This window comes from Amycolatopsis sp. NPDC049691 (assembly GCF_040675005.1).
In the GTDB taxonomy this organism is placed as follows: Bacteria; Actinomycetota; Actinomycetes; order Mycobacteriales; family Pseudonocardiaceae; genus Amycolatopsis.
This window is the reverse complement of the sequence record NZ_JBFANX010000016.1, coordinates 1-56,060: the sequence shown is the minus strand read 5'-3', so window position 1 is coordinate 56,060 and position 56,060 is coordinate 1. Positions and strand designations below refer to the sequence as shown.

Here is a 56,060-nt window from a genome sequence, read left to right as displayed (position 1 = left end):
CGCGCTCGCGTCGGTCTCGGAGATCCCGGGCTACCCGACCACGCACGGCATCCCGGCCCTGCGCGCGGCGGCCATCGCCGCCCTCGGCCGGCGGCACGGCGTCACCGGCATCGAGCCGGACGCGGTGCTGCCGACGATCGGGTCGAAGGAGGCCGTGGCCTGGCTGCCGCGCCTGCTCGGCTTCGGCCCGGGCGACCTCGTCGTCATCCCGGAGCTGGCGTACCCGACGTACGAGGTCGGGGCGCTCCTGGCGGGCGCGTCGATCCTGCGTGCCGACAGCACGGTCGCGCTCGGCCCGCAGCGACCGGCGATGATCTGGCTGAACTCGCCGTCCAACCCGACCGGCAAGGTGTTGCCGGTCGAGCACCTGCGCAAGGTCGTCGAATGGGCCCGCGAGCGCGACGTCGTGGTGGTGTCCGACGAGTGCTACCTGGCGCTCGGCTGGGAGACGTCCCCGCTGTCGGTCCTGCACCCGGACGTCAGCGGCGGCCGCACGGACGGCCTGATCGCGGTGCACTCGCTGTCCAAGTCGGCGAACCTGGCCAGCTACCGCGCCGGTTTCCTGACCGGTGACCCGCGGCTGATCAAGCAGCTGCTCGACGTCCGCAAGCACGCGGGCATGATCGTGCCGCGCCCGGTCCAGGAGGCGATGGTCGCCGCTCTGACCGACGACGAGGCACTGGCCGCCCAGCGCGAACGGTACGCCCGGCGCCGGCTGTCGCTGCGGAAGGCGTTGCAGGACAACGGTTTCCGCATCGACCACTCCGAAGCGGGCCTGTACCTGTGGGCGACCAGGGACGAAGACGCGCCGGCGACGGTCGAGTGGCTGGCCGACCGCGGGATCCTGGTGGCGCCGGGAACGTTCTACGGGCCGAAGGGCGGCAAGCACGTCCGGGTCGCGCTCACGGCGACCGACGAGCGCGTCGATGCCGCCGTGGAGCGGCTCACTCAGTAGTCCCGGCCCGTGAAGCCTCGGTAGACGAACCGGGTGAGCGCCTCGATCGCCTCTTCGTCTGTCGGGGGTGTCCACCCGGCCGGTACCGGGTCGAGCAGCCACATCTGCGCGAAGCTGTCCACCAGCTGGTACATCATCGCGATCGACAGCTCCGTGCTCGCCGGCAACCGCAGCCCGGCCGCCGTCACCTGGGCGAGGTGCCCGTTCAGGTCCGCCGCCTGCCTCGCGCCGAAGCTCGCCATCGTGCGGGCGAACGCCTCGTTCACCATCGCCGCCTGGCGCAGCGCCTGCATCGTCGACGCGTGCTCCTTGTAGAAGTCCCAGTACTGGGCCACGTGCCAGCGCACCGCCGCCGGGTCGCTGAAGTCGGACAGGTGGCCCTCGGACAGCGCGCTTTCGTCGCCTGACGCCGCGATGTCGCCCAGGAGCGACTCGAGCAGCTCCTCCTTGCCCGCGAAGTGGTTGTAGAACGACCCCGCGGCCCGGCCCGCCTCGGCGGTGATGTCCGTGATCTTCGTGTTCAGGTAGCCCTTGCGCGCGAACACGCGGCGGGCGGCCGCCTTCAGCGCGGCCTCGGTCTCCGCGGCCTTCTCCTTGCGGTTCACCGGCACCTCCTTGACGCGGGACGCTAGCAGTGTCATTCTGAATTCAGATTCACTGAATTTCAATTCACTGGGAGGACGACATGGACACACGGGTGCTGATCGCGGGGGCGGGCCCGACCGGGCTGACGCTGGCCATCGAGCTGGCGCGGCGCGACGTCGCCGTGCGGATCGTCGACAAGGCCGAGACCTTCTTCGTCGGCTCGCGCGGTGACGGGCTGCAGCCGCGGACCCTGGAGGTCTTCGAGGACCTCGGCGTGCTGGACGCGGTGCTGGCGCGGGGCGCCGCGCCGGTGCCGATGCAGGTCCACGTCGGCGGCGAGGTCGTCGACGAGCGGATGATGTTCGACCTGGTCGACCCGACGCCGGACAAGCCGTACCCGACCGGCTGGTTCATCGGCCAGTCGCAGACCGAGGGGATCCTGCGCGACCGGCTGGCCGAGTTCGGCGTCCACGTCGAACTGGCCACCGCGCTGGCCGGCTTCGAGCAGGACGCCGACGGCGTGACGGCCACGCTGAGCACCGGCGAGACCGTCCGCGCCGAGTACCTCGTCGGTGCCGACGGCGGCAAGAGCTTCGTCCGCAAGACGCTGGGGATCGCGTTCGAGGGCACGACGGACGAGTCGATCCGGATGCTGCTCGGCGACGTCCACGCCGAAGGCCTCGACCGCGCTTACGGGCACTGGTTCGGCGACGCGGAAAACCCGATGCGCGGCATGATGTTCAGCCCGCTGCCGGGTACGCCGTGGTTCCAGTTCGGCTCGGCCCTCGGCGACGGCGACCTCGACGCCGAGACGGCGCTGCCGGCGATCCAGGCCCGCCTCGACGCGCTGAGCGGCGGCGGGATCACGCTGTCGGACCTGGCGTGGTCGACGGTGTGGCGGCCGAACGTGCGGCTGGCCGAGCGGTTCCGCGCCGGGCGGGTGTTCCTGGCCGGCGACTCCGCGCACGTCCACCCGCCGACCGGGGGCCAGGGCCTGAACACCGGCGTCCAGGACGCCTACAACCTGGGCTGGAAGCTCGCGGACGGCGCACCCGAGCTGCTCGACAGCTACGAGGCCGAGCGCCGGACGGTGGCGGCGCGGGTGCTGGGGGTCTCGACCGGGCTGATGCAGAAGTACGTCGACGGCGACGAGGACGCCCACCGGCGCGGCGAGGAGACGCAGCAGCTGGACATCAGCTACCGCGGCGGCCCGCTGGCCCCGGCCGGCGACGGCGCGCTCCGGCCGGGCGACCGGGCGCCGGATTCGCCGCTGGCCGCGTCGGACGGCACCCGGGTCCGGCTGTTCGAGCTGTTCCGCGGCCCGCACGCGACCCGGCTGGTGTTCGGCGACGGCGAGCTGGGGGAGCACGCGTACCGGATCTTGCCTGCCGGGAGCGCGCCGACGCCGGGTGCGCTGGTCGACGAGGGTGGCCACGCGTACGCGGCCTACGACGTGAAGCCGGGGAGCGAGGTGCTGGTGCGTCCGGACGGGTACGTCTGGGCAGTCTCCCGCGGCTTGTCGTGAGTGTTCAGGGCGGTTAGAACCGCCCTCAACACTCACGACCGGTGGGCCTGCCAGGTCAGGCGTGCAGGGCTTTCGCGGCCTTGTCGACCTTGGCCCACGCGTCCCGCCAAGCCGCGCGGGCCTCGGCGCGGCGGGCCAGCTCGCGCTCGGCGATCCGGCCGGCGACGAACCCCAGCTCGCCGTCCGCGGTCGCCAGGACCGTGCGCATCCGCTCGGCCGCGAGCACCGCGTCCTGGTGGTCGCCCAGCACCGTCTGGAAGTCCCTCGTCGCCTTGATCAGCTTCTTGATCCGCTTGGCGCGCTTCTTCTTCGCCGACGGCTGGGCCAGCTCCGCCGCGTACCGCAGTTTCTTGCCGTGGATGCGCAACGCGTGCAGGTCGTCGTCCGGCGGGTCGGCCGGCAGCGCGCGGACCGCCTTGGCCAGCTTGCGGTGCGGCTTCGCCAGCCCGGTCACCAGGTCGTGCGGCTCGGCGGGCGCCTCGCCGGAGGCCCGGGTCAGCAGGCTGACCTCCCGCAGCAACGTCGAATACCGCGCGCTCGACAGCGCCCGCGTCAGCCGCCGCTTCGCCGCCGCGCGCTCGGTGACGAAGCGGGACACCAGCCGGCGGCCGGCCGGCTGGTCGCGGACCTCGAAGTCGGCGATGACCTCGCGCAGGTGCCCGATCAGGACGTCGTGGTCGCGCACCTCGCCGAGGGACTGCCCGAGCCAGCCCAGCTCCGCGCGCACCGGCTCGGCGCCGTCCCCGACCAGCCGCCCGGACAGCTTCAGCACGCTGCGCATCCGCCGCAGGGCGACGCGCATCTGGTGCAGGTCCTCGGGGTCGGCGCCGGAGCGCGTCCCGGCTTCGTGCGCGAGCAGGGCGCGGATCTCCCGGTCGAGCTTGGCGCGCACGTGGTGGACCGCCGGATCCGCCGGGCCCACCTCGACCGGGAGTTCCGGCAGCCCCAGCTCGGCCGGGGAACGAGGCAACGATTCGGTGGTCACCTCATGAATACTAAGTGAACGACCAGTCTCAGTCGTTCGCGTGCAGCATCGAGTTCAGCTCGACGCCGGCGCCGGTCCGCGGCACGACCTCGACCGCGCCGGTCGCCGAGTTGCGGCGGAAGACCGCTCCCGAAATGCCGTTGAGCTCGCGCGCCTTGACGACCTTGCCCTCGACGACGACCTTCGTCCCGGCCGTGACGTACAGCCCGGCCTCGACGACCGTGTCGTCGCCCAGCGAGATCCCGACGCCGCCGTTCGCGCCGATCAGGCACCGCTCGCCCAGCGAGATCGTCTCCTTGCCGCCGCCCGAGAGCGTGCCCATGATCGACGCGCCACCGCCGACGTCCGAGCCGTCGCCGACGACCACGCCCGCCGAGATCCGGCCCTCGACCATGGACGCGCCGAGCGTGCCGGCGTTGAAGTTAACGAAGCCCTCGTGCATGACCGTCGTGCCGGACGCCAGGTGGGCGCCGAGCCGGACGCGGTCCGCGTCGCCGATCCGAACGCCGGACGGCATCACGTAGTCGACCATCCGCGGGAACTTGTCGACGCTGTAGACGGTCACCGGACCGCGCGCCCGCAGCCGCAGCCGGGTCGTCTCGAAGCCCTCGACCGGGCACGGGCCGTGGTTGGTCCACACGACGTTGGCCAGCAGGCCGAACATGCCGTCGAGGTTCTGGCCGTGCGGCCGGACCAGCCGGTGCGAGAGCAGGTGCAGCCGCAGGTACATGTCGTGCGTGTCGGCCGGGGCGTCGGCCAGCTTGCCGATCGTGGTCCGGACGGCGACGACCTCGACCCCGCGGTCGGTGTCCGGGCCGAGCAGCGCCGCCGCGGCCTCGCCGAGCAGCTCCTTGGCCTCGTCCGCGCTCAGGCGCTCGGTCCCGGCCGTGCCGCCTTCGGTCAGCTTCGGGTGCGGGTACCAGGTGTCGAGGACGGTCCCGTCGGTGGTGACGGTGGCCAGCCCGACGCCGCTGGCGCCGGTCGTTTCGGGGTTCGGGCTCTGCTCGCTCACGCCCGACACGGTAGTCGAGTGACGCGGATCAACCACTCGTGGGCCGGGCCGCCACCTGCTTCTTCAGGTCGCTGAGCGCGCCGGCGATGTCGACGAGCGCCTGGGTGCAGGGGCCGCCCGGATCGGGCACGGTCGTGCAGCCCGCGCTCCGGAAGGCTTTCACGGCGGTGTCGAGCTTGTCCGCTTCGGCGACGAGCTGCGGGTCGCGGTCGTCGGCGCGCTTGCGGGCCGAGCCGGGGACGTTGCCGACCTCCGTGACGTACTTCTCGCAGCCCTTCGGCAGCTGGGTGCGCGGGCTCGCGTAGCACTGGTCGACGGTCAGCGCGTCCAGCTTCGTCGGGAGCGCGTCCGGGCCCGGCTCGCCGCCCTGCTTGGGCGTCGGGCCCGCTTCGCCGCCGCAGCCGGACAGGACCAGGACCAGCACCGCGCCGCCCACGGCGACTCCGAACGTACGCACACCCTCACGGTAGCGTGCCGGGCATGAGCCTCGACCTGCACGCCGACCCCGTCGACCTGACCGCCGCGCTCGTGGACACCTTCAGCGTGTCCGGCTCGGAGGCCGAAATCGCGGCGGCGGTGCAGAAAGCGCTTCAGGAGCAGGCGTCCCACCTCGAGGTGGTCCGCAACGGCGACGCCGTCCTCGCGCGCACGAACCTCGGCCGCGCGTCGCGGGTCGTGCTCGCCGGGCACCTGGACACCGTGCCGGAGAACGGCAACCTGCCTTCGCGGCGGGAGGGCACCGGCGACGACGAGGTCCTGCACGGCCTCGGCACGGTCGACATGAAGGGCGGCGACGCGGTCTTCCTGCACCTCGCGGCGACGCTGCCCTCGCCGAGGCACGACGTCACGTTCATCTTCTACGACAACGAAGAAGTGGAAGCGGTCAAGAACGGCCTGGGCCGGATCGAGCGCGAGCTGCCGGAGTGGCTGGCGGGCGACCTGGCGATCGTCGGCGAGCCGTCGAACGGCGTGATCGAGGCCGGCTGCCAGGGCACCATGCGCGTCGAGCTGCGGCTGTCCGGCAAGCGCGCGCACACGGCGCGGGCGTGGATGGGGGAGAACGCGATCCACGCGCTGGCCGAGCCCCTGCGGCGGCTGGCGGAGTACGAGCCGCGGATCGTCGACATCGACGGGCTGACCTACCGCGAGGGCCTCCAGGCGACGTCGGTCAGCAGTGGGGTGGCGGGCAACGTGGTCCCGGATTCGGCGGTGCTGACGGTCAACCACCGCTTCGCGCCCGACCGCTCGCCGGAAGCGGCCGAGCGGCACGTGCGCGAGGTGTTCGACGGGTACGAACTGTCCGTTGTGGACATGTCGCCGGGAGCGCTGCCGGGCTTGTCGGCCCCGGCGGCGGCGGAGCTGGTGACGGCGGCGGGCGGCCGGGCGGCGGCCAAGCTGGGCTGGACGGACGTGGCCCGGTTCGCGGCGTTGGGCATGCCGGCGGTGAACTTCGGCCCGGGCAACCCGACGCTGGCGCACACGAAGCAGGAGAACGTCCGGACGGCGGAGATCCGCCAGGTCGCCGACGTCCTGCGCAAGTTCCTCAGCTGACGCTGTGGCCGTCGTCACATCCGGGTGTCCTGAGCTGCGGTGACGCTCAGCCATCGGGCGTCACCGCAACTTTTCGCGGTGCCGGGCCGTATTCCCCGGTGAAAGCCGCGCACCCGGGAGGACCCATGCCCAAAACCGCCAGACGGGCCGCGGCCGCCGCCGCGCTCGCCGTGGCTGTGGCCGCGGCCCTCACCGCCTGTGAGCAGCAGCCCGTCGCCGCTCCCGCGGCCGGGCCCGTCGTCATGGCCATCGGCGAAGCCACCTCCGTCCCGCCGCCGCCCGCCGATGCCGCGCCCGTCACCCAGGCCGCGCCCGTCGAAGTCGCCATCACGTTCCCGCGCACCGGCTCGGGGCAGTGGATGTTCACCCCGGGCAGCGCCGAGGTCGCGGGCACCCGGGGCAAGCTCATGCGCTACCGGATCGCCCTCGAGACCGACATCGACGGCGTCGGCCCCGCCGCCTTCGCGAAGCAGATCCGCGGCATCCTCGGCGACCCGCGCGGCTGGACCGGCGGCGGCGAGTGGCGGCTGCAGCAGGTCGGCCCGGACGACGACGCCGACTTCACCATCTACCTGGCCACCCCCGCCAGCCGCGACAAGCTGTGCGGCGGCACCGCGGACGGCTACACCTCCTGCCGCAACGGCAGCAACGTCGTGCTGAACGTCGCCCGCTGGGCCAACGCCGTGCCGAACTACGGCGCCCCGCTCGACGTCTACCGCCAGTACATGGTCACCCACGAGACCGGGCACCGGCTCGGCCACGGCCACGAGCTGTGCCCGGGCGCGGGCCGGCCGGCGCCGGTGATGGAGCAGCAGACGCTCGGGCTGCACGGCTGCGTCCCGAACCCCTGGCCGTTCCCGGACGGCAAGTCCTACGCCGGCCCGTCGGGCGAGTACGACGACCCGATCCCGGCCGGCGACTCCTAGCGGCCCTGTAACGACTTGACGTTGTTGCCGAACGTCCAGCCCTTCGAGCCGTCCCAGTTGACGGACCAGTCCATCAGGCCCTTCAGCCCCGGAACCGACCGCCACGCCTGGGAAACCAGGCTCGGCGCCAGGTACCCGCCACCGGCGCCGGGCTGCGCGGGCAGGCCCGGGACCTGCTTGTCGTACGGCACCCGGATCGTGGTTCCCTGCACGACCAGGCCGTTGTTCAGGCACTGCGTCTGCACGGTGAAGCCCTGCACGGTCCCGGCCTGGTACGAATCGCCGGAGCAGCCGTACATCGAGCCGTTGTAGTACTGCATGTTCAGCCACCACAGCCGGCCGTTGTCCGCGTACTTCTTGATGATCGGCAGGTACGCGCCCCAGATCGAGCCGTAGGTGATGCTGCCGCCGGTCACGTACGCCGTCTCCGGCGCCATGGTGAGCCCGAAGCCCGCCGGCATCTGCGCGAGCACGCCGTCGATGATCCGGATCAGGTTCGCCTGCGACGCCGAGAGCGTCTTGATGTTGCCGCTGCCGGTCAGCCCGGTCTCGATGTCGATGTCGATCCCGTCGAAGTTGTACTGCTTGAGGATCGGCACGACCGTGGCGACGAACCTGTCGGCCACCGTCGACGACGAGAGGTCGATGCCGGCCGCCGCGCCGCCGATGGACATCAGGATCGTCGCGCCCGCGGCCTTCGCCGCACACATCTCGGCGGGCGTGGACACCTTGACCCCGGCGTCCATCCCGTTCTCCCACAACACGGTCCCGTCGGACCGGATCACCGGGAAGGCGGCGTTGATGACGTTGTAGCCGTGCTGGGCCATGCGGGTGTCGGTGATCGGGATCCATCCCAGGCCCGGGTGGACGCCGTTCGCGGCGCCGTCCCAGTTCTCCCAGTAGCCCTGGAGGACCTTGCCCGCGGGCCGCGGTTTCACCGCGCACGTGTCGGCCTGCACCGCCCCCTGCGCGGGGGCCGACACGAGCAGCGGGACGGCCAAAGCCGCTGCCAGAAGGGTTCCGAACAGGCGGTTTCTGCGACCGGACATACCGATTCCCATCGTCGTTGAGGGCGAACGCGGCGTGTCCGCTCACGATATGGGCCGCGGGGAACCGGTGACTACCTACGAACGGGTGGTCTAGACAACCTGGGGCGCCCGGCGAAGGGCGCCCCAGGCCGGGGTCACACGGTCAGCGTCCAGGAGGACAGGTAGCCGGTGTCGGCCGGGCCGACGTCCCGGATCCGCAGCTGCCAGGCCCCGTTCGCGGCCTCCGAAGAAGCGTTGACGGTGTAGGTGGTGTCGAGGTTCGGCGTCGAGTCGCTGCTCGAATTCTTCAGCCGGTACGCCGTGCCGTCCGGGGCGACCAGGTCGATGACCAGGTCACCGCGGTAGGTGTGGGTGATGTGCACCTCGACCTTCGTGGTGCCGGACGCGTTGCGCGCGCAGCCGGCCACGTTCGCGGTGCTGTTCACCGCGCTCGCCGGGTAGTCCGGGATGTCGAGGCGCGTCGAGTTGGTCACCGGCGCGCACGACGACGTCCCGACGCCGAGCGAGAACGCCGCCGTGTGGTCGACGCTGGCGCCGTCGGCCGTCACGGTGATCGGGAACGTGCCGGTCGGGGTCGACGAGGAAGTCGAGATGGTCAGCGTCGAAGAGCCGCCGGACTGGATGGTGGCCGGGCTGAACGACGCCGTCGCGCCCGCGGGCAGGCCGGACGCCGACAGCGAGATGGACTGCGCGCTTCCGGACGTCGTGGTGGTGTTCACCGCGACCTGCAGCGACTGTCCCGGTTGGACGGTACCGGCCGTGGGGTTCAGCGCGACGGAGTAGTCGTTGCCCTGCGTCGTGGCGACGGCGAGCTTCCAGAGCGCGTACCCGATGGCGTCGGAGTTCTTCTCCAGCGGCGTGTCCGGGATGTTGGCCGTCGTGTCGCAGGCGCGGTGGTAGCAGTTGTCGAACGGCGACCCCGCGGTGCCGCCCCACTTCTGCGCCTGCGCCGAGCTCTTGATGTCGCCGGCGCCGGTGGCCAGGCCGCCGACCGGGATGCCCGCGCTCTTGAACGACGCGTGGTCGGACCGGCCGTCGCCTTCGCTGTCGCCCTCGGTCTGGATGCCGATCGAGGCGAAGTACTCGTCGAAGATCGCCTTGACCGAAGCGACGTCGTCGTAGACGAAGTAGCCCCAGTTCTTCGAGCCGATCATGTCGAAGTTGAGGTAGGTCTTGATCTTCGTGCGCTCGCTGCTCGGCAGGTTGTTGACGTAGTACTTGGAGCCGACCAGGCCGGACTCCTCGTCGGCCCACCAGGCGAACCGGACGCGCTTGGCCATCGCGGGGTTCGTGCGGGCCAGCGTCAGCGCGACTTCGAGGATCGACGCGCTGCCCGAGCCGTTGTCGTTGATGCCGGGGCCGGCACTCACGCTGTCGAGGTGCGCGCCGAGCATGATGACCTGGCTCGCGTCACCCTGCGGCCACTCGGCGATCAGGTTCTGCGACTGCCCGATGCAGCTGGTGCACGTCTGGCGGGTCGTCGTGTACCCCGCGTTCTTCAGCAGGTTTTCCACATAGGACACCGAGGCCGCGTACCCGCCGCCGCGCGGCGAACGCGTGCCGCCGTTGTTGTTGGCGATGGTCTGCAGCTGGTTGAGGTGGGTCTTGATGTTGGCCAGCGAGATGTCCGGCGCGGCGAGCGCCGTGGCGGGCGCGGCGGTCGCCGCGGGCACGGACACGACGCCCAAGACGGCGGCCAGGGCGGTGACCCCGGCTCCGAATCTGGTCTTCCACTTCATGGCGGTGAATTCCTTCGGTGGGGGTTGGGGACGACGCCCGTGAAGGCCGCACCTGGCGGGTGCGGCCTTCACGGGGTGGGGCGTGCTACACGGTCAACGTCCAGGAGGACAGGTAACCGGTGTCGGCGGGGCCGACGTCTCGGATGCGGAGCTGCCACGCGCCGTTCGCGGCTTCCGAAGAAGCGTTGACGGTGTAGGTGGTGTCGAGGTTCGGGGTGGCGTCGCTGCTGGAGTTCTTCAGCCGGTAGGCGGTGCCGTCGGGCGCGACCAGGTCGATGACCAGGTCACCGCGGTAGGTGTGGGTGATGTGCACCTCGACCTTCGTGGTGCCGGACGCGTTGCGCGCGCAGCCGCTGACGGTGCTGGTGCTGGACACCGCGCTCGCCGGGTAGTCCGGGATGTTCAGCCGCGTCGAGTTGGTCACCGGGGCGCACGACGACGTCGTCCCGACGCTCAGCGTGTACTGCGCCGTGTGGTCGGTGCTGGCGCCGTCGGCGGTGATGGTGACCGGGAAGCTGCCGGTCGGGGTCGACGCGGAAGTCGCGATCGTCAGCGTCGAAGAGCCACCGGACTGGATCGTGGCCGGGGTGAACGTCGCGGTCGCGCCGGCCGGGAGACCGGACGCCGACAGCGTGATCGACTGCGCCGCGCCGGAGGTGATCGCGGTGCTGATCGTGGTGGTGGCCGACGCACCCGGCTGCACCGAACCCGAAGCCGGGTTCAGCGCGACGGAGAAGTCCGGTCCGCCGCCGCTGCACGAGGTCGGCTCACCGCTGACGGTGGTGACGGAGACGGCGTCCCACGCGGCCTTGGTGGCGTTGTACTCGGTGCAGCTGCCCGGGAAGAGCGCGATCGCGGCTTCGAGGGTCGCCTTGCGGGCGGCCTTGTGGTTCCACGACGAGGTCTTCTTCAGCAGTCCGTTGTAGAAGATCTTGCCGGCCTTCTGGATGCCGACGCCGGTGACGCTGGAGCCGTTGCAGGTCGGGCTGGACGGCTTGCCACCGCCCGGGTTCGAGCCCTCGGCCAGCAGGTAGAACCAGTGGTTCTGCGGGCCGGCGGCCGCGTGCACCTCGGTGCTCGGGATCGACGACGAGTAGCAGTTCGGATCGCCGACCTTGGACGGCTGGTACATGTAGCGGATCGGGCCCTGGCCGACGAGGTTGACGCCCTCGCCGACCTCGTAGTCCGGGGTGTCCTTGGCGTTGTTGGCGTACGCCTCGGTCAGCGCGCCGAAGATGTCGCCGGTCGACTCGTTCATGCCGCCGTTCTCGTTGCCGGAACCGGCACCGCCCGGGGTGAACTGGAAGATGCCGTGGCCGAACTCGTGGCCGACGACGTCCATCGAGGTGGCTTGGCGCTGGTTGTCCTGCGAGTGGCCGAAGTGCGTCGAGGAACCGTTCCAGTAGGCGTTGACGTCGTTGAGGCCGACGGACGCCGGGTAGCCGGTGCCGCTGCCGTTGATGCCGTTGCGGCCGAGCCAGTCGGCGAGCATCTTCCACTCGGTCTGGACGCTGTAGAGGACGTCGACGCAGCCGGTCTCGAGGTCCGTGCCGGAGCCGTTGCCCCAGTTGTTGTCCGGTCCACTGTAGACGGAGCCGCCCTCGCGGCCGCAGCTGATACCGGTGCGGCCGGGGTCGCGCAGCGTGTAGGTGCTGCCGGACTGTGTGGTGTCGATGGAGACGTTGCCGACGTAGTAGCTGTTGCCGGTGCCGGCGACGTTCACCGTGCTCGGCTGGGCCTGGGTCCGCGCGCCCGAGGAGAACGTCTTGACGTCGTCCCGCTGGTCGAGCACCGCGCCGGTCGCCGCGTCGACGAACACGTGCAGGTTGCTCGGCGCGGTCGCGGTACGCCCGGCGACGACGACCTCGTAGGCCAGCTTCGGGTTCGCCCCGGCCAGCACGACCTTTTCCGGCGTGCTCACACTGTCCACAGTGGGCAGTTGAGCGCGCGCGGTGGCCGCGGCCTTCGCGGCGTCGACCAGCGCCCGGGTCCCGACCGTGATCGGGGCGGTGGAAGCGGCTTCGGTGCCGCGGACGCGGCCGGCCCCGTCGGCGACGACGACCGCGTCGCCGCCCACGACCCGCAGGCCCTGGTAGGTGCGCTGGTAGGCGCCGTAGAAGAGCCCACCGCCGCCGGCGGTGAGACCGACGCGCTGGAACGACTCGGCGGGGCCGCGCTTGAGCGCGTCGAGCCCACTGGCGGCCGCTTGGTCGGCGGCGCGAGCGGCGGCGACGTCCGGGGCGGCGGGCTGGGCCGCCGGAGTCGCGCTCGCCGGGGCCACCGGCAGCGCGAGCGACATGGCGAGCCCGGCGGCGGCCGCCAAGCCCGTTCTGAACCCACGATGGGTCATCGAGGTCAACCTTTCCACGAAGGATGGTTGTGGCGAAGGAAAAGGGGGACGTGTCCCGGGGATCAACAGCAGGTATGCGTCCGGACGCATCCGAGTAAAGGATCAGTGGTTCCGGGCGTCAATGCGCCGAACGGACCAACACCGCGTTCCGGATTCGCCGGTCAATTCGTACAAACCCCGCTGGTGCTGGGGATTCGCCACGCATTCCGCGCCGGAACGACTTTCGTAGGGACTGTCCCGGACACCATCCGAACGCCGGACGATCTCGATCATCGGGAATCGTAAGCGCCGCTTAGGAAATCGATTCAGTCGGCTTCGGCGCCCAGCGCGATCAGCCCGTTCCGCAACACGTCCGCGGCCTCTTCCTGCTTTCCGGTCTCCCCCAGCAGCTCGCTCAACGGCCGCAACGCCCGCACCAGCACGCCACGCGCCCCGAGCCCGGTGGCGAGCTCGACCGCCGCCCGCAGGTACTCCGCCGCGCCCCGGGCGTCCCCGCGCGCCCGCGCCAGCGAACCCAGCTGCAGCCGCAGTTCCGCCGCCAGCGCCGTGCCCGCGACGACGGCCGGGCGGACCTGGTCGAGCAGCGCGGCCGCCGTCTGCAGCCGGCCCGCCGCCAGGTACTCCGCCGCCAGCTCGACGGTGATCGCCGGGACGTCGTCCGGCCACGCCGTCTCGCGCGCCGCGCCGAGGTCGGCCAGCGCGCCCTCGACGTCGCCCGCGCGGCCGCGGACCCGGGCCCTGGCCAGCAGGCAGTGCGCCATCGCCGGGTGCAGGGCCCGTTCCTGCATCAGGTCGTAGGCCGCGGCGATCGACGCGGTCGCGTCGGCGAACCGGTCGGCCGCCAGGTGGCTGCGGCACACCTCGAGGTGGCTGCGGGTCAGCTCGGCCAGCACCGCCGGACCGCCCCTGGCGAGCCGCAGCGCCGCCTCGGCGTACTCCGCGGCCCGTTCCAGATCGCCTTGACGCAGGTGCCGCTCGGCCAGGCACGCCCGCAGCGTCAGCAGCATCGACGGCTGCGGGTACCCGTCGCGCAGCAGCTCGGCGTGGCAGGTTTCCAGCAGGTGCAGGGAATACTGCGCCTCGCCCCAGCCGGACAGCACCGCCGCGCGCAGCGGCACGACCATCGCCCGCACCGGCGGCGGCTCGCCCGACAACGTCGTTTCGGCCTCCGCGACGTACTTCGTGCGGACGTCGCCGGTCGAGTACCCGGCCAGCCACAGCAGCGCGATCCCCGCCTGCCGCGGCCGGTCCAGGCGTTCGGCCTGGCGCCGGATCCGCTGCATCCGCGGGATCGCGCGGCGGGCGTCGCCGGCCAGGAAGCGTTCCGCCGTCTCGATCAGCTCCAGGTCGAGCTCGATGAGCTCGCGCGGGGAACTGCCGCCGAGCAGCTCGTCCGGCTCGATGCCCAGCTGCTGGGCGAAGAACCGCAGCGCGTCGCCCGACGGCGTCCGCGCACCGGTCTCGACCGACGACACGTACGCCGCCGAGTACTGCGGTCCGGCCAGTTCGCGCTGCGTGAGCCCGCGCTCGGTGCGCAGCTCACGCAGGCGTTCGCCGACGCTCTCGCTCACTCGGGTCGCCCTTCCACCGGTTCAGGGTAGGCCGCGCGGCGGCGGGGGAGTCGCCCGCCGCCGCACGGTGAGGGATCAGCAGGCGCCGCTGTCGCTCCACACGGCCCACGAGCCGGGCGCGCCGGGCTCGGCACCGGTCGAGTACCACGTGGACGTCCACTTGTGACCGTTGTGGCCGACGACGTCGTTGGGCACGTACGCCTTCGCGGAGTCCCACTCGGCGAGGCCGTCGCAGCCGGTCGGCGGGGTGCCGGTGCCGACGGTCAGCGAGAACTGCGCGGTGTGGTCGGCGTCGGTGCCGTCGCCGGTGACCGTCACCTGGCTGGTGCCCTGCGGCGTGGTCGCCGAGGTGGTGATGGTCAGCGTCGCGGTGCCGCCGGACTGGACCCTCGCCGGGCTGATCGTCGCCTTCGCGCCGTCGGGCAGCCCGGTGGCCAGCAGCTGGACGGTCTGGGCGTTGCCCGAGGTGACCCGCGTGGTGATGGTCGTGGTCGCGGTCTGTCCGGGTTGGACGGACGCGGACGTCGGCGAGAGCGTCAGCGAGTAGTCGTTGCCGGCCGGCGGCTGGCCGCTGCAGGTCGGCTCGCCGCTGACGGCGGTGACGCTCACGGCGTCCCACGCGGCCTTGGTGGCGTTGAACTCCGTGCAGCTGCCGGGGAAGAGCGCGATCGCGGCTTCGAGCGTGGCCTTGCGGGCCGCGCGGTGGTTCCACGACGACGTCTTCTTCAGCAGTCCGTTGTAGAAGATCTTGCCCGCCTTCTGGATGCCGATGCCGGTGACACTGGAGCCGTTGCACGTCGGGCTGGCCGGCGAGGCGTTGCTGCCCTGGGAGAGCAGGTAGAACCAGTGGTTTTGCGGGCCCGCGGCGGCGTGCACCTCGGTGCTCGGGATGGACGCCGAGTAGCAGTTCGGGTCGCCCTCCTGCGACGGGTTGTACATGTAGCGGATCGGGCCGTTGCCGACCAGGTTGACGCCTTCGCCGACGGTGAAGTCCGGAGTGTCGACCGGGTTGTTGGCGTAGGCCTCGGTCAGCGCGCCGAAGATGTCGCCGGTGGACTCGTTGAGGCCGCCGTTCTCGTTGCCGGAGCCGGCGCCGCCGGGGGTGGTCTGGAAGATGGCGTGCCCGAACTCGTGGCCGACGACGTCCATCGGCGTCGCCTGGCGGCGGTTGTCCTGCGAGTGCCCGAAGTGGGTCGAGGAGCCATCCCAGTAGGCGTTGACGTCGTTGAGGCCGACGCTGGCGCGGAAGCCACCGCCGGCGCCGTCGATGCCGTTGCGGCCCAGCCAGTCGCCGAGCATCTTCCACTCGGTCTGGACGCTGTAGAGCGCGTCGACGCAGCCGGTCTCGAGGTCGGTGCCCGAGCCGTTGCCCCAGGTGTTGCTGCTCTTGGTGAAGATCGAGCCGCCTTCGCGGCCGCAGGCGATGCCGCGGCGGCCCGGGTCGGTCATCGAGTAGGAGCTGCCCGAGCCGGACGTGTCGATCGAGACGGTGCCGGCGTAGTAGGAGTTGCCGGTGCCGGCTTCGCGGACGTCGTCGCGGGTGTCGAGGACCTTGCCGGTGGCGCTGTCGACGAAGACGTGCAGCTTGGTCGGGTGGCTTTGGTTGTGGCCGGAGACGACGACCTCGTAGGCGAGCTTCGGGGCGTCCCCGGCGAGCACGACGAGCTTCGGTGCGGTGGTGCTGTCTACTGTGGACACCTTGGTCTGGGCGATGGCGGTGGCCTGCTCGGCGGTGAGCGTGGCCCGGGTCGGCACGGAGATGGGTGCGGTGTGCGCGGCTTCGGTACCGCGGACCCGGCCGGCCCCGTCGGCGACGACGACGGCGTCTCCGCCGACGACCGGCAGGCCGTGGTAGGTGCGCTGGTAGGAGGCGTAGTAGAGGCCGCCGCCACCGGGGGTGACACCGGTGCGGACGAACGTTTCGCCGGCCCCCTTGGCGAGCCGGTCGACGCCGCCCAGCGCGGCCTGGTCGGCGGCCCGGGCGGCGAGCGCCTCGGGCGGGGCGGCGGGTGCGGGAGCGGCGGCGGCCGGGATCGCCGGCACCGCTGCGAAGGTCAGGGCCAGGCCGGCGATCGCCGCCAGCCCTCGTGGGGATCTCATGGGGCACCTTTCCGGGGAACGCGGGAAGTGTGACCGGTGGAATAACTGCTGTTATTGCGCCGGACGCGTCCGAGTAAAGGTTCCGGTCGTGGGCTGGTCAATGGGCCGAACAGCCTAGCGAGGCGCCGGGAAGATCACGGCGTCGCGGACGAAACCGCAGGAAACGGCGGGGTTGGCGACTGGTCTGAACCAATTCACCAACTTTGGTAGGGAGTTTGCTTTGGTTCGGACCACTGAGCCCGGTGGTCCGGTGGATCAGCCCTCGGTGCCCGCCGCCGAGTCGAGGCCGCGCCGGTAGGCCTCGATGGCCTCGGTCAGATGACCACGTTGTCGGAGCACGTCACCGAGCCGCAGTGCCGTCGAAACCGCCGCCCCGTGCAGCGACGCCCCCGTCTGGATCTCCGCCGCCTCGCGCAACAGCCGGGTCGCCGTCTCGAGGTCCCCTGCGGCCTGCGCGATCTGCCCGCGCAACCCCGTCGCTTCCCCCAGTGCCTCCACATCGCGCGCCAGCAGCGGCCACACCTCCGAAACCAGCGCGGCCGCCTCCGCGGGCGCGCCCTGGCGAAGCCGGACCTCGGCCAGTTCGACCGTCGCCCCCGCGACGCCCTCCTCCGAACCGATCGCCGCCAGCTGGTCGCGCGCCGCCGTCAGCTCCGCGCGCGCCTCCTCCAGGCGGCCCAGCCGGCGCAGCAGGTACCCCCGGGCCCAGCGGCAGCGGGCCGCGTCGCGGTCGAACCCCACCGACGCGAACAACCGGCACGCCTCGATCAGATCCTGCTCGGCCCGGTCCGGCTGTCCGATCGCCTGCCACACCTGCGACGCCTGCCGGTGGAACCGCGCGACGAAGTCCGGCCGCGAAGCCGCCCGGACCAACCGGACACCGTCGTGCGCCGCGCGCTCGGCCCGGTGCAGCCCGCCCATCTCCATCAAGGGGTGGATCAACGCGCTGAGCAGGCACAACTCGGCGTCGGGGTCGAGGTCCGGGGAGGCGAGCGCCGCTTCGACGCGCGCGATCGCCGTGCCCGCGTCGCCGCTCAGGTACCGGCAGCCCGACCAGCGGTGCACGATCATCGCCCGCAGCCACGGCGGCGCCGCCTCTTCCAGCTCCGAAGCGTGCTCCAGCTCCTTCTGCGCGCCCGAGACGTCGAACAGCTGCCACTTCACCTCGGCTTGGCAGAACCGCGCGTAGCACTCGACGTCGTCGAGGCGGTAGCCCGCGGCCTGCCGCGCCACCGTCGCGAACCGCTCTTCCGCGAGGGCGACCCGGCCCTGTTCGAGGTCGCGGTACCCCTCGTCGAGCGCCGCGCGCAGCTCCTCGGCGATGCCGGGCGGGCGGCCGAACCGCAGCTCGTCGACGGTCAGCCCGAGCCGGCGCGCCAGGTAGGCCAGCATCTCCTCCGACGGCGGACGGCTGCCCGTCTCGACCTTCGCGAGGAAGCCCCGGTCGTAGCCCGGCTCGGCCAGCTCGCGCTGGGTCCACCCCCGGTCGGTGCGCAGCCGCCGGATCCGCGCGCCGAGCGGTTCGGTCATCTCCCCACGGTAGGTCATCGTTCGTGAAGCCGGGGAAACGGACATATTGACTCTCCGGCCGCGAGCAGGCTAGCGTTAAATAGGAAACTTTCCTAACAAAGTGGAGGCCGATCATGCGCCTGCTTCCCCTCGCGACGGCGGCCGCGCTCGCCGTGCCCCTCGCCGCCGCTCCGGCCGAAGCCGCGACCCCGGCCGAGGTGCGCGTCGACCAAGTCGGCTACGCGCTGGGCGAGGCGAAGCACGCGTACCTGCTCGGTGGCGCGCCGGGGAAGTTCAGCGTCGTCGACGAGCGCGGCCACACCGTCCGGGAAGGCCGCACCGGCGCGAGCCTCGGCGCCTGGAACCCGCGTTACCCGGCCGTGTACGACCTCGATTTGTCCACTCTGGACCGTCCGGGCACGTACCGCGTGCGGGCCGCCGGCGCGACGTCGCCGCCGTTCCGGATCGACACCGCGAGGCGCCTGTTCCGCCCGCTCGTGCGCGCGACGACCGAGTTCTTCCAGGCCCAGCGCGACGGCCACGACGTCATCCCCGGCCGTCTCGGCCGCAAGCCGTCGCACCTCGCGGACCAGAAGGCGACCGTGTACGCCGAGCCGAAGTTCGCCGGCGAAGGGGGCGACGAAATCGTCGAACCGCTGAAACCGCAGGGCGGCCCGGTCGACGTCGAGGGTGGCTGGGTCGACGCGGGCGACTTCGTCAAGTTCACGTCCAACACCGCGTATTCGCTCGCCGAACTGGGTTTCGTGCTGCGTGACGACCCCGATCCGGTGCTGGCGAAGGAAGTCCGGTTCGGGCTCGACTGGCTCGACAAGATGTGGGACGGCCGGACGAAGACCCTCTACGCCCAGGTCGGCATCGGCACCGGCAGCGAGGAGTTCGGCTTCCTCGGCGACCACGACGTCTGGCGCAACCCGCAGGACGACGACGCGCTGGACGTCAAGCCCGGCGACCCCGCGTACTTCGTCAAGTACCGCCCGGTGTTCCCGGCCGCCCCGGCGGGCGCGCCGCTGTCGCCGAACCTCGCCGGCCGCGTCGCCGCCGCGTTCGCCCTCGGCGCGCAGGTGCAGGCCCACCGCGACCCGAAGCTGGCCCGGCACTACCTGGCCGAAGCCGCCGCGGTGTTCGCCCAGGCCAAGACGACGGACGTCGGCGAGCTCGTCAGCGCGTTCCCGCACGCCTACTACCCGGAGTCGTCCTGGGCGGACGACCTGGAACTCGGTGCGACGCAGCTCGCGCTCGCGGCACGAGCCCTCGACGACCCCCGCGCGACCGGCTGGGCCCGTGACGCGGCGAAGTGGGCGAAGGCCTACATCGCCGGCGACGACACGAGCACGTTGAACCTCTACGACACCAGCGCGCTCGCGCACGCCGACCTCGCCGGGCTGCTGCGCACCCGCGTCCCCGGCGCCGCGCTCGGCGTCCGGGAGCTGGCCGCGGACCTGCGCCGTCAGCTGGACGCGGGTGTCGACCAGGCGAAGAAGAGTCCATTCCGGACCGCCGTCGACGTCACCGACTTCGACGCCGCCAGCAAGAGCTTCGGCTTCGCCGCCACCGCGCGGCTGTACCAGCGCGTCACCGGCGACACCCGGTACGCGGCCTTCGGCGCACAGCAACGGGACTTCACGCTCGGTGCGAACGCCTGGGGCGTGTCGCTCGTGGTCGGCGTGGGCACGACGTCGCCGCAGTGCCCGCACCACCAGGCCGCGAACCTCGCCGGACCTTCCAAAGTGCTGTACGGCGCGGTCGTCAACGGCCCCAACGGCGCGGGCAACTTCGCGGATCTGCCGTTCCCGGCCGGTGCGAAGGAATGCACCCGTCCGTATGAATCCCTCGACGGCCGGGGAAGCCGCTACGCCGACGACCTGAGTTCATGGCCCAGCAACGAGCCCGCCATCGACTTCACCTCTACCGCGCTGCTCGCATTCTCGCTGGCGGCGAGGCCGTAGCATGGGGAAGTGAGCGAACAGTCTGAATGGCCGGACGGCCAGTACCCCGAACGCCCGGTGGAGCGGCACAAGGGCCCGGTCGTGCTGCGCCGCGACCGCCGCGACCAGGGCAGCACCACCGACCAGCGGCTCCTGGACTCGCGCGGCCCGAGCGACTGGGTGCACACCGACCCGTGGCGCGTCCTGCGGATCCAGGCCGAGTTCGTCGAGGGCTTCGGCGCGCTCGCCGAGGTCCCGCGCGCGGTCACCGTGTTCGGCTCGGCGCGCACCAAGCGCGACAACCCGGAGTACGAGCTCGGCCGCAAGATCGGCGGCGCGCTGGCCAACGCCGGCTTCGCCGTGATGACCGGCGGCGGCCCGGGCGCGATGGAGGCGGTCAACCGCGGCGCGGCCGAGGCGGGCGGCTTCTCCGTCGGGCTCGGCATCGAGCTGCCGTTCGAGCAGGGCCTGAACCCGTGGGTCGACCTCGGCGTCAACTTCCGGTACTTCTTCGCCCGCAAGACGATGTTCATCAAGTATTCGCAGGCCTTCATCTGCCTGCCCGGCGGCTTCGGCACGCTCGACGAGCTGTTCGAGGCGCTGACGCTGGTGCAGACCAAGAAGGTCACGAAGTTCCCGGTCGTGCTGTTCGGCAGCGCCTACTGGGGCGGGTTGTACGACTGGATCAAGAACTCGGTCATGGCCGAGGGCAAGATCAGCCCGCACGACCTCGACCTGCTGCACGTCACCGACGACATCGACGACGCCGTCCGCGTGGTCCAGGAGTCCTACCAGGCCTGGGAGGACACCCACTGATGAGCCGGATCTGCGTGTTCTGCGGTTCGTCGATGGGGTTCTCCCCGCGCTACGCCGAGCAGGCGGCGGCGCTCGGCAAGCTCCTGGCCCAGCGCGGCATCGGCCTGGTGTACGGCGGGGCGAGCGTCGGCACGATGGGCGTGGTGGCGGACGCGGCGCTGGCGGCGGGCGGCGAGGTGATCGGCGTGATCCCGGAGGCGCTCTCGACCGTCGAGATCTCCCACGCCGGGCTGTCCGAGCTGCACGTCGTGAAGGACATGCACGAGCGCAAGGCCAAGATGGCGGCGCTGTCCGACGGTTTCCTGGCGCTCCCGGGCGGCGCGGGCACCCTCGAGGAGCTGTTCGAGGTCTGGACGTGGGCCCAGCTCGGCCTGCACGGCAAGCCGATCGGCCTGGTCGACGTCGACGGGTACTACGGGCCGCTGCTCGCGTTCGCCGACCACATGGTGGCGGAGGGGTTCGTCAAGGCGGACTACCGGAAGCTGCTGATGGCCGACGCCGACCCGGCGACGCTGTTGGACGCCTTCGAGACCTACGTCCCGCCGGCTCCGCCTAAGTGGGCGAAGGAGCCGCCGGGGATCTGACATCGGTGCTCGCCCGGACGAACGCGGCCACCGCCCGCGAGCGCGTCCGGTCGGGCCAGGCCAGCAGCACCGACGTCCGGGGCGCGTCGAGCACCGGCACGCACACGATGTCCGCGCGGGCGTGGCGGCGGGCCGACTCCGGGACCACCGCGACCACCTGGCCCAGCGCCACGAGCTGGAGCAACTGCCCCGCGTCCCGCACCTCGGGCCCCGGCGCGTCGCTGCCGGGCCACCGGGGGAACGGCTCGCCGTCGAGGTCGGCGAGCACCAGCGCCGACCGGCCGGCCAGGCGGTGGCCACGGGGGAGCATCGCCACCTGGTCCTGCTCCAGCAGCAGCTCGGTGTCGAACCCGACGCAGTCGTCGTGCGGGCCGTGCAGGAACGCGAGGTCGACGCGGCCGTCGCGCAGCATGCGGGACTGCTCGCCGACCCCGCACACGACGACTTCGACCTCGATCGCGTCCGGGTCGGCCCGATAACCGGGGAGGATCCGCGCGAGCAAACCGGCGTCGCCGTCGGGCTTCATCGCCACGAGCAGCTTCGGCACCTCCTGCCCGGCGCGCTGGGCCCGGCGCACCGCGGCGTCCACCGCGTCGAGCGCTTTGCGGCTCTCCACAAGGAAAACCGCGCCCGCGGGTGTCAGGCTCACACCGCGGCTCGTGCGGTTCAGCAGCGGCACGCCCATCCGGCGTTCGAGCTGCTGGATGGCGCGCGACAGCGGCGGCTGCGCCATGCCGAGGCGCTGCGCGGCGCGGCCGAAGTGCAGTTCCTCGGCGACGGCCACGAAATACGCGAGCTCCCGCGTCTCCATACCGCCAGAGTATCGGCCGATGCGGCATCGGTGTTGGCTCGCGCGGGCGGCCCGCTGGTGTGCTGGAGCCATGGACGAAATCACTTTGGTCACCGGCGCGAACAAGGGCATCGGCCGCGAGATCGCCGCGCAGCTCGCCGCCCTCGGGCACACCGTCGTCATCGGCGCCCGCGACGCGGAACTGGGCGAGAAGGCGGCCGCGGAGCTGGGCACGGATTCGGTGGTCCTCGACGTCACCGACCCCGCCTCGGTCGCGGCGGCGGCTGCTGCACTCGATGAGCGCTACGGCCGGCTCGACGTGCTGGTCAACAACGCCGCCGTCGCCCGCCCGCCGGGCACCGACCTGGCGCACCAGCGACCCAGCACGGCGGACCTGAACACGCTGCGCACGATCTTCGAGACGAACTTCTTCGGCGTCGTCACGGTCACGAACGCGCTGCTGCCGCTGCTGCGCCGGTCGGCCGCGCCGCGGATCGTCAACGTCTCCAGCAGCGGCGCGTCACTGACCCGGAACGCCGATCCCGCCGCCCAGCTGCCGATCTCGGCGGGCTACACCCCGTCGAAGACCGCGCTGACGTCGCTGACCCTGCAGTACGCCCGCGATCTGCGGGGCGAAGGGATCCTGGTCAACGCCGTCTGCCCGGGCTATTGCGCCACCGACCTGAACGGCCACGCCGGGTTCCGGACGCCGGCGCAGGGCGCGGTCGCGGCGGTCCGGATGGCGACGATCCCGCCGGAGGGCCCGACCGGCACCTTCGTCGACGACGAGGGCGCGGTGCCGTGGTGACTCAGGCGACGCCCTCGCTGGGCCGCTTGTGGTAGGTGTCCACGTACTCCTGCCCGGAGAGCTCCAAGATCGCGTACATGACCTCGTCGGTCACCGATCGGCGGATCGCCGGCGCGTAGTCCTGGCCCTCGTACCGCGAAAAGTCGAGGGGCTTGCCGAACGTGATGCCGATCTTGGCGAGCCGCGGGATCTTCGCGCCCTTGGGCTGGAGGCCTTCGGTGCCGGTCAGCGCGACCGGCACCACCTTCGCCCCGGTCGCCAGCGCCAGCGCCGCGACGCCCGTGTGGCCCCGGTGCAGCCGGCCGTCCAGGGAGCGCGTGCCCTCCGGGTAGATCGCGAAGACGCCGCCCGCGTCGAGGACCTTGCGGGCCGCCTCCAGCGCGGCCAGCCCGGCCTGGGCGTTGCCGCGCTCGACCGGGACGTAGCCGAGGCCGCCGAGGAAGCCCGCCAGCGCCTTGCCCTTGAGGCCCTTGCCGGCGAAGTACTCCGCCTTGCCGAGGAACTTGACCTGCCGCGGGGTCGCGAACGTGATCACGCCGGTGTCGAGCGCGGCGCGGTGGTTGGCGGCCAGCAACACCGGGCCGGTGAGCGGGACGTTCTCCACGCCGCGCACCTCGGGCCGGTACACCGCCCTGGCCAGCGGTCCCAGCACGAACCGGACAAGCAGCGCGATCAAGTGGTCCTCCTCCTCGGGTGCGGTGCCACCAGCATGGCACGATCGTTACTCGTGAGTTGGTTCGAGCGGCGTACGTGGCAGGAGCCCGGGTGGACGCCCGGGGACATCGTGACCGCGAAGGGTGACCGGACGGTTTCGGTCGTGCTACCGGCGCTGGACGAAGAGCGGACCGTGGGCGGCGTCGTCGCGTCGGTCCGCCCCCTCGTCGGGAGTGTCGTCGACGAACTGGTCGTCATGGATTCCGGTTCCACGGACGCCACCGTCGAAACGGCCGAGGCCGCCGGCGCGCGGGTGGTGCGCCGCGAGGACGTCCTGCCGGACCTGCCGCCGGTGCCCGGCAAGGGCGAGGTGCTGTGGCGCTCGCTGGCCGCGACCAGCGGCGACATCGTCGTGTTCCTCGACTCCGACCTCGTCGACCCGGACCCGGCGTTCGTGCCGTCGCTGCTCGGCCCGCTGGTCACCGAAAGCGGCGTCCACCTGGTCAAGGGCTTCTACCGCCGTCCGCTGCGACTGGAAAGCACCGGCGGCGGCCGCGTCACGGAGCTGCTGGCGCGGCCGGTGCTCTCGGCGCTGCGCCCGGCGCTCGGCGGGCTGGTCCAGCCGCTCGGCGGCGAGTACGCGGGCACCCGCGAGTTCCTCGAGTCGGTGCCGTTCGCGGCCGGGTACGGCGTCGAGATCGGGCTGCTGCTCGACGCCGAGGCCCGCTACGGCCTCGACGGGCTCGCGCAGGTCAACCTGGGCGTCCGCAAGCACCGGAACCGGTCGCTGCTGCAGCTGGGAGCGATGTCCCGGCAGATACTGGGCACGGCGCTGGCGCGCTGCGGCGTGCCGGCCGCGGACGCGCCGTTCACGCAGTTCGTGCAGGTCGACGAGGAGTGGCTGCCGGACGTCACGGACGTGCGGGTCGCGGACCGGCCGCCGATGCGGGAAGTGCTCGCCCGTCTTCGAGGGTGAGGACCTCGTCGAACCCGGCCAGGTGCTCGGGCCGGTGGGTGACGAGGACGACGCTGCCGCGCGCCTTCGCCAGAACGTTCGCGAGGACGGCGTCGCCGTGCGCGGGATCGAGGCCTTCGACCGGCTCGTCGAGGACCAGGACCTTCGGGGCCGCCAAGACGGCCCGGGCGAGGATCAGCCGCTGGCGTTGACCGCCGGAGAGCGCGTCGCCGTCCGGGCCGGTGTCACGGTCCAGAGCGAGGTCGAAGCCGGCGGTCGCGCAGGCTTCCGCCAGCTCGGCGTCGGTCGCGTCCGGCTTGGCGAGCAGGAGGTTTTCGCGGACGGTCGTGTGGAAGACGTGCGCGTCGGCTTCGGCGCCCGAGATGAGCGTGGGCAGGTCGGCGTAGTCGGTCAGCGGGTGGCCGTCGAGGAGCACCTGACCGTCCGTGGGGGTCTCGCTGCCGAGCAGGAGCCGCAGGAGGGTCGTCTTCCCGGCGCCGCTGGGGCCGAGGATCCCGACGCGCCTGCCGGGCGGCAGGTCGAGGTCGATGTGCTGCAACGCGGGGACACGCCCCGGGTACCGGACGCCTGCCCGGTCCAGCCGGAAGTGTCCACTTTGTACCTTCCGCGTGCCTCGGGCGGGCGCGGGCGTCTCCAGAACGGCCTTCACGCGGGCGGCCGACGCGCGGATCTCGGGCACGCGCCGGGCGGCGCCGATCAGCGGGAGGACGACCTCGAAGGTCGTCAAGGCGGCGAGGGTCAAGGCCGCGGTCCACGGCACGGAGGCGTGGCAGAGCAGCGCGACGGCCACGGTGGTGACCAGCTGGACCAGCGTCCCGGCGGCGGCCGCCGCGGCGACTTTGCACGAAACGGTCCGTTCGTTGCGCGCGAGCCGGTCGACGACCGCGGTCGCCCGGTCGCGGTGGTCGTCGAGCGCGCCGGCGGCGACGAGTTCCCGGTGCCCGGTGACGAGTTCGACCGCGCGTTCGGCGAGTTCGGCCCGCTTCGGAGCGTCTTCGCGAGCGGCCCGCCTGGTGATCCGGGCGACCAGCCACGGCAGCAGGACGCCGGCGACGAGCAGCCCGCCCGCCAGTGCCCCCGCCGCTCCGATCGACGCGGTGGCGGTGACCCCGACGGCGACCACCGCGACGAGCGCGGCGACACCCGCGGGCAGCAGCCACCGCAGGACGGCGTCCTGCAGTGCGTCCACATCGGACACGAGCCGGGTGACGAGGTCGCCGCCGGACAACCCCGAGCCGGGCACGAGGGCCTGGTAGACGCGGGTCCGGAGGGCGCCGAGCCACCGCAGGACGACTTCGTGCCCGGCGAGCCGTTCGGCGTACCGCAGACCGCCGCGCAGCAGGGCGAGGGTCCGGACGCCGACGATGGCGACGGTCAGGGCGCCGAGCGGGGGTCGCTCGGCGGCGCGCAGGAGCAGCCACGCGGCGGTGGCCATGAGCGCGAGGGCGGCGAGTTCGGCGCCAGCACCGAAAAGAGCGGCACGGAGAAGCCGCAGGACGTCCCTTGTGGACAGAGCCCAGATGCTCACGCCGCCACCTCCGCGCCCACGCGCCCGTCGCGCAGCTCGATCACCCGGTCGGCCAGCGAGAGCATCGCGGGCCGGTGCGCGACCAGTACCGCCGTCCGGCCGGGCAGCAGCCGCCGCGTCGCCGACAGCACCGCGGACTCCGTGCGGGAGTCGAGCCGGGCCGTGGGCTCGTCGAGCAGCACCAGCCCCGCCGAAGTCCGCGCCAGCGCCCGTGCCAAACCGACGCGCTGACGCTGGCCCGCCGACAGGACCTCGCCCAGCTCGCCGACCGGGGTGTCGAACCCGGCGGGCAACCCCGCGGCCACCGAGTCCAGCGCGGCCGCCCGTGCGGCGGCGGGAACGTCGGCCGCCGAGCCCAGGGAGATGTTCGACGCCAGGGATTCCCGGAACAACGTCGGCCGCTGCGGGACCCAGGCCACGTCGGCCAGCCAGTCCGAGGGGGACAAGGAACGCAGGTCGACGCCGTCCACGAGCACCCGGCCGGAAGAAGGCGGCACGAACCCCAGCAACACGGCCAGCACCGTGCTCTTCCCCGACCCGCTGGGCCCGGTCAGCGCCACCCGCGAACCGGACGGCAGCGAAAAGTCCACTTCGGACAAAGCGGGAACGCCGGCGTAGCGAACCGACACCCGCTCGAAGACGATCGAAGGCGCACCTCGTCGCCGGGTGACCACGGCCGTGCGCGAAGAGACCACCGGCACCGCGAGCGCCTCTCGCAACGCCGTCAGCCCTTCCGCCGCCGCGTGGAACTTCGCGCCCGCCGCCCGCAGCGGCAAGTACGCCTCCGGAGCCAGCACCAACACCAAGAGCGCCGTCCGGGCGTCGAGAGAACCCGAAAGCAGCCGGAACCCGATCGGCACCGCGACCAAGGCGACCGACATCGTCGCGACCAGTTCCAGCACCAGCGACGACAGGAACGCCACCCGCAGCGTCTTCAGCGTCGCGTCGGCGTGGGCGGCCGCCATCGAGCGGACCGTCGAAGCCTGCGCGGACGCCCGGCCGAAAACCCGAAGCGTGCCGAGCCCGCGCACGACGTCGAGGAAGTGCCCGCCCAGCTTCAGCAGCAACGACCACTGCCGCGAAGTCCGCGCGGCCGTGTGCTTCCCGACGAGGATCGCGAACACCGGGATCAGCGGCAGGGTCGCCGTCACGACCAGCGCCGACACCAGGTCCGTGGTGAACAGCCGCACCACCACGGCGATCGGCACCACCACCGAGACGACCAGCGACGGCAGGTACCCCGTCAGGTAGCTGTCCGTCGCGTCGACCCCCCGGGTGACCTGCGTCGCGACGACGCCGGCGCGCTCCGGTGACGAGCCGAGCAGCCGCCGCCGCAGCCCGCCGCGCACCGCGGCCGCGAACCGTCCACTGAGGACGCCGTGGCTCCACGTGAGCGCGACCCGGCCGAGCAAGGCCACGACGAGGAAGGAGGAGACCCCGCCGCCGGTGAGCAGCGTGGCCAGCCCTTCGGCTTGGAGCAGCACCGCGGCCGCGGTGAGCACCGCGAGCGCGGCGAGTACGGACAGGTACCGCCGGAGTCCGGGCAGAGCGGGCACGGGAACTCCTAGAAGTGCAGCAGCGAGCGCTGGTCGACGGGGTTCCGGTGCGCGCGCCAGGTCAGCCACTGCACGACGAGCAGCACCACCAACGCGGGCGCGGCGAACCAGCCCAGCACCCCGAAGGTCCCGGACGCCGTGGCCGCGTCGCCGACGGTCAGCGCGGTGCCCGAAGACACCAGGACGGTCGGGAACCGCAGCGTCCCGGCCAGCAGTGCCGGGCACGCCGCGAGCACCATCGACCCGACGAGCGCCACCCGGTACCGGCGGGTCCGCAACCCGAGCCAGACCCCGGCGAGAGCGGCGAAAGCCAGCGCGGCCACCCCCGCGCCCAGCGCCGTCACGCCGTCCAGCGCGAAGAACCCCCAGCCCGTCGCGACCACCAGGAACGCGGACACGGGCGGCAGGAACGCGCGCGCCAGCCGCACCGCGCGGCCGGTCAGCTCCGCGGGCGCCCGGACCGCGAGGAAAGCCGCGCCCTGCAAGCAGAACAGCGCGACGAACCCCAGCCCCCACAGCACGGCGTACGGGTTGAAGAACGCGAGCACGTCGGCGATCGGCGGCAGCCCGAGCACCAGGTTGCCGAGGAACAGGCCCCACGACAGCGCCGTCACCAGCGCGCCGCCGACGATGCCCGCCGTCCAGGCGCCGCGGCGCGCGTCCGGGCGGCGGCTGCGCAGCTGCATCGACGCCGTGAACGTGACCAGGCCGAGCAGCAGCGTCACGACCAGGACGTACGCCCCGCTGAAGACCCTGCCCTCCAGGTGCGGGAACGCGCCGAAGAGCAGGCCGACCGCGGCCACCAGCCACACCTCGTTGGCCAGGAAGAACGGCCCGAGCGCGCCGAGCGTCAGCCGCCGCTTCCGCTCGTCGGCCTCGAACGCGGGCAGCAGCATGCCGACGCCGTAGTCGTAGCCCGCCAGCGCGAAGTACCCGCAGGTCAGCAGGCCGAGCACGCACCACCAGAAGGTCACCATCGGTCAGACTCCGCTCAGGACGGGCAGTGCGGCGGGCTCTTCGACCGGGTCCGGGCCGCGCTTGGCGACGCGCGCCATGAGCACCCAGTCGGCGACCGCGAGCGCGGCGAACAGCACGGAAAAGGCGATGAAGGAGAACAGGATCTGGCCGGCGGGGACGCCCGCGATCGCGTCCGCGGTGCGCAGCTTCCCCCAGACCAGCCACGGCTGGCGGCCGAGTTCGCGGACCAGCCAGCCCATGATCGCCGCGACGAACGGCAGCGGGATCGCCGCGACCATCAGGTAGTGCAGGAACCGCGCCTTCGTGAGCCAGTTCCGGACCAGCAGCAGCGTGCCGAGCAGCGCGCAGGCGAACATCAGGAACCCGAGCCCGATCATGGCGCCCAGCGGCATCCCGACGACGTTCTCGTTCAGCTTGTCCGGCTGGTACATCTTCAGCCGGCCGAACTGCGCGAAACCCTGGTTGACCACGAAGATCGAGCCGACGAGCGCCGCGACGACACCGATCCGCATCGAGCGGCGGAAGAACTCGACCTCGGTGGTGCGCTTGAGGAAGTGCCACGCGCTGACACCGACGACGAAGAACCCGCCGGTCACCAGCGCGGCGCTGAGCACGTGCGGGAGGGACGCGACCAGCGCCGGGTTCGAGAACAGGGCGCCGAAGTCGTCGAGGTGCAGCACGCCGCCTTCGAGGCGGCTGCCGACGGGGTTCTGCAGGAACGAGTTGGCCAGCATGATGAACAGCGCCGACGCGTACGCGGTCAGCGTCACCAGCCAGATCAGCGCCAGGTGCAGCCCCTTGGGCAGGCGCCCGAAGCCGAAGATCCACAGCCCGAGGAACGTCGACTCGAGGAAGAACGCGACGAGCGTCTCGATGGCCAGCGGGGCACCGAAGACGTCGCCGGCGAAGGCCGACAGCCCGGTCCAGGTGAGCCCGAACTGGAACTCCATCACGATGCCGGTGACGATCCCCAGCGCGTAGTTGATGACGTAGAGGCGGCCCCAGAAGCGCGTCATCCGCAGCAGCTCGGGCTTGCCGCCGAGCGTCCAGCGCGTCTGCATCACGGCCACCAGCGTGACCAACCCCAGCGTGAGCAGCACGAATAAGAAGTGGAACGAAGTCGTCGTCGCGAACTGGAGTCTCGCGACCGGGAGAGCGTTCATGTAGCCAGGCTACACATAGACTGCCTACATGTAGCAAGGCGACGTGTAGACTGCGTACCCATGAAGGCGGACACCCTGCGCGGCCACCTCGACGCGCTGCTGCTGGCCGTGCTCGACGGCCGCAAGCTGCACGGCTACGCGATCATCGAGGCGCTCCAGCTGCGCAGCGACGGCGCGCTCGACCTGCCCACCGGCACCGTCTACCCGGCGCTGCGCCGGCTCGAGCGGGCCGGCTGGCTGGCCAGCGAATGGGACGTCGTGTCCGGCCGCAAGCGCCGGACCTACCGCCTCACCCGCTCCGGAGAACAGGCGCTGGCCGCCGAACGCGCCGAGTGGCGGGAGTTCACGAGCGTCATCGGGGGAGTGCTGGGGACATGATCGACGAGTACCTGGGGGACCTGGACCGCAGGCTGCATGGCTGCGGGCGGTTCAAGGCCGACCTGCTGGAAGAAGCCCGCGACGGGCTGCACGACGCCGCCGACGCCTACCGCGCGGGCGGCTGGAGCGACGAGGACGCCGAGCGCCGCGCGGTCGCCGACTTCGGCCCGGCGGCCGTCGTCGCCCGCGACTACCAGGCCGAGCTCGGCATGCTCAGCGGCGTCCGGACGCTGTGGAAGCTCGTGCTGGGCGTCCCGGCCATGCAGATCGCGTGGGACTACGCGCGGATCCTCACCTTCGGCGAGTGGACGAAGCTGTCGACGCCGACGCCGGAGTGGTACAAGTTCGTCGCGCACGCCGCCCACGGCGCGGTGTTCGTCGTGCCGGTGATCGGGCTGCTCGCGTTGCTCGGCATCCGCTGGCTGAGCCGCCGCCTGGACGGCACCGGGCTCGCCCGGTTCTGCGGCGTGCTGATCGCGATCGCCGTCGGCGTCAACCTCGCCTCGGTCGGGATGCTGATCGGCGCGACCGGCTTCGTCGACGTCTCGCGGCTGTTCCTGAGCGTCCCGTGCGTCCTGTTGATGGTCGCCTGGGTGCTGCTTTCCCTGCGGCTCGTCGTGCTCGCGAGACGATCCTGGGGTGGGTATGCCACGATCGTCGCGTGACGACCGCGCTGATCTACCTCGTAGTCATGCTGCTGGTGGCCGCCGTGGTGTTCCTGCTCGCCGCGGTCGTGTTCGGCCGGGGTGAGGAGCTCGCCCCGCTGCCCCCGGGCAGCTCGCCGACGCGGCTGCCCGCCGAGGACATCACCGGCGAGGACCTGACCGAGGTCCGCTTCCAGCTGGTGCTGCGCGGCTACAAGATGTCCGAAGTGGACTGGGTGATGCGCCGCGTCGGCGTCGAGCTGGACGAGCTGCGCGCCCGGGTCGCCGAGCTGGAGCAGCGCGAACGCGAGCGGGAGAGCTCGCCCGAAGGCGCCCAGTGACCGATCTGATCCTGTCGGTCGACGTCCGCGCGCCGGCCGGGACGACCTGGCTCGCGCTGACCGACTGGACCCGCCAGGGCGAGTGGATGCTCGGCACCGAGGTCGAGGTCGTCGAGGGCAACGGCCGCAGCGTCGGCTCGCGGCTCTCGGCGTTCACCGGGGTGGCCGGCATCGGGTTCACGGACACGATGGAGATCACCAGCTGGGAACCGCCGGTGCGCTGCGGCGTCCGCCACCTCGGCAGCGTCGTGCAGGGCACGGGCGTGTTCCAGGTGGTGCCGAAGGGCGCGACGCGCTCGACGTTCGTCTGGGCCGAGCACCTGCGGCTGCCGTTCGGGCCACTGGGCCGGCTCGGCTGGCCGGTGGTGCGGCCGGCGTTCGCGCTGGGGGTGCGCCAGTCGCTGCGGCGGTTCGCGCGGTTCGCGGAGAACTATTCGGTGGGTGGGGATGAGTGAGCTTCTCGGCGCCGACGGCGTCGCGCGGTGCAGCTGGGGCAATTCGACCCCGGACTACGTCGCATACCACGACGAAGAGTGGGGTGTTCCGCTCCACGGCCAGGACGAGCTGTACGAGCGGCTGTGCCTCGAGTCGTTCCAGTCGGGGCTGTCGTGGATCACGATCCTGCGCAAGCGGGAAGGCTTCCGGAAGGCGTTCAAGCAGTTCAAGCCCGCGAAGGTGGCGAAGTTCGGCGACGCCGATGTCGAGCGGCTGATGCAGGACGCGTCGATCGTGCGGAACCGGGCGAAGATCCTGGCGGCGATCAAGAACGCGCAGGCGATCGCTTCGCTGGACACACCGCTGGACGACCTGCTGTGGTCGTTCGCGCCCGCCTCGCACCGGCGTCCTCGCACCATGGCCGACGTCCCGGCGATCACCGACGAGTCCAAGGCGATGGCCAAGGAGCTGAAGAAGCGCGGGTTCGTCTTCCTCGGCCCGACCACGTGCTACGCGCTGATGCAGGCGACCGGCATGGTCGACGACCACGTCGAAGGCTGCTTCCGGGCCGCCTGACCCGGAAGCAGCACCTCGTCACTTGCCCTGGAAGTTCGGCTTGCGCTTGCCGACGAAGGCCTCGACGGCCTCGGTGTGGTCGGCGGTCGCGCCGAGCGCGGTCTGGGCGGCGTCTTCGGCGTCGAGGGCTTCCTCGAACGTCGACTGCGCGGCCAGGTTGAGCACGCCCTTGATCTTCGCGTAGGCCACCGTCGGCCCGTTCGCCAGCTTGGCCGCGACCTTCTGCGCGCGGGCCGGCAGCTCCTCGTCCGGCACGACCTCGCCGACCAGGCCGAGGCGCAGCGCCTCGGCGGAGTCCACGGTCCGGGCCAGCAGCATCAGCTCGGCGGCGCGGCCGTAGCCGACCAGCCGCTGCAGCGTCCACGACGCGCCCGAGTCCGGGCCGAGCCCGACGTTGGCGAAGGCCATCAGGAACGACGACGACTCGGCGGCGATCCGCAGGTCGCTGGCGTAGGCGAAGGCGGCGCCGGCACCGGCGGCCGTGCCGTTGATCGCCGCGATCACCGGCTTCTCCATCGACACGATCGCCTTGACGATCGGGTTGTAGTGCTCCTTCACCGTGTGTAGCGGCGCGGGGTCACCCGCCTGGAGCAGCCCCACGTGCTCCTTCAGATCCTGGCCGGCGCAGAACGCCTTGCCGGAACCGGTCAGCACCACCGCGCGGACTCCCTCGTCGTCCGCCGCCTCGCGCAGCGCCGCGAGCAGTGCTTCCTTCAGCTCGACGGTCAGCGAGTTGTACGCCTGCGGCCGGTTGAGCGTGAGGGTGCGCACCCCGTCGGCGTCGGCGGACAACAGGACGTCGGATGTGGTCACGTCTTCTCCTTGCGCGGAAACATCGGTCGTCCGACAGTCTTCCACCCCCATCCTTTCATCCCGTGCGAGCCGCATACCAGCACCGATACGGCGGCAAAAGATCGGTCCGCTGATGCGCCCGGCCGCTGATGAGGGACAATGGACACCAGACCCGGCTGGCTTTCACGCGAGCGCGACCCGGGCGCGCCGGTTGAGACGGAGGGAGCACGCTATGGCGGCCATGAAGCCCCGGACCGGAGATGGTCCCCTCGAAGTGACTAAGGAGGGGCGGGGCCTCGTGATGCGCGTACCGCTCGAGGGTGGTGGGCGACTCGTCGTCGAACTCTCCGCGGAAGAAGCGAAGGACCTCGGCGCCGCACTCGCGGAGGTCACCGGCTGAGCCGAGCCCCTCGAACCGTCCTTCCGTCGCACCCCGGTCTCCCTTCGGAGGCCGGGGTCGCGGTTCCTCTGCGCCCGAAGGTTGCTCACTGTGCGTAATCCGCTACCCCCCGTTCCGACCAACCTGCTCGAGATCGAGGTCGCGGGCGACCTCCGCCGCGGCGCCCCGACGGCCCGGCTGGTGACCGCGCCGGCCGACGACGTCGAGTCCGAGCCCTTGGAGATCGGCGGCGTCCGGATCACCGGCAAGGCGGGCGACGTGCAGACGGTCCCGGCCGACGGCCCCCGCTGGGTCGCGGGCCTGGGCGACGGCGAGCCGAAGCAGTACCGGAAGGCGGGCGCCGCGCTGGTCCGCGCGGTGAACGCGGCGTTGGCGGACGACGTCGAAAGCGGCGGCAAGGCGTTCCGCGCGGTGCAGCTGGAGCTGCCGGAGGAGGCGTCCGGCGAGCACGTCACCGAGCTGGCGCTGGGCCTGCTGCTCGGCGGCTACAAGTTCAAGGTGACGGGCTCCGATCCCGCGCCGTCCGTGCGAACGGTCCGGCTGGTGACGGCCGATCCGGGTGTCGGCGAGCTGGTGTCCCGCGCGTCGGTGCTGGCCGCGGCGACGGCACTGACCCGGGACTTGGCGAACACGCCGTCCAACGTGAAGACGCCGGCGTGGCTGGCGGACACGGCGGCCCGCGTGGCAGGCCCCCGCGTCGAGGTGGCGGTCCGCGACGAGAAGTGGCTGACGACGCAGGGCTTCGGGGGAGTCCTTGCGGTCGGCGGCGGTTCTTCGCGGCCGCCGCGGCTGATCGAGATGGCGTACAAGCCGTCGGGGGCGTCGCGGCACCTGCTGCTGGTCGGCAAGGGCATCACGTTCGACACGGGCGGCCTGTCGATCAAGCCCGCCGACGGAATGCACTTGATGCGCACGGACATGGCGGGCGGCGCGGCGGTGATCGCGGCGGTGCGCGCGATCGCCTCGCTGGAGCTGCCGATCCGAGTGACGGCGCTGGTGCCGTGCGCGGAGAACCACGTGTCCGGGGCGTCGTACCGCCCGGGCGACATCGTCCGGCACTACGGCGGCAAGACGACGGAGGTCGGCAACACGGACGCGGAGGGCCGCATGGTCCTGGCGGACGCGCTGGCGTACGGAATCCGCCGGTTCAGCCCGGACGTGGTGGTCGACGCGGCAACGTTGACGGGCGCGATGAAGGTGTCGCTGGGGCTGCGAACGGGCGGGTTGTTCGCTTCGGACACTTCATTGGCCGAGGCGGTGATCGCGGCGGGCGCGCGGGTCGGCGAGGCATGGTGGCGAATGCCGCTGGTGGAGGACTACGCGGAGAACGTCCGCGGCGAGTTCGGCGACGTCCGCCAGACCCCGGCGGGCCCGGGCAGCATCACGGCGGCGTTGTTCTTGAGGGAGTTCACGGAGGGGTTGCCGTGGGCGCACTTGGACATCGCGGGCCCGGCTCGATCGGAGAAGAACTACGACGACGTGGTGCCGGGGGCGACGGGCTTCGCGGCCCGGACGCTGGTGGAGCTGGCGGCTTCGCTGGGCTGACTTTGGCCGGCCCGGCGGTGGCCCCGGTGGCTCGACCTTCGGCAGCTGTTGCCAGCACGTGGTCGCGAAAGCCGGTGACCGCCGGGGTCATCAGCTCCTCGCCAGACCAGCCCGATCGTCCGGTAAGGCCGCGGTTCCAACGGAACCTCCGCATCCCCGGGTCAAACCTCGGCAGCCGCGCCACCCCAGCCCCGCCGCCGAACACGTGCTTGTTTCGCTGGGCTGACGGGGTTGTCCACAAGCCGGTCGGTCTGTGGACAACCCGCTGTTCCGGACCGGTCTTGTCGGTGGGGGCCGATAGACTGGAGCAGGGACGCCCCCCAGGGTTGGGCGGGGGCTGTCCGGCGGTGGCCCCGGTGGCTCAAACCCCCGGCAGCCGTCGTCAGCACGTGGTCGCGGAACCCCGCCACCGCCGGGGTCATCGGCTCCTCCACCCGCCACACCAGCACGATCGTCCGGTACGAGCGGCTCCAGCGGCACCTCTGGCACACCGACCGAAGCGCGGCTGTAGCCCTCACTCCCAGCCCCGCCGCCGCTGAGCGCGAGCGGAGTCGTGCAAGCTCCTCTTCGACAGATCCCAGCAGTCTGTGGCTTGGTAGGTCGGGCCAGGATGTGGTCGGTGAAGCCGGCGGCTCGTCCGCCAGCGCTGTGGCCGCTGAGGCGGCTCCGTGGCTCAACCCTCGGCAGCCGTCGCCAGCACGTGGTCGCGGAAGCCCGCCACCGCGGGGGTCATCGGCTCCTCCGCCCGCCACACCAGCCCGATCGTCCGGTAAGGCCGCGGCTCCAACGGCACCTCCGCCACCCCCGCCGGCGTGCCCGGCCCGAACCGCGGCAACAACGCCACCCCCAGCCCCGCCGCCACCAAGCCCCGCACCGTGTCCGACTCCTGGCCCTCGAACGCGATCCGCGGGGTGAAGCCCGCCGCCGCGCACAGTTCGTCCGTCAGCGTTCTCACCCCGTACCCCTGCTCCAGCAGCACGAACTCCTCCGACTCCAGCTCCGCCACCCGCACCGACCGCCGTCCCGCCAATCGGTGGCCCGCCGGGACCGACAGCAGGATCTCCTCGTCCACCAGGCCCGCGGAGGCCAGCGACGGCACCGACGGCAGCGGTGCCACCAGCGCCAGGTCCAGTTCGCCGTCCGCCAGCCGGTCGACCATCTCCTGCCGCGAGCCCTGGACCAGCGTGAACCGCACCCCCGGGAACCGCGCCCGGTACCCGCGCAGCAGCGAAGGCACCAGCGACCGCCCGAGCAGGTGCAGGAACCCGAGCACCACGTGCCCCGACTCCGGCGCCACCTCCTCGCGGGCCAGCCGGACGCCGCTCTCCACCGCCGCCAGGCCGCGTTCGGCCGCCTCGGCCAGCAGTTCCGCCGCGCGCGTGAGCCGGATGCCGCGGCCGTCCGGGACCGTCAGCGGCGCCCCCAGCGCGTCGGCCAGTGCCGCGAGCCGGCGGCTCACCGTCGGCTGCGGGACGCCCAGCAGTTCGGCCGCGCGTGTGACGTTCCTCGTCTCCCGCAGCGCGGCGAGCAGCGGCAGGTGCGGCGCCACCTGCGCCGACAGCGAGTCATACGTCACCGCATCGATTCTGCCAGCCGAGTGCATTAGACGTATTGGTTAGGCCTGCTTACTTTCGAAGCCGTGACTTCCACGCGCCGAGTCAAGACCGCCGTCGCCGCGGCCGGGATCTCCTCCTTCGCCCTCCTCTACGCGCCGCAGCCGGTGCTGCCCCAGCTCGCCGCGCAGTACCACCTCGACCCCGGTGGCGCGGCGCTCGCGATCAGCGTCGCGACCGGCGCGCTCGCCATCGCCGTCCTGCCGATCGCCGCGCTGTCGGAGGTCGTCGGCCGGCGGCCGGTGATCCTGACGTCGGTGATCGCGTCCGTCGTCTTCGGGCTGCTGCTGCCGCTGATGCCGACGTACCCGGCACTGCTCGTCCTTCGCGCCCTCCAGGGCGTCGCCATCGCCGGCTTCCCCGGGGTCGCGGCGGCGTACCTGGCCGAACGGCTCGGCCGGGCGGGCGTCGCGGCGGCCGTCGGCGCGATGATCGCGGGCAACACCATCGGCGGCATGCTCGGCAGGCTGGCCAGCGGGTTCACCGCGGGGCCGCTGGGCTGGCGCGGTGCGCTGTACGTCGTCGCGGGCGTGGGGGCGATCTGCTCGGCGATCACGGTCGTGACGCTGCCGCCGGGCACGCGTCCCCGCGGCGACGCGCAGCTGCGAGCGGTGGCGAAAGGCCTGGTCACGGCGTTGAGCAAGCCGGTGTTGCTCGCCCAGTACGCGGTGGCGCTGCTGGCGATGGGCTCGTTCGTCGCGCTCTACAACGCGGCCGGGTTCCGGCTGACCGGTGAGCCGCTGGACCTGTCGCCGGCGATCGCGTCCCTGGTGTTCCTGGCGTACGCGACGGGCTCGGTGTCGTCGGCGGCGGCCGGACGGCTGGTGGCCCGCGTCGGCCGCCGCCGCGCGCTGATCGGCGCGCTGCTGCTGACGGCGGCGGGCGCGGCGCTGACGTTGCCGGACTCGTTGCCGCTGGTGATCGCGGGTTTCCTGGTCCTGACGTGCGCGTTCTTCGCGGCGCACGCGGTCGCGAACGGCTGGGCGGCGGCCGACGCACCGGAGAACGCCCGCGGCCAGGTGGGCGGCATGTACACGGCGACGTACTACCTGGGCAGCAGCGTCGGCGGCGCGGCGGGAGCGTGGGTGTACGGGCACGCGGGCTGGCCATGGCTGATCGCGGTGGTGGCGGCGTGGCTCCTGCTGGCGGCGGCCGCGGTCGGCGCCGGTACGCGAGTCCGCGAAGAGCGACGCGAGCTGGTCAACGCCGTCTGAGCCACCCCAGCCCCACCAGACAGCCCCCACCACTCCCAGGGGGGCGTCCCCTTGGCCAGTCTATCGGCCCCCACGGACAAAAATGCCCGCCGAAGCCCAGTTGTCCACAGCCGAGGCGACTTGTGGACAACAGCTCAAACAGCCGCCGCGACCAGCAGTCCGCCGCCCACCGGCAGCAGCGCCGGGACCAGCCGTTCGTCCTCCCGGAACGCCCGCGCCACCTCGCGCAACGCCAGCGTCTCCGGATCCCGGTGCGACGGGTCGATCACCCGCCCGCCGGCCAGCACGTTGTGGAACGCGATGATCCCGCCCCGCCGCAACAGCGAGACCCCCAGCTCGTAGCACCCCGGGTACTCGATGTGCGCGGAATCGACGAACACCAGGTCGTACCCGCCCGGCGTAAGCCGCTGCAGCACGTCCAGCGCGCGGCCGATGATCAGCCGCGTCCTCCCCGGGGCGTAGCCGGCCTCGCGGAACGTCGCGCGCGCCGCGCGCTGGTACTCCGGCTCGACGTCGATCGAGGTCAGGATGCCGTCGGGGGCCATGCCGCGCAGCAGGCTCAGCCCGCTCACCCCGGCGCCCGTGCCGACCTCGACGACCGCCTTCGCGCACAGCGTCGCGGCCAAGAACCGCAAGGTCGCGCCCGCACCCGCGCTGAGCGGGGTGCAGCCCAGGTCCTCGGCCCGCGCCCGGGCCGTGGCCAGCACCTCGTCGTCGGGCAGGTACCCGTCGACGAACCCGGAATCGGCCGGTACGGCCGCAGGGGTGGGCGTGTTCACGCACGGAGGTTAGCGTTGGTTGTCGATAAATCCGCGCAGGCTCCCTGGTAAGCACCCGGCGAGAAGTTCTCAGCCTGCTCTCAGTCCAGTCTCACTAGAACCATAAGGAGTCCGGACAGACTCAGTGAGGAACACGGGAACACCGTGCCGACGACCCGCGTTGGGTGGAGCAGACAGGAGAAACACAGATGGAGGTGCCTGCTCCCGCGATGCAGAACGCCGTTGCCGATGACGCCGTCGCGGCTCAGCCCGTGTCCCTGGACGAGGCGGTCTGGACGCCGCCGTCCTGGGACGAGGTCGTCCGCGAGCACAGCGACCGGGTCTACCGGCTCGCCTACCGCCTGACCGGCAACACGCACGACGCCGAAGACCTCACCCAGGAGACCTTCATCCGGGTCTTCCGGTCGCTGGCGTCCTACAAGCCCGGCACCTTCGAGGGCTGGCTGCACCGGATCACCACCAACCTGTTCCTCGACATGGCCCGCCGCCGCTCGCGCGTGCGGATGGAAGGCTTGCCGGAGGACACCGACCGCATCGTGGGCGACGACCCGAGCCCCGAGCAGGTCTTCTCCGACACGCACCTGGACCCGGACCTGCAGGCGGCGCTCGACGAGCTGCCCCCGGAGTTCCGCGCCGCCGTGGTGCTGTGCGACGTCGAGGGCCTGTCGTACGAGGAGATCGGCGCGACGCTCGGCGTCAAGCTCGGCACCGTCCGCAGCCGGATCCACCGCGGGCGCCAGGCGCTGCGGGCGTCGCTCGAGCGCCGGCGCGCTTACGCACCGGAGTCTGCGAAGGTGTCGGTATGACCGCACCGCGAGGCTGGGGACTCCCCGAGTCGCACCTGATGCCGGACGCCGTGGTGGCGTTCGTCGACGGGGAGCTTTCGCACGGCGCCCGCGACCGCGCGGCGTCGCACATCACGCGCTGCGCGGCGTGCGCCGCCGAGGTGCGCGCCCAGCGTCAGACGGTGGAGGCGATCCGCCGCGCGTCGGCGCCGTCGATGTCGGCGGGGTTCCTGGCCAGCCTGCAGTCGATTCCGCAGCACACGGAGCTGCCGAGCACCCCGGACAACCTGGCGATCACGGCCGACGGCCAGCTCGTCGCGGTCCAGCGCCCGGACCGGGTGGCGGGGCTGCGCGACACGGGCGTGCTGGGTGGTGTCGCGCCGTTGGGATCAACGGCGCCGCTGGGCCAGTCGCCGAACGTGGTGGGCGGGTTCAAGCGCCGCGCCGCGCAGGGGGCCGGCGTCGTCGTGTCGGGCCTGGTGCTGAGCGCGCTGGCCCTGGTCGGGACGACGGCCGACAGCGGTGACGGCGCACCGGAGACCGGCGGAGGGGCGCCGCAGCAGGCGAACCTGCTGCCGGCCCAGATGGCGGTTCCGCAACAGCAGGTGGCGCCGCCGCCGTCGACCCCGGTGAGCACAACGCCGGCCGCGGTGCCGGCGGGGATTCGCTGAGACTTGTTTCCACGAAGGCCGTCATGAGGGATTCCTCGTGGCGGCCTTCGGCATGCATGGGGGCGGACCTCGAAGCCGCCCGGCCGCCGAGCGACCCCCGCTGGGTCGAGTGGTGCGTGAGCTGCGAAACCAGCTACCAAGCCCGCTACCTGCAGGCCCGCGGCGGTCTACGACGTGAGGTCGCGGGCCGGCTGGATCGCCCGCCGACCCCACGTACGGCCGGGTCGACGCAGGCCACGGATGGCCACCCCGATGGTGATGATCAGCGACCGGCCACCCGAGGTCGACCCTCGACCGGGACAGCCCTGCCGCCGAGCGACCCCCGCCCTTCCCTGGGGGGCTGCCCCGGCTCCAGTCTATCGGCGGGCACCGGCGAAACCGGCCCGCAGCCGGCCTGAGCCGCCGGGTTGTCCACATTGCGCCCGGCCTGTGGACGCCCACCCCAAGCAACAGCCATTTCACCGGCGGACCGGCAGACTCCGAGCACTGGGCTTGGGTATCGTCACGCCCAGCCACCTGATCTTCTGCACCGGGGAATGATGACCGAGCCGAACGTGAATCCCGAGCAGCCCGGCGCGCGCGATGCCGACCGGCTGGGTCCGCGGCCGCTCGCGCGGCCGGCCGTCGATCCCGCTCAGGCCGCCGTCTTCGGCAGGCCCACCGGTGTCGACGGCGCGTTCGACAAGCTCTACACCCCGCAGAAGCCCAACGGCGTCAGCCTCGCGCCCCCCGCTCCCGAGTCACTGGCCGAGGCCTTCCGGCGGCCGCCCGGGGCCGAAGGTGTGCTGCTCGAACGGCCGCGGGAGGCCACCGGGGAACCGAAAGAGCCGGATCCGCCCCTCTGGAACAGCACCAGCGACCCCTGGCGAGACCCCGGGGCCGGCGCCGTCCTCGCCGGGCCCGCGATGCCCGCCGAAGACGAGGAAAAGCCCGCGAAACGCCCGCCCGGCGCGTTGCTCAGCCTGCCCGAGGTGCTCTTCGGCCGCCGCGTGCAGCCGAAGGCGCTCGCGCTGCTCGGGGTCGTCGCGCTGCTCGTCGGGGCCGTCGGGGGGCTGGTCGGGTGGTGGGTCGCCGACACCGGCAACGGGCTCACCGGCTCCGCCACCATCTCCGAAGCCGAGGCCGCCAAGGAACGGCCCGCCGGCTCGGTCGCCGAGATCGCCAAGCGCGTCGCGCCCGCCGTCGTCTCGCTCGAGGTCTACAAGCCCGGCGCCGACTCCGGGGAGCAGGGCTCCGGCGTCATGATCGACCCGCAGGGCTACATCCTCACCAACGAGCACGTCATCTCCTCGGCGAGCGCCGACCCGGGCGTCAAGGTCACCGCGATCTTCATCGACGGCACCCGCACCGAAGCCAAGCTCGTCGGCTCCGACCAGAAGACCGACCTCGCCGTCGTGAAGGTCAACGTCACCAACCCGACCGTCCTGCAGATCGGCAAGTCCGCGGACCTGCAGGTCGGTGACACGGTGATGGCCATCGGCTCGCCGCTGGCGCTGCAGAACTCCGTGACCGCCGGCATCGTCAGCGCCCTCAACCGGCCGATCACCGCGGGCGGCGACAACGGCGCCCCGCCGGTCACCTACGAAGCCATCCAGACCGACGCCGCCATCAACCACGGCAACTCCGGCGGCGCGCTCGTCGACGCCACCGGCGCGCTGGTCGGGATCAACTCCTCGATCCGCTCGTCCGGCGCAGACGGCGGCAGCATCGGTATCGGCTTCGCCATCCCCAGCGACTACGCGGTCAAGATCGCGAAGGCGCTGATCAAGGACGGCAAGGTCCAGCACGCCGACATCGGCATCAACGCCTCGTCGACGGTCGCCGGCTCCTCGACCATGGGCGCCCAGGTGAAGAACGTCGCCCCCGGGGGCCCGGCCGCGAACGCGGGCATCAAGGAGGGCGACGTCATCACGAAGATCGGCGGCCGCCTGGTGCGCGACTCGGCCGAGATGACGGTCGCCGTGCGCGCGCACGACGTCGGCGAGGTCGTCCCGGTGCAGCTGGTCCGCGACGGTGCGAGCTTCGTCGTCGACGTAACCCTGGCTTCCGACTGAGTTCCCGCGTTCGGCCTGCCGGAGCGCGGGCCGGGGCGGGTAACCTGGGCGGGTAGGTTCCGAGCGGAGGTAGACGGGTGTTCGACAGTGTCGGATGGGGGGAAATCCTCGTCCTCATCATCGCCGGTCTGTTCATCCTCGGCCCGGAACGGCTTCCCGAAGCGGCGTCCTGGCTCGCGAAGAGCGTGAAGAAGGTCCGCGACTTCGCGACGGGCGCGCGGGAACAGCTCCGCGAGGAAATGGGCCCGGAGTTCGACCAGCTCCGCAAGCCCCTCGAGGACCTGCGCGGGCTGCGCAACTTCGACCCGAAGCGAGTGGTGACACAGCACCTCTTCGACGGCGACGCGGACCCGCTCGGTTTGAAGGGCATCACGAACGGCAGCCCGAATTTGGGCGGCACCAACGGGACGAACGGGCACACGGTAGGACAAACCCAGGCGGCGCCGGAGCCGTTGAAGCCGGGGGAGCGCCCGCCGATCGACCCGGACGCCACCTGAGGTTGGCGGTTGTCCCCAGGCCGGTCGCAATGTGGACAGCTCGGCCGTGCGCGGGCCATTTCACAAGTTTTGTCTGCCACCCCCGATAAAATGGGTGCGGGGCCGGACCCCCGGTGAGGGCGGGGGCTGCCATGGGGCCGCCCGTGGTGGCGGGCCACATTCGGGCGGGCACACCGCCGCGGCGCACCGAGCACGGGTGTCCGTTCCGGTGGTTTCCCTAGTCCCCCAGCACGATCCCGACCGGCTGATCACTTTCTCCCTACCGTCGACCAGGGGTGGCTGTCCGCTGCCCGCCGTCGAAGGGGAGAAAGATGAAACTCAGATCGCTGGGCTGCGCACTGCTCGCCGCGGGGCTGCTGGCCTCCGGCCAAACCGCGACCGCCGCGACGGAAGCCGCCGCCTGCACCTGGAAGCCGACCGCTCTCGGGTCGGGTACCTCCGTGAGCGCTCAGGTCACCGCGACCGACGACAAGGGGAACTTCGCCGGCTGGGCGCTCCCCAACGACAACTTCGGCACCCTCCGCCGCGCCGCCTCCTGGACCGGCGGCACCTTCAAAGACCTTGGCACCGCCGGCACCGATGGCGCCGTCGTCACGGCGGAAAACCGGTCGGGCGCCGTCGCGGGGACCGCCAGTTACGCCATGTTCGGGTCCGGCCTCTTCTTCGAGAAGGCCTTCAAGAGCTCCGGTGGCACACTCGTGCCGCTGCCCTTCCCTGCCTCGGGCCAGTACACGCGCTCCGCCGCCGTCGGGATCACCGACTCCGGGGACGTCATCGGCGTCCTGCGCAAGCAGGACGGCTCCGGCCTGACCCCCGTCCGGTGGCCCGCCGCCCAGCCTGGCGTCGTGACGCCGCTGACCGGCGTTCCGTCCGGTGTCGGGCCGGCCGCTGTCGACGCCGATGGCACCGTCGTCTTCGCCAACGGAGACCTCTGGCGCGACGGCACCGTGACCCACCTCGGCACCCTGCCCGGCCTCAAGTACGCCTCGCCGGACAACATCAAGAACGGCCGCGTCGTCGGCTACGGCGTCTACAACGGCAAGAACGTCGGCGTCTACTGGGACCAGCAGCACGCGGCCCACGTCCTGCCGAAGTCCAGCTACAACCTGTCCAACGGCAACCCGGGCTTCTCGATCAACGCCGGCGGCGTCATCACCGGCCGCGTCGACGAGGCCAACGGCGGCAACGACCTCGCGGGCACCGGCTACGGCGTCTGGGACCAGGGCACCTTCGCCGGGACGTTCGGCGACCTCAAGGCCGACCTGCCCGTGGTCATCGGCGACGACGGCACCGCGGGCGGCTACCGCTACGACTCCGCCACGCGGCACTCGACCGCCTACGTTTGGCGCTGCTCTTAGGAAATCTCAGCGGCCGGCCGGGGTGACGTTCAGCATCATCCCGGCCAGGCCGCGGGCCTTGACCGTCAGCTTCTTCGCCGCTTCCTTCAGCACCACCGACGCCGGCGCCTCCGGCTCGGCCAGCACCAGCGGCTCGCCCGCGTCGCCCTGGGCCACCATGCGCGGGTCCATCGGGACCTGGCCCAGCAGCGGCACCTCGGACCCGATCGACTTCGTCAGCGACGAAGCCACCGCCTCGCCGCCGCCCGAGCCGAAGATCTCCATCCGCTCCCCGGACGGCGTCTCCAGCCACGACATGTTCTCGATGACCCCGGCGACGCGCTGACGCGTCTGCAACGCGATCGCCCCCGCGCGCTCGGCCACCTCGGCCGCCGCCTGCTGGGGGGTCGTCACCACCAGGATCTCCGCGTTCGGGATCAGCTGCGCCACCGAGATCGCGATGTCGCCGGTGCCCGGCGGGAGGTCCAGCAGCAGGATGTCGAGGTCGCCCCAGAACACGTCCGCCAGGAACTGCTGCAGCGCCCGGTGCAGCATCGGGCCGCGCCACACCACCGGCGTGTTGCCCGGGGTGAACATGCCGATCGAGATCACCTTCACGCCGTGGGACTGCGGCGGCATGATCATCGTGTCGACCTTGGTCGGCTTCTCGCGCGCGCCCAGCATGCGGGGGATGGAGTGGCCGTAGATGTCCGCGTCCACGACACCCACCGACAGCCCGCGCGCGGCCATCGCCGCCGCCAGGTTCACCGTGACCGACGACTTGCCGACACCGCCTTTGCCCGACGCCACGCAGTACACCCGCGTCATCGAGCCCGGCTGCGCGAACGGGATCACCGGCTCGGCCGCGTCGCCGCGCAGGGACTTCCGCAGCTCGGAGCGCTGCTCGTCGCTCATCACGTCCAGCTCGACCCGCACGTCCGCGACGCCGGGGAGCTTCGAGACGGCCGCCTTGGTGTCGTTGGTCAGCGTCGCCTTGAGCGGGCAGCCGGCCACCGTCAGGTAGATCCCGACGGTGACGACACCGTCCGGAGCCACCGCGACGTCCTTGACCATCCCCAGGTCCGTGATGGGTTTGCGGATCTCGGGGTCTTGCACGCTCTTCAGCGCGCTGCGGACGTCGTCGACGCTGGGGAGCTGCTGCGTACTGGTCACCCCATCCATGTTACGTACCGGTAGGCGTACGGGACTTCTTGGGCTTTACGTCCAGGTCCTCCCGCAGCCGGTCCAGCTCGCTGCGCAGGTAGTCACGAGTCGCGACTTCGCCGATCGCCAGCCGTAGCGCCGCCAGCTCGCGGGCCAGGTACTCCGTGTCGGCCTTCGTCTGCGCCGCCCGGTTGCGGTCCTCTTCCAGGGAGACGCGGTCGCGGTCGTCCTGCCGGTTCTGCGCCAGCAGGATCAGCGGCGCCGCGTACGCCGCCTGGGTCGAAAAAGCCAGGTTGAGCAGGATGAACGGGTACGGGTCCCACTGCAGCGACAGCGCTGTGAGGTTCAGCACGATCCAGACGATGACGATCAGCGTCTGCCAGAACAGGTACTTCCCGGTGCCCAGGAACCGCGCGATCCGCTCGGTGAACCGGCCGAAGGTGTCCGGGTCGATGTTCAGCCTGAACCGGGCCTGGCTGCGGGGCTGGTCGAGCCGCCGTCCCGAAGTCGGTTCAGGCACGGTCTTCCTCCAAGGTGTCGTGCAGCCCGGTCTCGCGCCAGTCCTCCGGCAGCAGGTGGTCGAGGACGTCGTCGACGGTCACCGCGCCGATCAGGTGGTCCTCGGTGTCGACGACCGGCCCGCAGGTCAGGTTGTAGGCCGCGAAGTACCGCGTGACCTCCGCGAGCGACGCGCCCGGTTTCAGCGGGGGCAGCCCGGTGTCCACCGCGCTGGCCACGAGTTCGGCGGGCGGCTCCCGCAGCAGCCGCTGGAAGTGGACGACGCCGACGTAGCGCCCGGTCGGCGTCGCCGTCGGCGGGCGGCAGACGAACACCATGCTGGCCAGCGCGGGCGGCAGCTCGGCGTTGCGGATGTGGGCCAGCGCCTCGGCGATCGTCGTGTCCGGGGTCAGCACCACCGGCTCCGGTGTCATCAGGCCGCCCGCGGTGTCGGACGAGTACTCCAGCAGCCGCTTGACCGGCGCGGACTCCTCCGGCTCCATCAGCTCCAGCAGCCGGCTCTGGTCGGCCGGCGCCAGCTCGGCCAGCAGGTCGGCGGCGTCGTCGGGGTTCATCGCCTCGAGGACGTCGGCCGCGCGCTCCTCGGCCAGGTAGGCCAGCAGCTCCTTCTGGTCGTCGTCCGGCAGCTCCTCGATGACGTCGGCGAGGCGTTCGTCGTCCATCGCGTCGGCGACCTCGTGCCGGCGCTTGAGCGGCAGGTCGCGCACGGTCGCGGCGATGTCCGCCGGTCGCATGGTGTCGAACAGCATGAGCAGCTGGCCCGCCCCCTGCGGCTGCGCGCCGAGGTCGGCCAGGCCCAGCCCGGCCACCTCCGACCAGGGCAGCACCTGCATCGCCGCGCGACGGCGGCCCAGCCCGACCCGCCGTTCGCGGATGGCGAGCTTGGCGAGCACCCAGTCGCGGGTGCGGGTCGGTTCCATCCCGGCGTCGACGACGGTGATCCGCGTGTCCGACCCGGCCAGCGTCGCGTGCGCGTCGAGCAGCTGGCCGAGCACGAGGACCTCGTTGGGGCGCTGGTTGAACTGGCGCATGTTGACCGAGCCGGTGGCGAGCGTGACGGCGCTCGGCTCGATCGCGGTGACGCGCAGCATCGGCACGAAGACCCGCCGCCGCGTGGCCAGCTCGACGACCAGGCCGAGGATCCGCGGCGGCTGGGCGTCCAGGCGCAGTCCGGCGACCAGGTCGCGGACCCGGCCGATGGACTCGCCGTCCGGCCCGAAGACGGGCAACCCGGACAGCTGAGCTGCGAAAACCCTGTTGACCGCGGCCATGCCGCTGACACTATCGGCTGGCCGCCCACGGAGCGATTTCCGCCACTGTGACGAAGGCCGGGTCGTCGCTGTCTTCGCCGGTCTCTTCGTACTCTTCCAGCATCCAGATCCAGTTCTGCACGGCTCGCACGAGCGTCCACGCGCGCGCCTTCGAAGCGTCCAGTTCCTGCGACTCGACGATCATCGCGAACCGATCGTCCAGTGTGGACTCGGTGAACCGGTTCCAGAACAACGGGATGACGCCCCACTCGAGATCGCCGGCCAGCGGCTTGGGGTCGATGACCAGCCACGGCTCGCGGGTGCCCGCCAGGACGTTCTCGAAGTGCAGGTCCTCGTTCACCAGCAGCTCACCCGCGTTCGGTCCGAGTTCGCGGCAGATCGCGACGGCGTCGTCGACCAGCCGCTTCTCGAACGGCTCGCCGAGCTCGGCCCAGCGGCGGGGGAGCTCCTCGGTCAACCGCGCCGCCTCGGCACGCAGGTGCCGGCTCATCGACGCCGGCGCGGGCACGGCCAACCGCCGCGCCAAGCCGCCGATGAGCGGGATCGCCGAGCGCAGCGGGAGGTCGTCGAGGGTGCGGCCGGGGTCGAGCCGTTCGAGGAGCAGGACGCCGTCGTCCGGCGCGGACTCCAGCAGCAGCACCGCGCCCCGACCGGCCCATGTGGACAGTGCGAGCGGCTCGTCGGCGGATTCCTCGTCGCGCCAGCCCAGTTTCAGCACCACCGGCGTGCCGTCGGGCAGCCGCGCGGGCTGCACCACGCCGACGTAGCCGTGCATCGCCTCGCCGTCGAACGTCAGGCCCCACTTCCGGGCGTACTCGGCGGCCAGCTCGGGGAGAGCCGCCACCCAGCCGGCGGCCCCGGGCCCGAGCACCCGCGGTGCCCGGGCGGCGAACAGAGGGGGAACGCGAAGATCGGTCACCACCCCAGCCTGGCAGCCGCGTCCAGTGCGTTTCGTCGGCTCCCCGGCGGGCGTACGCTGGGTTTTCAGGGGAAAACGCAACCCCGGGAGCAGCCATGGTGGTGGAGATCCTCAGCGCCGTCGTCCTCGCGGGCGGGGTCTGGCTCGCGTCGAGCGTGCGCGTGGTGAAGCAGTACGAGCGCGGTCTGGTCTACCGGTTCGGCCGGGTGCGGTCACGGGTCGCGGAACCCGGCCTGATGGTGCTGGTGCCGTTCGCGGACCGGCTGCAGAAGGTCAACATGCAGATCGTGACCATGCCGGTGCCCGCCCAGGACGGCATCACCCGCGACAACGTCACGGTCCGGGTCGACGCGGTCGTCTACTTCAAGGTGATCGACCCGGTCGTCGCGGCGGTCAACGTCCAGGACTACCGGTCGGCGGTCGGCCAGGTCGCGCAGACGTCGCTGCGCTCGATCATCGGCAAGAGCGACCTCGACGACCTGCTCTCCAACCGCGAGCGCCTCAACGAGGGCCTGGAGCTGATGATCGACAGCCCGGCGCTGGACTGGGGCATCCACATCGACCGCGTCGAGATCAAGGACGTCGCGCTGCCGGAGGCGATGAAGCGCTCGATGTCGCGGCAGGCCGAGGCGGAGCGGGAACGGCGCGCGCGCGTCATCTCCGCCGACGGTGAGCTGCAGGCGTCGCACAAGCTCGCGCAGGCCGCGGCGACGATGGCCGACACCCCCTCGGCGCTGCAGCTGCGGCTGCTGGAGACCGTCGTGCAGGTGTCGTCGGAGAAGAACTCGACGCTGGTGCTGCCGTTCCCGGTGGAGCTGTTGCGGTTCCTGGACGCGCAGACCCCCAAGGCGGCGCCGCCCGAGCCGGCGGCGAAGCCGGAACCCGAGGCGGTCGAGGCCAAGCCGGAGGCGAACGGCCACGCGACGCCGTCACCCCGCAGCCCCGGCGACGCGGTGCTGCCGGCTGATTAGTCCAGCTGGCCGTTCGCGGCCAGGACGATCAGCGTCGTGAAGAAGCTGAAGTACAGCGCGATCACGACGTAGCCGATGATCACGGCGGCCGTGGCCACGCCGCGGCCGCCCGCTTCGCCGCGGTTGGTCTTGCCCAGCGCGATGTGGCCCATCACCAGCCCGGCGATCGCCGTGATGCCCGAGCAGAAGCCGAGGATCGAGCAGACCAGCGCGCCGATCGCCAGCGCGTTGTCCTGCCGCTGAGGCGGACCCGGCACGTACGGCGGCTGGACGTAGGGCGCCGGGCCGCTGTACGGCTGACCGTAGGCCGGCGGGGGCGGCTGGTAGACCGGTTGGCCCGGCGCCGCGTACGGCGTGCCGGGGATGTGCGCGGCCGGGGTCTCGAACGACCCGGGGGGCAGCTCGGGGGTGGGCGCGACCGGCTCCGGTGGCCCGGCGACCGTGCTGTCGCCCGCCGGCGGGTCGTAGTTCTCCGGCGTGTACGGCGCCGGCTCCGCGGTGGGCGGCGGGTCGTACGACAGGGCCGGGTCGGCGGCCGGGCGGTCCTTGTCCCCGGTCGGGTCGGTCATGGCGGGTCCCCTCCTGCGTGCAGGACCTCAACTTAGCGGTCGGCGGAGGAGCCCGTGCGCGACGCCGAGCCGGAAGAGCAGCACGAGCGCGACCGCGTTCAGCACGATCCCGAGGTAGCCCACGACCAGCGCGGCGATCGCGACACCCCGGCCGGTGGCTTCGCCGCGCTTGGCCCGGCCGAAGGCCACGTGGCCGAGGACGATGCCCGCGAACCCCGCCGGCAGGCACACCACGGCGCCGGCGATCGAGCAGAGCAACGCTCCGGCCGCGAGCCCCGGGCCCGGCTCGCCGGGGTCCGGCGGGGGAGCGCCGGGCGCGGACCGCCTGCCGAAGGGGTCGTCCGGGTCGTACAGCTGGCTCAAGATCGGCTTCCTCCGCGCGGGACTGTACGACGCGGATGGTGAGCGCCCTCATAGCAGGGTTGGGGGATTCGGGTCATACTCACCGGTAACCCAGCGCCGGGAGCCGGCGTCGCAATCGGAAAGGGAGCCGTGATGGCCCGTCTCGCCCAGACCGCCGGCCTCACCGACGTGCAGTCGGAGATCCTCGCGACCGTCCGCTCGTTCGTGGACAAGGAGGTCATCCCGCACGCGCAGGAGCTCGAGCACTCCGACACCTACCCGACGGACATCGTCGAGGGCATGAAGGAGATGGGCCTGTTCGGGATCACCATCCCGGAGGAGTACGGCGGGCTCGGCGAGTCGCTGCTGACCTACGCGCTCGTCGTCGAGGAGATCGCGCGGGGCTGGATGAGCGTGTCCGGCGTGATCAACACCCACTTCATCGTGGCGCACATGATCTCCCGCCACGGCACGGAGGCGCAGAAGCGGCACTTCCTGCCGCGGATGGCGACCGGCGAGGTGCGCGGCTCGTTCTCGATGTCGGAGCCGGACCTGGGTTCGGACGTCGCGGCGATCAAGACGAAGGCCCGCCGCGACGGCGACGGCTACGTCATCGACGGCTCGAAGATGTGGCTGACGAACGGCGGCTCGTCGAACCTGATCGCGCTGCTGGTCCGAACCGACGAGGGGGCCGAGAAGGCCCACCAGAACCTCACGACGTTCCTCGTCGAGAAGCCGGAGGGCTTCGGCGAGGTGGCACCGGGCCTGACCATCCCGGGCAAGATCGACAAGATGGGCTACAAGGGCGTCGACACGACCGAAGCGGTCTTCGACGGCTATCGCATCGGGTCCGACATGGTCCTCGGCGAGGCACCGGGCCGCGGGTTCGCGTACATGATGGACGGTGTCGAGGTCGGCCGCGTGAACGTCGCGGCGCGGGCGTGCGGCATCGCGATCCGGGCGTTCGAGCTGGCGGTGGAGTACGCCCAGCAGCGCAAGACGTTCGGCAAGGCGATCGCGGAGCACCAGGCCGTGGCGTTCAAGCTGGCCGAGATGGCCACGAAGGTCGAGGCGGCCCACCTGATGATGGTGAACGCGGCCCGGTTGAAGGACTCGGGCGAGCGCAACGACGTCGAGGCGGGGATGGCGAAGCTGATCGCGTCGGAGTACTGCGCGGAGGTCACGCAGGACGCGTTCCGCATCCACGGCGGCTACGGGTACTCGAAGGAGTACGAGATCGAGCGGCTGATGCGCGAGGCACCGTTCCTGCTGATCGGCGAAGGCACGAGCGAGATCCAGAAGACGATCATCTCCCGCGGTCTGCTGCGCGAGTACAAGTCGCGTTCCTGACCGGCTTCCGGGGCCGATTGTCGATACGACGACAATCGGCTCCGGCCTTTCGGGGTAAGCGGCTCGCACGGTCCGGGCGTTCTTGACAAGATGGACGCCCAGACCCACGAGTGCGCAGGTGATGATGGTGAGTAGTCCCTTCGGCGGGAGCCGGGCGCCCGGCAACCTGCCTCGGCTGCCGACCCCGCCGACCGGCTGGCCGATCGGGTCGTACGCGACCTACGGCGAGGCGCAGCAGGCCGTCGACTTCCTCGCGGACAGCGAGTTCTCCGTCAGCGACGTCACGATCGTCGGGGTGGACCTGATGCTCGTCGAACGGGTCATCGGGAAACTCAGCTGGGGCCGCGTGCTCGGCACCGGGGCCGTGTCCGGCGCCTGGTTCGGCCTCTTCGCCGGGCTGCTGCTCGGCCTGTTCGTCAACCAGGGCTTCGCGCTGCAGCTGCTGACCGGGCTCGTGCTCGGCGTCCTGTCGGGGCTGATGTTCGCCGCCATCGGGTACAGCATGTCGCGCGGGCGGCGGGACTTCTCCTCGGCGAGCCAGCTCGTCGCCGGCCGGTACGACGTCCTGTGCCAGCCGCGCACGGCCGAACAGGGCCGGGAGCTGCTCGCCAAGCTCGCGCTCAAACCACCCCCGGCGACGACCTGAAAAAAGCCGCCATTATCAGGGGAAAATCACAGTTCGAGCTGCAGTGGGCTGAATCGTTACCGATACTGCTTGCGGGGTGTGATCGCCCGGCATAAGTTGTCCGACACCAGTCGGGCGGCCTCGCCCTACCAGCGCGGCGGCCCGAGCACTAGCACGTCGGGGTGCTGGCGCGGTTCGCCTCATCGCGTCGTGGTGCCCACCGGGCACCGCGGTATCCGGCGTGCACGCGGGTGAGGAGGCCTGATGGGGAAGAGGATCGGCGCGGGCAAACGGGGACGCTCGCCCGGCCGCACCGCGGTCCTGCTGGGGGCAGGGGCTTTGGTGACCGGCATGCTGGCCGGTTGCGGATCGGGCGGCGGGCTGAAGATCAACGTCTACTACGCGCCCGAGGACAGCTTCCAGAAAGTCGTCGACAACTGCAACGCGGCGGCGAACGGGAAGTACGAGATCGTCTACAACAAGCTGCAGCGCGGCGCGGACGACCAGCGCCTGCAGATGGCGAGGCGGCTCGCCGCGGGTGACACCGCGATGGACGTCCTCGGCCTCGACGTGACCTGGGTTTCGGAGTTCGCCGAAGCCGGCTGGGTCGAGGAGTGGAAGGACCAGAACAAGGCGGCCGCCACCGAAGGCGTCCTGCAGGGACCGCTGGAGACGGCGACCTACGACGGGAAGCTCTACGCGGCCACGAAGAACACCAACGTCCAGCTGCTCTGGTACGACGACCGGATCACGCCCACGCCACCCAAGACGTGGGAAGAGATGATCGCCAAGTCCAAGGAGCTGAAGGCACAGGGCAAGCCCTACAGCATCGTGTTCACCGGCGCGCAGTACGAAGGCCTCGTCGTCTTCTACAACACGCTGGTGGAGTCGATGGGCGGGCACATCCTGTCCGACGACGGCAAGAGCGTCGTCCTGGACGACGGCGCGGTGCAGGCGCTCGCGCTGCTCAAGCAGATCTCGTCGTCGGGGATCACCGACCCGTCGCTGACCAACTCGAAGGAGGACGACGTCCGCCAGACGTTCCAGCGCGGCGACGCCGCGTTCGAGCTCAACTGGCCGTTCGTCTACGCCTCCTACGCCAAGGAAAAGCCGCAGGACGTCTCGCACTTCAAGTGGGCCGTCTACCCCGAGGCGAAGGCGGGCACGCCCGCGAAGACCACGATCGGCGGGTACGACCTCGCCGTCAGTTCGCTGTCGCAGCACAAGCCCGAGGCGTTCGAAGCGGCACTGTGCCTGCGCAACGCGGAGAACCAGAAGTTCTCGGCGATCAACGACGGTGTCCCGCCGACCATCGAATCGGTGTACCACAACGACACGCCGCTCGACCCGTCGAAGCCGGCGAGCGCCGACAACCCCAACATGGCGCTGAAGTACCCGATGCGCGACTCGATCATCGACGCCATCAAGGACTCCGCGGTGCGGCCGCTGACCCCGGCGTACCAGAACATGTCGACCGTGATGTCGAAAGTCCTTTCCCCGCCGGGTGAAATCGACCCGCAGGCCACCGCGGCGAAGCTGCGCGAGCAGCTCAACGACGCGCTCCAGTCGAAGGGAGTGATCCCGTGACCGTCCAGGACCCGACCACGGCGGGAGCCACCGCGGCCCCGGAACCCGTGTCGCACGAGAAGAAGCGCAAACCCGCCCTCTCCGAAGGGAAGAAGGCCGAGCGGCGGCTCGGGCTGTGGCTGTGCGCGCCCGCGTTCGTCGTGATGATCGCCGTCACCGGCTACCCGATCGTCTACTCGATCTGGTTGTCGCTGCAGCGGTACGACCTGCGCTTCCCCGCGCAGCAGCAGTTCGTCGGCTTCGACAACTACGCGGCCGTGCTGTCCAATTCGTACTGGTGGACGGCGTTCGGCACGACGATGTTCCTGACCGTCGTGTCGGTGGCCATCGAGTTCGTGCTCGGCATGGCGCTGGCGCTGATCATGCACCGGACGCTCGTCGGCCGCGGCCTGGTCCGCACGGTCGCCCTGATCCCGTACGGCATCGTCACGGTCGTCGCGGCGTTCTCGTGGTACTACGCGTGGACGCCGAAGACCGGCTACCTGGCGAACTGGCTGGCCGCGGACGCGGCGCCGCTGACCGACCAGTGGCCGTCGATGTTCATCATCATCGGCGCCGAGGTGTGGAAGACCACGCCGTTCATGGCGCTGCTGCTGATGGCGGGCCTCGCGCTGGTGCCCGACGACCTGCTCAAGGCCGCGGCGATGGACGGCGCGAGCGCGTGGCAGCGGTTCACCAAGGTGATGCTGCCGGTGATGAAGCCGGCGATCCTGGTGGCGCTGCTGTTCCGCACGCTCGACGCGTTCCGGATCTTCGACAACATCTACGTGCTCACCGGCGGCGCGCAGGACACCGGCTCGGTGTCGATGCAGACCTACGACAACCTGGTCAAGGGCCTCAACCTCGGGATCGGGTCGACGATGGCGGTGCTGATCTTCATCACCGTGGCGATCATCGCCTTCATCTTCATCAAGGTGTTCGGCACGGCCGCACCTGGCTCGGACGACGGGGGTAAGCGCTGATGGTGATGGGAACCGTCACGACGGGCCGCAAGCTCAGGTGGGGCCTGGTCGACATCCTCGTGCTGGTGTTCGCGCTGGTGCCGGTGCTCTGGGTCGTTTCGCTGTCGTTCAAGACCAAGGACACGCTGACCGACGGGTCGTTCATCCCGCAGTCGTGGACCTGGCAGAACTACGCGGACATCTTCCAGACGTCGGAGTTCCTGCTGGCGCTGGTGAACTCGATCGGCATCGCGATCATCTCGACCGTGATCGCGGTGGTGCTGGGCACGATGGCCGCGTACGCGATCGCGCGGCTGGACTTCCCCGGCAAGCAGCTGCTCGTCGGGCTCTCGCTGCTGATCGCGATGTTCCCACAGGTGTCGCTGGTGACCCCGCTGTTCAACATCGAGCGGAACCTGGCGCTGTTCGACACCTGGCCGGGCCTGATCCTGCCCTACATCACGTTCGCCCTGCCGCTGTCGATCTACACGCTGTCGGCGTTCTTCCGCGAAATCCCGTGGGAGCTGGAAAAGGCGGCGAAGATGGACGGCGCGACGCCCGCCCAGGCGTTCCGGAAGGTGATCGCGCCGCTGGCCGCGCCGGGGGTGTTCACCACCGCGATCCTGGTGTTCATCTTCTGCTGGAACGACTTCCTGTTCGCCATCTCGCTGACGTCGACCACGGCGTCGCGCACGGTGCCGGCGGCGCTGTCGTTCTTCACCGGGTCCTCGCAGTTCGAGGACCCGACCGGGCAGGTGAGCGCGGCCGCGGTCGTGATCACCATCCCGATCATTGTGTTCGTGTTGTTCTTCCAGCGTCGCATCGTGGCGGGGCTGACCTCCGGTGCGGTGAAGGGGTAGTCATGGCTGAAATCGTCCTCGACAAGGTGTCGAAGAAGTACCCCGACGGCGCGCTCGCGGTGTCCGAAGTGGACATCACCATCGCCGACGGCGAGTTCATCATCCTCGTCGGACCGTCCGGCTGCGGGAAGTCGACGACGCTGAACATGGTGGCGGGGCTGGAGGACATCTCCTCCGGCGAGCTGCGCATCGACGGCAAGCGCGTCAACGAGAAGGCCCCGAAGGACCGGGACATCGCGATGGTGTTCCAGTCCTACGCGCTCTACCCGCACATGAGCGTCCGGGAGAACATGGCGTTCCCGCTGCGGCTGGCGAAGGTCGACGACAAGACCGTCCGGGCGAAGGTCGAGGAAGCGGCGACGATCCTCGACCTGACCCAGCACCTCGACCGCAAGCCGGCCAACCTCTCCGGTGGCCAGCGGCAGCGCGTCGCGATGGGCCGGGCGATCGTCCGCAGCCCCAAGGCGTTCCTGATGGACGAACCACTGTCCAACCTGGACGCCAAGCTGCGCGGGCAGATGCGGACGTCGGTGTCGAAGATCCAGAAGCAGCTCGGCACGACGACGCTGTACGTCACCCACGACCAGACCGAAGCCATGACCCTGGGCGACCGGGTCGTGGTGCTGCGCGGCGGGTACGTGCAGCAGATCGGCGCGCCGCAGTTCCTCTACGACAACCCGGCGAACCTGTTCGTGGCCGGGTTCATCGGCTCGCCGTCGATGAACTTCGTGCCGGCGACGCTGGAGAACAACGAGCTGCGCAGTGCGCTGGGCACGACGCCACTGACGGACCGCGTCCGGCAGCTGGTGGAGAAGGCCAACGCCCCGCGCGAGCTGATCGTCGGCATCCGGCCGGAGCACTTCGAGGACGCGGCGCTGGTCGAGGCCGGCCAGAAGGCGGGCGGGGCCACGTTCACCGCGCACATCGACGTGCTGGAGTCGATGGGCTCGGAGAAGTTCGCCCACTTCACGGTGGAGGGCGAGACGGCGACGTCCGAGGAGCTGGCGGAGCTGGCCGCGGACAGCGGCTCGTCCGACGTCCCGGGCGCGGAGTCCCAGATCGTGGCCCGGCTGTCGGCGGAGTCGTCCGCGACGGAGAACGCCGACCTCGAAGTCTGGTACGACGCGGACAAGATCAAGCTGTTCGACCCCGCGAACGGCAAGAACCTCACCTACGAGGACTAGCCGGTCGTGAGTGGTCAGGGCGGTTCTAGCCGCCCTGACCA

Annotated in this window: 54 protein-coding genes and 1 pseudogene (1 of these 55 running past the window's edge); 30 read left to right on the top strand and 25 right to left on the bottom strand. The window is 71.5% G+C overall.

All coding sequences use genetic code 11. The features are described 5' to 3' along the window. On the top strand, window positions 1-955 hold the 3' portion of the coding sequence (gene dapC / locus AB0J40_RS31400) for a succinyldiaminopimelate transaminase (RefSeq protein WP_364460032.1). It extends 137 nt beyond the left edge of the window; only the last 955 of its 1,092 coding nucleotides appear in the window; its start codon lies beyond the left edge, outside the window; its stop codon occupies window positions 953-955. Here dapC and AB0J40_RS31395 read toward each other — a convergent pair. Then, entirely contained in the window at window positions 949-1,596 is a 648-nt protein-coding gene (locus tag AB0J40_RS31395) for a TetR/AcrR family transcriptional regulator (RefSeq protein ID WP_364460029.1), read from the bottom strand. The two genes, dapC and AB0J40_RS31395, sit on opposite strands and share 7 nt — an antisense overlap. A 44-nt stretch (window positions 1,597-1,640) precedes the next feature. On the opposite strand from AB0J40_RS31395, the gene AB0J40_RS31390 reads away from it, so the two are divergent. Beyond that, the gene (locus tag AB0J40_RS31390) at window positions 1,641-3,065 is read left to right on the top strand and encodes an FAD-dependent monooxygenase (protein WP_364460026.1); all 1,425 of its coding nucleotides are present in this window, start codon (window positions 1,641-1,643) and stop codon (window positions 3,063-3,065) included. Window positions 3,066-3,120: 55 nt separating this feature from the next. Here AB0J40_RS31390 and AB0J40_RS31385 read toward each other — a convergent pair whose 3' ends face one another. Genes AB0J40_RS31385 through AB0J40_RS31375 form a run of 3 tightly spaced genes read right to left on the bottom strand, consistent with a single transcriptional unit; the run spans window position 3,121 to window position 5,498 of the window. Next, window positions 3,121-4,050, bottom strand: coding sequence for a CHAD domain-containing protein (locus tag AB0J40_RS31385; protein WP_364460023.1), 930 nt, complete (start codon window positions 4,048-4,050; stop codon window positions 3,121-3,123). Window positions 4,051-4,078: 28 nt separating this feature from the next. After that, the gene (gene dapD / locus AB0J40_RS31380) at window positions 4,079-5,062 is read right to left on the bottom strand and encodes a 2,3,4,5-tetrahydropyridine-2,6-dicarboxylate N-succinyltransferase (protein ID WP_364460020.1); all 984 of its coding nucleotides are present in this window, start codon (window positions 5,060-5,062) and stop codon (window positions 4,079-4,081) included. A 28-nt stretch (window positions 5,063-5,090) separates the two neighbouring features. Then, window positions 5,091-5,498, bottom strand: a complete 408-nt coding sequence (locus tag AB0J40_RS31375; RefSeq protein WP_364460499.1) for a hypothetical protein — start codon at window positions 5,496-5,498, stop codon at window positions 5,091-5,093. Window positions 5,499-5,542: 44 nt separating this feature from the next. Between AB0J40_RS31375 and dapE the strand changes: the two genes are divergently transcribed. Together dapE and AB0J40_RS31365 are read left to right on the top strand one after the other, a co-directional pair. Beyond that, window positions 5,543-6,613, top strand: a complete 1,071-nt coding sequence (dapE, locus tag AB0J40_RS31370) for a succinyl-diaminopimelate desuccinylase (protein WP_364460017.1) — start codon at window positions 5,543-5,545, stop codon at window positions 6,611-6,613. 125 nt (window positions 6,614-6,738) lie between these two features. Continuing rightward, window positions 6,739-7,539, top strand: coding sequence for a DUF3152 domain-containing protein (locus AB0J40_RS31365; protein ID WP_364460014.1), 801 nt, complete (start codon window positions 6,739-6,741; stop codon window positions 7,537-7,539). On the opposite strand, the gene AB0J40_RS31360 is transcribed toward AB0J40_RS31365, so the two are convergent. The 6 genes from AB0J40_RS31360 to AB0J40_RS31335 form a co-directional block, all read right to left on the bottom strand. Beyond that, on the bottom strand, window positions 7,536-8,588 hold the full coding sequence (locus AB0J40_RS31360; protein ID WP_364460011.1) for a chitinase: 1,053 nt from the start codon (window positions 8,586-8,588) through the stop codon (window positions 7,536-7,538). The two genes, AB0J40_RS31365 and AB0J40_RS31360, sit on opposite strands and share 4 nt — an antisense overlap. Before the next feature lie 134 nt (window positions 8,589-8,722). Beyond that, the gene (locus AB0J40_RS31355; RefSeq protein WP_364460008.1) at window positions 8,723-10,327 is read right to left on the bottom strand and encodes a M28 family metallopeptidase; all 1,605 of its coding nucleotides are present in this window, start codon (window positions 10,325-10,327) and stop codon (window positions 8,723-8,725) included. Between the two features lie 85 nt (window positions 10,328-10,412). Then, window positions 10,413-12,677: a M4 family metallopeptidase gene (locus AB0J40_RS31350; RefSeq protein WP_364460005.1), complete on the bottom strand. Its 2,265-nt coding sequence runs from the start codon at window positions 12,675-12,677 to the stop codon at window positions 10,413-10,415. Window positions 12,678-12,982: 305 nt separating this feature from the next. After that, on the bottom strand, window positions 12,983-14,248 hold the full coding sequence (locus tag AB0J40_RS31345) for a helix-turn-helix transcriptional regulator (protein ID WP_364460002.1): 1,266 nt from the start codon (window positions 14,246-14,248) through the stop codon (window positions 12,983-12,985). 75 nt (window positions 14,249-14,323) lie between these two features. Continuing rightward, a complete protein-coding gene (locus tag AB0J40_RS31340; protein WP_364459999.1) occupies window positions 14,324-16,348 on the bottom strand; it encodes a M4 family metallopeptidase in 2,025 nt (674 codons plus the stop codon). 255 nt (window positions 16,349-16,603) lie between these two features. Next, on the bottom strand, window positions 16,604-17,878 hold the full coding sequence (locus AB0J40_RS31335; protein WP_364459996.1) for a helix-turn-helix domain-containing protein: 1,275 nt from the start codon (window positions 17,876-17,878) through the stop codon (window positions 16,604-16,606). A 113-nt stretch (window positions 17,879-17,991) separates the two neighbouring features. Between AB0J40_RS31335 and AB0J40_RS31330 the strand changes: the two genes are divergently transcribed. Genes AB0J40_RS31330 through AB0J40_RS31320 form a run of 3 tightly spaced genes read left to right on the top strand, consistent with a single transcriptional unit; the run spans window position 17,992 to window position 21,203 of the window. Then, window positions 17,992-19,824 carry a glycoside hydrolase family 9 protein gene (locus AB0J40_RS31330; protein WP_364459993.1) on the top strand — a complete coding sequence of 611 codons (1,833 nt, stop codon included), beginning with the start codon at window positions 17,992-17,994 and terminating at the stop codon, window positions 19,822-19,824. Window positions 19,825-19,833: 9 nt separating this feature from the next. Further along, window positions 19,834-20,619, top strand: coding sequence for a TIGR00730 family Rossman fold protein (locus AB0J40_RS31325; RefSeq protein ID WP_160698159.1), 786 nt, complete (start codon window positions 19,834-19,836; stop codon window positions 20,617-20,619). Continuing rightward, window positions 20,619-21,203, top strand: coding sequence for a TIGR00730 family Rossman fold protein (locus tag AB0J40_RS31320; protein WP_364459990.1), 585 nt, complete (start codon window positions 20,619-20,621; stop codon window positions 21,201-21,203). Before AB0J40_RS31325 ends, AB0J40_RS31320 begins: the two co-directional genes overlap by 1 nt. Here AB0J40_RS31320 and AB0J40_RS31315 read toward each other — a convergent pair. Beyond that, complete coding sequence (locus AB0J40_RS31315; RefSeq protein ID WP_364459987.1) at window positions 21,172-22,014, bottom strand: LysR family transcriptional regulator; 843 nt, start codon at window positions 22,012-22,014, stop codon at window positions 21,172-21,174. The two genes, AB0J40_RS31320 and AB0J40_RS31315, sit on opposite strands and share 32 nt — an antisense overlap. A gap of 70 nt (window positions 22,015-22,084) precedes the next feature. Between AB0J40_RS31315 and AB0J40_RS31310 the strand changes: the two genes are divergently transcribed. Beyond that, window positions 22,085-22,801 (top strand): SDR family oxidoreductase, encoded by a 717-nt coding sequence (locus AB0J40_RS31310; RefSeq protein ID WP_364459984.1) that lies wholly within the window; start codon window positions 22,085-22,087, stop codon window positions 22,799-22,801. A gap of 1 nt (window position 22,802) precedes the next feature. Here the strand turns inward: AB0J40_RS31310 and AB0J40_RS31305 are convergent, their stop codons facing one another. Then, window positions 22,803-23,477 (bottom strand): lysophospholipid acyltransferase family protein, encoded by a 675-nt coding sequence (locus AB0J40_RS31305; RefSeq protein ID WP_364459981.1) that lies wholly within the window; start codon window positions 23,475-23,477, stop codon window positions 22,803-22,805. 51 nt (window positions 23,478-23,528) lie between these two features. Between AB0J40_RS31305 and AB0J40_RS31300 the strand changes: the two genes are divergently transcribed. Beyond that, complete coding sequence (locus AB0J40_RS31300) at window positions 23,529-24,431, top strand: glucosyl-3-phosphoglycerate synthase (RefSeq protein WP_364459980.1); 903 nt, start codon at window positions 23,529-23,531, stop codon at window positions 24,429-24,431. Here the strand turns inward: AB0J40_RS31300 and cydC are convergent. Genes cydC through AB0J40_RS31280 form a run of 4 tightly spaced genes read right to left on the bottom strand, consistent with a single transcriptional unit; the run spans window position 24,367 to window position 29,656 of the window. Next, a complete protein-coding gene (gene cydC / locus AB0J40_RS31295) occupies window positions 24,367-25,959 on the bottom strand; it encodes a thiol reductant ABC exporter subunit CydC (protein WP_364459977.1) in 1,593 nt (530 codons plus the stop codon). The genes AB0J40_RS31300 and cydC overlap by 65 nt on opposite strands. Beyond that, complete coding sequence (gene cydD, locus AB0J40_RS31290; protein WP_364459974.1) at window positions 25,956-27,515, bottom strand: thiol reductant ABC exporter subunit CydD; 1,560 nt, start codon at window positions 27,513-27,515, stop codon at window positions 25,956-25,958. Before cydD ends, cydC begins: the two co-directional genes overlap by 4 nt. An 8-nt stretch (window positions 27,516-27,523) precedes the next feature. Then, window positions 27,524-28,492, bottom strand: a complete 969-nt coding sequence (locus tag AB0J40_RS31285; RefSeq protein WP_364459971.1) for a cytochrome d ubiquinol oxidase subunit II — start codon at window positions 28,490-28,492, stop codon at window positions 27,524-27,526. 3 nt (window positions 28,493-28,495) lie between these two features. Next, complete coding sequence (locus AB0J40_RS31280; protein ID WP_364459968.1) at window positions 28,496-29,656, bottom strand: cytochrome ubiquinol oxidase subunit I; 1,161 nt, start codon at window positions 29,654-29,656, stop codon at window positions 28,496-28,498. Window positions 29,657-29,716: 60 nt separating this feature from the next. On the opposite strand from AB0J40_RS31280, the gene AB0J40_RS31275 reads away from it, so the two are divergent. From AB0J40_RS31275 to AB0J40_RS31255, 5 genes are read left to right on the top strand one after another with little or no spacing between them, the layout of a single operon-like run. Further along, on the top strand, window positions 29,717-30,034 hold the full coding sequence (locus tag AB0J40_RS31275) for a helix-turn-helix transcriptional regulator (protein WP_364459965.1): 318 nt from the start codon (window positions 29,717-29,719) through the stop codon (window positions 30,032-30,034). Then, window positions 30,031-30,699 (top strand): permease prefix domain 1-containing protein, encoded by a 669-nt coding sequence (locus tag AB0J40_RS31270; RefSeq protein ID WP_364459962.1) that lies wholly within the window; start codon window positions 30,031-30,033, stop codon window positions 30,697-30,699. The genes AB0J40_RS31275 and AB0J40_RS31270 overlap by 4 nt, the downstream gene beginning before the upstream one ends. Then, complete coding sequence (locus AB0J40_RS31265; RefSeq protein ID WP_364459959.1) at window positions 30,696-31,019, top strand: DivIVA domain-containing protein; 324 nt, start codon at window positions 30,696-30,698, stop codon at window positions 31,017-31,019. The genes AB0J40_RS31270 and AB0J40_RS31265 overlap by 4 nt, the downstream gene beginning before the upstream one ends. Beyond that, complete coding sequence (locus AB0J40_RS31260; protein WP_364459956.1) at window positions 31,016-31,474, top strand: SRPBCC family protein; 459 nt, start codon at window positions 31,016-31,018, stop codon at window positions 31,472-31,474. The genes AB0J40_RS31265 and AB0J40_RS31260 overlap by 4 nt, the downstream gene beginning before the upstream one ends. Continuing rightward, window positions 31,467-32,030 (top strand): DNA-3-methyladenine glycosylase I, encoded by a 564-nt coding sequence (locus AB0J40_RS31255; RefSeq protein ID WP_364459953.1) that lies wholly within the window; start codon window positions 31,467-31,469, stop codon window positions 32,028-32,030. The genes AB0J40_RS31260 and AB0J40_RS31255 overlap by 8 nt, the downstream gene beginning before the upstream one ends. An 18-nt stretch (window positions 32,031-32,048) precedes the next feature. On the opposite strand, the gene AB0J40_RS31250 is transcribed toward AB0J40_RS31255, so the two are convergent. Then, on the bottom strand, window positions 32,049-32,843 hold the full coding sequence (locus AB0J40_RS31250; protein WP_364459950.1) for an enoyl-CoA hydratase-related protein: 795 nt from the start codon (window positions 32,841-32,843) through the stop codon (window positions 32,049-32,051). 211 nt (window positions 32,844-33,054) lie between these two features. Between AB0J40_RS31250 and AB0J40_RS31245 the strand changes: the two genes are divergently transcribed. Together AB0J40_RS31245 and AB0J40_RS31240 are read left to right on the top strand one after the other, a co-directional pair. After that, on the top strand, window positions 33,055-33,222 hold the full coding sequence (locus AB0J40_RS31245) for a DUF3117 domain-containing protein (protein ID WP_013222969.1): 168 nt from the start codon (window positions 33,055-33,057) through the stop codon (window positions 33,220-33,222). A 90-nt stretch (window positions 33,223-33,312) separates the two neighbouring features. Further along, a complete protein-coding gene (locus AB0J40_RS31240) occupies window positions 33,313-34,767 on the top strand; it encodes a leucyl aminopeptidase family protein (protein WP_364459947.1) in 1,455 nt (484 codons plus the stop codon). A 673-nt stretch (window positions 34,768-35,440) separates the two neighbouring features. Here AB0J40_RS31240 and AB0J40_RS31235 read toward each other — a convergent pair. Continuing rightward, entirely contained in the window at window positions 35,441-36,343 is a 903-nt protein-coding gene (locus tag AB0J40_RS31235; RefSeq protein ID WP_364459944.1) for a LysR family transcriptional regulator, read from the bottom strand. Window positions 36,344-36,406: 63 nt separating this feature from the next. On the opposite strand from AB0J40_RS31235, the gene AB0J40_RS31230 reads away from it, so the two are divergent. After that, window positions 36,407-37,594, top strand: coding sequence for an MFS transporter (locus AB0J40_RS31230; protein ID WP_364459941.1), 1,188 nt, complete (start codon window positions 36,407-36,409; stop codon window positions 37,592-37,594). A gap of 134 nt (window positions 37,595-37,728) precedes the next feature. Here AB0J40_RS31230 and AB0J40_RS31225 read toward each other — a convergent pair whose 3' ends face one another. Next, the gene (locus AB0J40_RS31225) at window positions 37,729-38,373 is read right to left on the bottom strand and encodes an O-methyltransferase (protein WP_364459938.1); all 645 of its coding nucleotides are present in this window, start codon (window positions 38,371-38,373) and stop codon (window positions 37,729-37,731) included. A gap of 188 nt (window positions 38,374-38,561) precedes the next feature. On the opposite strand from AB0J40_RS31225, the gene sigE reads away from it, so the two are divergent. The 6 genes and pseudogenes from sigE (at window position 38,562) to AB0J40_RS31195 (ending at window position 43,738) form a co-directional block, all read left to right on the top strand. After that, window positions 38,562-39,179, top strand: coding sequence for an RNA polymerase sigma factor SigE (sigE, locus tag AB0J40_RS31220; protein ID WP_364459935.1), 618 nt, complete (start codon window positions 38,562-38,564; stop codon window positions 39,177-39,179). Further along, window positions 39,176-39,829, top strand: coding sequence for a hypothetical protein (locus AB0J40_RS31215; RefSeq protein ID WP_364459932.1), 654 nt, complete (start codon window positions 39,176-39,178; stop codon window positions 39,827-39,829). The genes sigE and AB0J40_RS31215 overlap by 4 nt, the downstream gene beginning before the upstream one ends. A gap of 116 nt (window positions 39,830-39,945) precedes the next feature. Beyond that, a pseudogene (locus AB0J40_RS31210) lies at window positions 39,946-40,117 on the top strand (IS30 family transposase); the annotation flags it as partial. 248 nt (window positions 40,118-40,365) lie between these two features. Beyond that, window positions 40,366-41,883 carry a trypsin-like peptidase domain-containing protein gene (locus AB0J40_RS31205; protein WP_364459929.1) on the top strand — a complete coding sequence of 506 codons (1,518 nt, stop codon included), beginning with the start codon at window positions 40,366-40,368 and terminating at the stop codon, window positions 41,881-41,883. Window positions 41,884-41,960: 77 nt separating this feature from the next. Continuing rightward, window positions 41,961-42,380 (top strand): Sec-independent protein translocase protein TatB, encoded by a 420-nt coding sequence (tatB, locus tag AB0J40_RS31200; protein WP_364459926.1) that lies wholly within the window; start codon window positions 41,961-41,963, stop codon window positions 42,378-42,380. Between the two features lie 311 nt (window positions 42,381-42,691). Next, on the top strand, window positions 42,692-43,738 hold the full coding sequence (locus AB0J40_RS31195) for a hypothetical protein (RefSeq protein ID WP_364459923.1): 1,047 nt from the start codon (window positions 42,692-42,694) through the stop codon (window positions 43,736-43,738). Between the two features lie 6 nt (window positions 43,739-43,744). Here the strand turns inward: AB0J40_RS31195 and AB0J40_RS31190 are convergent, their stop codons facing one another. The 4 genes from AB0J40_RS31190 to AB0J40_RS31175 are packed head-to-tail and all read right to left on the bottom strand — an operon-like array spanning window position 43,745 to window position 47,593. Further along, on the bottom strand, window positions 43,745-44,890 hold the full coding sequence (locus tag AB0J40_RS31190) for an Mrp/NBP35 family ATP-binding protein (protein WP_364459920.1): 1,146 nt from the start codon (window positions 44,888-44,890) through the stop codon (window positions 43,745-43,747). Between the two features lie 10 nt (window positions 44,891-44,900). After that, on the bottom strand, window positions 44,901-45,401 hold the full coding sequence (locus AB0J40_RS31185) for a DUF1003 domain-containing protein (protein ID WP_364459917.1): 501 nt from the start codon (window positions 45,399-45,401) through the stop codon (window positions 44,901-44,903). Further along, window positions 45,394-46,671 (bottom strand): CBS domain-containing protein, encoded by a 1,278-nt coding sequence (locus AB0J40_RS31180; protein WP_364459914.1) that lies wholly within the window; start codon window positions 46,669-46,671, stop codon window positions 45,394-45,396. The genes AB0J40_RS31185 and AB0J40_RS31180 overlap by 8 nt, the downstream gene beginning before the upstream one ends. A 10-nt stretch (window positions 46,672-46,681) precedes the next feature. Next, window positions 46,682-47,593 carry an aminoglycoside phosphotransferase family protein gene (locus AB0J40_RS31175; RefSeq protein ID WP_364459911.1) on the bottom strand — a complete coding sequence of 304 codons (912 nt, stop codon included), beginning with the start codon at window positions 47,591-47,593 and terminating at the stop codon, window positions 46,682-46,684. Between the two features lie 92 nt (window positions 47,594-47,685). On the opposite strand from AB0J40_RS31175, the gene AB0J40_RS31170 reads away from it, so the two are divergent. Continuing rightward, window positions 47,686-48,561, top strand: coding sequence for a slipin family protein (locus tag AB0J40_RS31170; protein ID WP_364459908.1), 876 nt, complete (start codon window positions 47,686-47,688; stop codon window positions 48,559-48,561). Here the strand turns inward: AB0J40_RS31170 and AB0J40_RS31165 are convergent. Both AB0J40_RS31165 and AB0J40_RS31160 read right to left on the bottom strand, forming a co-directional pair. Further along, complete coding sequence (locus AB0J40_RS31165) at window positions 48,558-49,130, bottom strand: DUF4190 domain-containing protein (RefSeq protein WP_364459905.1); 573 nt, start codon at window positions 49,128-49,130, stop codon at window positions 48,558-48,560. The two genes, AB0J40_RS31170 and AB0J40_RS31165, sit on opposite strands and share 4 nt — an antisense overlap. A 27-nt stretch (window positions 49,131-49,157) precedes the next feature. Next, complete coding sequence (locus tag AB0J40_RS31160; protein WP_364459903.1) at window positions 49,158-49,493, bottom strand: DUF4190 domain-containing protein; 336 nt, start codon at window positions 49,491-49,493, stop codon at window positions 49,158-49,160. 132 nt (window positions 49,494-49,625) lie between these two features. Between AB0J40_RS31160 and AB0J40_RS31155 the strand changes: the two genes are divergently transcribed. The 6 genes from AB0J40_RS31155 (at window position 49,626) to ugpC (ending at window position 56,019) form a co-directional block, all read left to right on the top strand. Further along, on the top strand, window positions 49,626-50,822 hold the full coding sequence (locus tag AB0J40_RS31155) for an acyl-CoA dehydrogenase family protein (RefSeq protein WP_364459900.1): 1,197 nt from the start codon (window positions 49,626-49,628) through the stop codon (window positions 50,820-50,822). Window positions 50,823-50,943: 121 nt separating this feature from the next. Beyond that, complete coding sequence (locus AB0J40_RS31150; protein WP_364459897.1) at window positions 50,944-51,468, top strand: general stress protein; 525 nt, start codon at window positions 50,944-50,946, stop codon at window positions 51,466-51,468. A gap of 243 nt (window positions 51,469-51,711) precedes the next feature. Further along, a complete protein-coding gene (locus AB0J40_RS31145; protein WP_364459894.1) occupies window positions 51,712-53,034 on the top strand; it encodes an ABC transporter substrate-binding protein in 1,323 nt (440 codons plus the stop codon). Continuing rightward, window positions 53,031-53,996, top strand: coding sequence for a sugar ABC transporter permease (locus AB0J40_RS31140; RefSeq protein WP_364459891.1), 966 nt, complete (start codon window positions 53,031-53,033; stop codon window positions 53,994-53,996). The genes AB0J40_RS31145 and AB0J40_RS31140 overlap by 4 nt, the downstream gene beginning before the upstream one ends. Further along, window positions 53,996-54,835 carry a carbohydrate ABC transporter permease gene (locus tag AB0J40_RS31135; protein ID WP_364459888.1) on the top strand — a complete coding sequence of 280 codons (840 nt, stop codon included), beginning with the start codon at window positions 53,996-53,998 and terminating at the stop codon, window positions 54,833-54,835. The genes AB0J40_RS31140 and AB0J40_RS31135 overlap by 1 nt, the downstream gene beginning before the upstream one ends. Before the next feature lie 2 nt (window positions 54,836-54,837). Next, window positions 54,838-56,019 (top strand): sn-glycerol-3-phosphate ABC transporter ATP-binding protein UgpC, encoded by a 1,182-nt coding sequence (gene ugpC, locus AB0J40_RS31130; RefSeq protein ID WP_364459885.1) that lies wholly within the window; start codon window positions 54,838-54,840, stop codon window positions 56,017-56,019. Window positions 56,020-56,060: the final 41 nt, after the last annotated feature.

Coding starts and splice junctions, on each gene's coding strand:
- AB0J40_RS31270 (WP_364459962.1), top strand. CDS start 30,031: ATGATCGACGAGTACCTGGGGGACCTGGACCGCAGGCTGCATGGCTGC.
- AB0J40_RS31320 (WP_364459990.1), top strand. CDS start 20,619: ATGAGCCGGATCTGCGTGTTCTGCGGTTCGTCGATGGGGTTCTCCCCG.
- AB0J40_RS31395 (WP_364460029.1), bottom strand. CDS start 1,596: ATGACACTGCTAGCGTCCCGCGTCAAGGAGGTGCCGGTGAACCGCAAG.
- AB0J40_RS31280 (WP_364459968.1), bottom strand. CDS start 29,656: ATGAACGCTCTCCCGGTCGCGAGACTCCAGTTCGCGACGACGACTTCG.
- AB0J40_RS31245 (WP_013222969.1), top strand. CDS start 33,055: ATGGCGGCCATGAAGCCCCGGACCGGAGATGGTCCCCTCGAAGTGACT.
- AB0J40_RS31335 (WP_364459996.1), bottom strand. CDS start 17,878: ATGACCGAACCGCTCGGCGCGCGGATCCGGCGGCTGCGCACCGACCGG.
- AB0J40_RS31355 (WP_364460008.1), bottom strand. CDS start 10,327: ATGAAGTGGAAGACCAGATTCGGAGCCGGGGTCACCGCCCTGGCCGCC.
- AB0J40_RS31340 (WP_364459999.1), bottom strand. CDS start 16,348: ATGAGATCCCCACGAGGGCTGGCGGCGATCGCCGGCCTGGCCCTGACC.
- AB0J40_RS31255 (WP_364459953.1), top strand. CDS start 31,467: ATGAGTGAGCTTCTCGGCGCCGACGGCGTCGCGCGGTGCAGCTGGGGC.
- AB0J40_RS31275 (WP_364459965.1), top strand. CDS start 29,717: ATGAAGGCGGACACCCTGCGCGGCCACCTCGACGCGCTGCTGCTGGCC.
- sigE (WP_364459935.1), top strand. CDS start 38,562: ATGGAGGTGCCTGCTCCCGCGATGCAGAACGCCGTTGCCGATGACGCC.
- ugpC (WP_364459885.1), top strand. CDS start 54,838: ATGGCTGAAATCGTCCTCGACAAGGTGTCGAAGAAGTACCCCGACGGC.
- dapE (WP_364460017.1), top strand. CDS start 5,543: ATGAGCCTCGACCTGCACGCCGACCCCGTCGACCTGACCGCCGCGCTC.
- AB0J40_RS31195 (WP_364459923.1), top strand. CDS start 42,692: ATGAAACTCAGATCGCTGGGCTGCGCACTGCTCGCCGCGGGGCTGCTG.
- AB0J40_RS31135 (WP_364459888.1), top strand. CDS start 53,996: ATGGTGATGGGAACCGTCACGACGGGCCGCAAGCTCAGGTGGGGCCTG.
- AB0J40_RS31165 (WP_364459905.1), bottom strand. CDS start 49,130: ATGACCGACCCGACCGGGGACAAGGACCGCCCGGCCGCCGACCCGGCC.
- AB0J40_RS31350 (WP_364460005.1), bottom strand. CDS start 12,677: ATGACCCATCGTGGGTTCAGAACGGGCTTGGCGGCCGCCGCCGGGCTC.
- AB0J40_RS31365 (WP_364460014.1), top strand. CDS start 6,739: ATGCCCAAAACCGCCAGACGGGCCGCGGCCGCCGCCGCGCTCGCCGTG.
- AB0J40_RS31145 (WP_364459894.1), top strand. CDS start 51,712: ATGGGGAAGAGGATCGGCGCGGGCAAACGGGGACGCTCGCCCGGCCGC.
- AB0J40_RS31215 (WP_364459932.1), top strand. CDS start 39,176: ATGACCGCACCGCGAGGCTGGGGACTCCCCGAGTCGCACCTGATGCCG.
- AB0J40_RS31285 (WP_364459971.1), bottom strand. CDS start 28,492: ATGGTGACCTTCTGGTGGTGCGTGCTCGGCCTGCTGACCTGCGGGTAC.
- AB0J40_RS31150 (WP_364459897.1), top strand. CDS start 50,944: ATGATGGTGAGTAGTCCCTTCGGCGGGAGCCGGGCGCCCGGCAACCTG.
- AB0J40_RS31170 (WP_364459908.1), top strand. CDS start 47,686: ATGGTGGTGGAGATCCTCAGCGCCGTCGTCCTCGCGGGCGGGGTCTGG.
- AB0J40_RS31315 (WP_364459987.1), bottom strand. CDS start 22,014: ATGGAGACGCGGGAGCTCGCGTATTTCGTGGCCGTCGCCGAGGAACTG.
- AB0J40_RS31310 (WP_364459984.1), top strand. CDS start 22,085: ATGGACGAAATCACTTTGGTCACCGGCGCGAACAAGGGCATCGGCCGC.
- AB0J40_RS31205 (WP_364459929.1), top strand. CDS start 40,366: ATGATGACCGAGCCGAACGTGAATCCCGAGCAGCCCGGCGCGCGCGAT.
- AB0J40_RS31180 (WP_364459914.1), bottom strand. CDS start 46,671: ATGGCCGCGGTCAACAGGGTTTTCGCAGCTCAGCTGTCCGGGTTGCCC.
- AB0J40_RS31155 (WP_364459900.1), top strand. CDS start 49,626: ATGGCCCGTCTCGCCCAGACCGCCGGCCTCACCGACGTGCAGTCGGAG.
- AB0J40_RS31330 (WP_364459993.1), top strand. CDS start 17,992: ATGCGCCTGCTTCCCCTCGCGACGGCGGCCGCGCTCGCCGTGCCCCTC.
- AB0J40_RS31360 (WP_364460011.1), bottom strand. CDS start 8,588: ATGTCCGGTCGCAGAAACCGCCTGTTCGGAACCCTTCTGGCAGCGGCT.
- AB0J40_RS31390 (WP_364460026.1), top strand. CDS start 1,641: ATGGACACACGGGTGCTGATCGCGGGGGCGGGCCCGACCGGGCTGACG.